The organism is Streptomyces parvulus, from assembly GCF_014648855.1.
Classification (GTDB): domain Bacteria; phylum Actinomycetota; class Actinomycetes; order Streptomycetales; family Streptomycetaceae; genus Streptomyces; species Streptomyces parvulus.
Genome location: NZ_BMRX01000009.1, coordinates 55587 through 113257 on the forward strand (window position 1 = coordinate 55587; position 57671 = coordinate 113257).

Consider the following 57671-nt stretch of genomic DNA (forward strand, 5'->3'; position numbering starts at 1 on the left):
CGATCATCACCTTGTGGACCGTGTGGCCCTTGATGTCCATGCCGAGGATGTCCGTCGCGCGGGCGACGGCCTCGTCCGCCGAGGCGGCGAGCTTCACGCCGCCGGCCTTGCCGCGGCCACCGACCTTCACCTGAGCCTTGACGACGGACTTGCCGCCCAGACGCTCGGTGATCGCGCGCGCCGCCTCAGGCGTGTCGATGACTTCACCGGCCAGCACCGGTACATCGTGCTTGGCGAAGAGGTCCCTCGCCTGGTACTCGAACAGGTCCACGCGCTTCCGTCCCTATCAGTGATCTCGCGGTTCGTTGGATGCGTGGGCGTGCCGCGAAGGGCAACGTGACGTCCGCCGTGAGTCACAAGGGAGGCGCACACGGTGTCCGAGCGCGCGGCATGTCCGTCTCGCAGGTTATCGCCGCATGCGGAGGGTCTCTAAATCGTGGGTCACACCTGAGCGGTGATGCCTGTCACATGATGCCGCGCTCACTGGCACGCGGTGCCGCCTGGGAGCGGTGCCGCGGGGGAGCCTCACCGGGCTGGGGTTAGCCCGGTGAGGCTCGTCTGCCCGGAGGCCCGCCGGGTGCGGGTCTCCGGTCTGCGGGCCGGCCGCTCCCCACCCCAATGGGGAGCGGCCGGCCCATCCGCGGAGCTTCCGCCCGGGGGAGGCCGACGGCTTTCGACCGTCCCGGGCTGCCGCTTCGCGGAGTCTGGGGGGGGTGGGGGTGTGGGGGTGGGGGTCTGGAGATCTGGGGGTGTGGGGGCCTGGGGGTGCGGCGGGTGTCGGGGCGCGAGGTGCACGTGCGGGGCGTGGTGCACGTGGGGTGCGGTGCACGTGGGGTGCGGGTGGTGCGACGGGTGGACGGCGGAGGTACGGGTGCGACGGTGCGGGTGCGTCGACGGGGAGCGTCGGGCGCATCCGCCCCAGGCCGCTGGGACGCGTCCTCGTGCCGGGCGGGTTCCGCCGGCTAGGCGGGAGAGACCGGGATGTCCCGGTACGGGTCGCGGGTCTCGCCCGTGTCGGCGCGCTCCGGGACCGCGATGACGAGCCGGAACGGCATCCGGTGGTGCGGGGTCACCGCGTGCGCGTCGCCGTGCCGCGGCATCCCCTGGTCGGCGCCGGCGGCGGAACCGAGCGACCCGTCGGGGGCGCCGGTGGGCGCGTGTCCGGTGGGCGCGTACTCGGCGGGCGTCGCGGTGGTCCGGCGGCCGCCGTCCCCGGCGAGCGGCGTCCGGGTCTCCGGGCCGCCGTCCACCGCGACGGGGGCGGGGCCGTACGGGAGGTCCGTGACGGCTCCGGTGACGTCGGCGGTGCCGGCCCGGGCGGTGGCGGGACGGGCCTCGGCGACGTACGAGGGAGCCGCGGTTTCGGCCGGGGCCGGTCTGCGGTGGTGCGGTGCGGCCGGGTCGGCGGGGGCGGCCGAATCGTCCGAGGCGGCGTCACCGGACGGGGCGGGAAGCCCCGGCAGCGCGGGCAACGAGGGCCAGGGCGAAGCGGGGAGATCGGTGGGGTCGGAGGAGCCCGGGTTCGTGACCGAGCCGCCGTCCGAGGGGGTGGCGGGCAGGGGCAGCCGCTCGACGGTCTCCTCGACGACGTCCACGACACCCGCGACGGGGCGTACGACCTGGTCGGTCACCGAACGGACGAGGTCCGAAACGGGGTGCGGACTCTGCCGCGGGAGCGGGGGCGAGGTGAGGCCCTCGGGCGTGAGGCTCTCGGGCGCGGGGCCCTCCGGGCTGCGGTCCTCCACCGTGCGGTCCTCCGCCGTGCGGTCCTCCGCCGTGCGGTCCTCTGCCGTGCGGTCCTTCGGTCCAGGGCCGTTCGTCCCGGCGCCCTTCGCCTCACGGCCCCCGGCCGTCGTACGCACCGGCGACAAGTCCGCCGCCTGGCGCACCGCGTCCCGTGGGGACGGTGTCCCGTCGGCCGCCTGCGCCCGCTCCCCGCAGAGCAGTCCGAGTACGAACAACCCGCCCACCAGCATCGCCACGTGCAGGGCACGCCGCCCGGCCGCCGTGCGCGTCACGCGCAGGGCGGCACCGGGCGAGGCTGCTGACCAGATCAAGAGGGGGAGATTCCTCCCGTGCGGCGGCGGAACGGTTCACGCGTCGAACAACGCACCGATGACGCGCGATCCTCGCACGGGACCGCGCGGGTTGCGCAAGCCCCTCGTTACCGGTGGGTAGCCATGTCCGTTTTACCCGCAGGAATCGGGCCACCCCGATCGACAAATCGTCACCTGGCGTCCGGTATCGGCAGCGGCCGTCGCTCGATCGCCGCCGCCATCACCTCCGGGAATTGGTCGGGCGTGCAGGCGAACGCGGGCGCGCCCAGGGCGGCGAGCGCCGCGGCGTGCTCCCTGTCGTACGCGGGCGCCCCCTCGTCGGACAACGCCAGCAGCGTCACGAAGCCCACCCCCGCGGCCCGCATCGCCGCGACCCGCCCGAGCATCTCGTCCCGGATGCCTCCCTCGTAGAGGTCGCTGATCAGCACGACCACGGTCTCGGCGGGCCGGGTGATGCGCGACTGGCAGTACGCCAGCGCCCGGTTGATGTCCGTACCGCCGCCGAGCCGCGTGCCGAATAGCACGTCGACCGGGTCGTCCAGACGGTCGGTCAGGTCCGCGACCGCGGTGTCGAACACGACGAGCCGCGTCGCGATCGACGGCACGGACGCCAGCACGGCCGCGAACACCGACGCGTACACCACCGACGCCGCCATCGATCCCGACTGGTCGACGCAGAGGACGACCTCCCGACCCACGGACCGGGACGCCCGCCCGTGACCGACCAGGCGCTCCGGCACGACCGTCCGGTACTCGGGCAGGTAGTGCCGGAGGTTGGCCGAGATCGTGCGGTGCCAGTCGATGTCGCGGTGCCGGGGCCGGGTGACGCGGGCGCTGCGGTCCAGGGCCCCGGTGAGGGTGGCCCGGGTGCGGGCGGCCAGCCGCTTCTCCAGGTCCTCGACGACCTTGCGCACCACCGCCCGCGCCGTCTCCTTCGTCGTCTCCGGCATCGCCTGGTTCAGGGAGAGCAGGGTGCCGACCAGGTGCACGTCGGGTTCCACCGCCTCCAGCATCTCCGGCTCCAGCAGGAGCGTGGCGAGCCCGAGCCGGTCGATGGCGTCGCGCTGCATGACCTGGACGACGGAGGAGGGGAAGTACGTCCGTATGTCACCCAGCCAGCGCGCCACCGCCGGTGCGGAGCCTCCTAGTCCCGCCGCGCGGTCCCGGCCGCCGCGCGGTGCGGTCTCCTTCCCGTAGAGCGCGTTGAGCGCCTTGTCCATCGCGGCGTCCCGTCCGGTGAGCGGGTGGCCGGTGCCGTCGGCCGGGTCCCCGCCGAGCACGAGCCGCCACCGCCGCAGCCGCTCCTCGGCCGCGTCGCCCCCGGCCGGCTCGGACGCGTCGCCGGTCGACTCGGCGTCGTCGCGCGTCGGTTCGACGGTCATGCGCCCACCTCCGTCAGCTCGTTGCCGTCACGGCCGGTTCGGCTCCGGCCGTCGCCCTCCGCGTTGCCGGCCTGAGCGCCGTCGCCCTCCGCGTTGTCGCCCTGAGCGCCGTCGCCCTCCGCGCCGTCGGTCGCCAGTCCGAGGAGCAGCCGGACCACCGGGAGCACCGCGTCGGCGCGCTCCACGTCGAGGCCGGGCGCGAAACCCGGCGTGCCGGAGCCGGTCGCGGTGACGCTCCCCCGCGCCTCGGGGCCGCGCCGGACCAGTTCACCGAGGCCGCGGCGCACTCCCGGCTCGTAGGCGGCGAAGGTGCGCCGCAGCAACGGCAGCACGTCCGTGAACGCCTCCGCCGTCACGCCGGTCAGCCAGGCGTCGACCAGGGCGAGCAGCCGTTCGTCGTGGAGGAGGAGCATGCCGCCGCCCGAGCCGCCGCCGACGAAGCCCTCGATCCACGCCGCCGCGTCCGCCGGTGGCGCCCCCCGGGACAGCGCGAGGCCCATGAACCGGGCGGCCTCGTCCGGGGCGAGCGCACCGTCGTCCAGCAGGAGCCGTACGGCACGGCCCCGCACGACGCCGGGCACGGCGTCCCGGGCGCAGAGGGTCCGCAGCACCTCCTGCCAGCGGGAGCGCAGTCCGCCCCGGCCCGGCAGGGAGGCGTCGCCGAGCAGGCCGACCGCGCCGTGCACGGTGTCCACGTGGCCGCGCATCTCCTCGGCGGCGTCGGCGTCCAGGGCGACGCAGGCCGAGGGCAGGCCCACGAAGACCCGCTCGGCGAGCCCCGCCGCGACCTCGGCGAGCGCACGGGTGCCGGTGCCCCGCACGTCGCCGTACCGCAGCGAACGGACCAGCGCCGGCAAGGCCTGTGCCAGGTGGCCGACGTCCGTGTCGAGCGCCGCGCGGTCGGCGAGTATCCGCATCACCGGCGCGAGGGCGTCCGGCAGGCCGGCCAGCAGGCAGCGTTCGGCGAGGGCGGTGACCTCGGCGAGACCGCCTACGGTGACGGCGTCCGCCTCGGCCCTGGCGGTGGCGGCGGCGAGCACGGTCGTGCCCCAGACCCCGGCCTCGGCGACCCGCACGGACAGCTCCGGCTCCCAGCGCAGCCGCCAGGTCTCGCGGAACGTGCCCGTACTGCCCCGGGAGGCGGCCGGCTCCCCCCAGTCGACGCCGAGCAGCCGCAGCCGGTGCAGGAGTCTGCTGCGGCCGGCGTCGGTGTCCTTGCGCAGGTCCAGCTCCAGCTCGCGGCGCCGGGCCTCCGGCTTCAGCCGCAGCCCGCGCTGGGTGCGGGCCAGGTCGCGCTGCAACGGCACCGCGGGTGCGCCGGCGGGGACCTGCCCCAGCACGTCCCCCACCACCAGCCGGTCGCGGACCAGCGCGAGCGGCACGTCCGAGCCGTCGCACATCACCGCCCGCACGGCGTCGGTCGTCTCGCTCAGCCCGGCCAGCGGCCGCCCGCGCAGCGCCGCGAGCGTCCCGGCCAGTCGCGCGGCCTCGATGACGTGCCCCGGGGAGACGAGCCGGTCCTCGTCCCGCAGCAGCCCCGCGACCCTGGTCAGCCAGCGCTCGACGGGCCGGTCCGCCGCGGCGAACAGATGCGCGTACCAGCCGGGTGACTCGACGCCCGCGCCGTACCCGCCGGAACGGGACAGTCTGCGGTGTGTCCAGGGCACCCACGTCAGGTCGACCTTGGTCCTGGGCAGCCCCTTCAGCAGGGCACGGTCGGCGGCGACGGTGACCCCGCGCCGCAGCGCGGGCACGTGCCACGCCCCGCACACCACGGCGACATCCGTCCCGAACTCCCTTTGCGCCGCCCGCACCTGGAGCCGCATGTACGCCTCCCGCACCCGGTCCCGGTCGTCGTCCGCGCCGTCCTCCTCGGTCTCCCGCAGGGCGCCCATGGCCTCCTCCAGCGCGGTGAACGGCGCGAGCGCGTTCCCGTCACCGGGACCCCGGTGTTCCACGACGTCCTCCCACCAGCGCTCGGGGTCGTCGTGACCGGCGGCCCGGGCGAGGGCGGCGAGGGGATCGACGCGGGACTCGGGAACGGGCGCGCCGGACCGCTCCCCCGGTCCCCCTCCCGCCTCCTCCCCGTCCCGCTCCTCATGATCACGCCGGGCGAGCGAGTGCGCGGCCGGCAGGTCGACGAAGCGGGCCGGGACGTCGTGGTCCAGGGCCCAGCGGAGCGCCACCCACTCCGGCGAGAATTCGGCCAGCGGCCAGAAGGCGGAGCGGCCGGGCTCGTCCACGGCGTGGGCGAGCAGCGCCACCGGCGGGCGCATCTCCTCGTCGGCGGCCAGCGGTACCAGCGCGTCCGCCTCGGGCGGCCCCTCGATCAGCACCGCCCGGGGCCGTGCCGCCTCCAGCGCCGCACGCACCGCCCGCGCCGATCCCGGCCCGTGGTGCCGCACCCCCAGCAGCAGCGGCCCACCCGGCACCGCACCGACCGCCCCCGCGTACCCTTCGACCTCGCCGATCCCACCGGTCCCGTCGACTCGACTAGCCCCGTCGACCCCTCCGATCCCGTCGATCCCACTAGCCCCGCCGCCCCCTCTGGCCCCGCTGGTCCCACCGGCCCCTTTCACCCCTCTCACCCCTCCGGCCCCGCCGACCCCCCCGGCCTCAACGTCCCTCATCGCACCCCCCTCGCCCCCGAGGCCGCCGCCACCCGAAGGCCCCTGTCTCCGCACCCCGCACACGTGCCCAGGTCGAGTCCTCGTCGTCCCCCACTCGCCCGGCGGCCACGCGTCCGACGGACTCCCGGACGGTGGGCTCCCGAGCGGCGGCGGCCGCAACCGACCCCGCCCCGCGGCACATCCCCGTCCGCCCCGCGTTGCCGTTCACGCGCTCACCTCGCGGCAGGCGCGGTAGAAGTCCTGCCAGCCTTCGCGCTCACGGACGACGGTCTCCAAGTACTCCTGCCAGACGACCCGGTCGGTGGCGGGATCGCGGACGACGGCCCCGAGGACTCCCGCGGCGACGTCGCCGGCCCGCAGCACGCCGTCACCGAAGTGGGCGGAGAGCGCGAGGCCTCCCGTGACCACGGAGATCGCCTCGGCCGTGGACAGGGTGCCGCTGGGCGACTTCACCTTCGTCCGCCCGTCGCCGGTCAGCCCGTCGCGCAGCTCGCGGAAGACGGTGACGACGCGGCGGATCTCCTCGATGCCGCCGGGAGCCGGGGGGAGGTCGAGGGAGCGGCCGATCTGGTCGACGCGGCGCGTGACGATCTCGACCTCGGCCTCGGCGGTCCCCGGCAGCGGCAGCACCACGGTGTTGAACCGCCGGCGCAGGGCGCTGGACAGGTCGTTGACCCCGCGGTCGCGGTCGTTGGCGGTGGCGATCAGGTTGAAGCCGCGGACCGCCTGCACCTCCTGGCCCAGCTCCGGTATCGGCAGCGTCTTCTCCGAGAGGATGGTGATCAGGCTGTCCTGCACGTCGGCGGGGATGCGGGTCAGCTCCTCCACCCGCACGGTCCCGCCGTCCCGCATGGCCCGCATGACCGGGCTGGGTACGAGGGCGTCGCGGGTCGGGCCCTCGGCGAGCAGCCGCGCGTAGTTCCACCCGTAGCGGATGGCCTCCTCCGGGGTGCCCGCGGTGCCCTGCACCAGCAGGGTCGAATCGCCGCTGACGGCCGCCGCGAGATGCTCGGACACCCAGGTCTTCGCGGTGCCGGGCACGCCGAGCAGGAGCAGGGCGCGATCGGTGGCGAGCGTGCTGACGGCGACCTCGACGAGGCGGCGCGAGCCCACGTACTTGGGGGTGATCACCGTGCCGTCGGGGAGGGTGCCGCCGAGCAGGTAGGTGGCCACGGCCCAGGGCGACAGCTTCCACCGGGCCGGGCGCGGGCGGTCGTCCTGCGCGGCCAGCGCGGCCAGTTCGCCCGCGAAGGCCTGTTCGGCGTGGGGCCGCAACTTCTCCGCCCCGGACAGCCGCTCCCCGGGCGGCCGCTCCCCGGAACTCTCGTTCACGGACATCTCGTTCACGGACACAGGCATGGCTGATTCCCCCTCCAGCTCGGCCGGTTCGATCTGCGTTCCACGGTGCACCACGCCACTGACAATCGCCCTGACCTGCGAAAATACGCCGTCACGGCCAATTGTCAGTGGCAGGACCTACCTTCGACGACATGACTCAGCAGGGGGTGCGCTGGACCGCGGACCAGGTGCTGGCACTGGCGCCTGACGCCGCGTCACGTGCGGCGGGCGGCAGGCTCGGGGCGGTCGGCTCGTGGTCCGGCGTGGGGAGTTGCGGCGAGGGGGCGGTGTGGGGGCTGTCCGAGGGGAGCGGCGGCGAGCGGTACCGGACGGTGGTCGACGTGCGGGAAGGGGCGGGTCCCGCGTACCGGTGCGGGTGCCCGAGCCCGAAGCTGCCGTGCAAGCACGCGCTGGGGCTGCTGCTGCTCTGGGCGGGCGGAGGTGTCGCGGAGCGGGGGGCCGCGGCGCCGGAGTGGGCGGAGCGGTGGATCGCCGGACTGCGGGATCGCGACCGGGAGGCAAGGGGGGCCGCATCTCCGTCCGGGCGTGGGGCGGGGCCCGCCGATCCGGAGGCGGCACGACTCCGGGCCGAGCGGCGGGCCGGGCGGATCACCGCGGGGGCCACCGAGTTGGAGCAGCGGCTGACGGACCTCTTGCGCGGTGGACTGGCCGGCGCCGAGCAGGCGGGTTACGGGCTGTGGGAGGAGACGGCGGCGCGCATGGTCGACGCCCAGGCCCCGGGTCTGGCCGCGCGGGTGCGGGAGCTGGGCTCCATACCGTCGTCGGGGCCCGGCTGGCCGGTCCGGCTGCTGGAGGAGTGCGCCCTTCTCCACCTGCTCGACCAGGGCTGGCTGCACCGCGACCGGCTGCCCGCCGGGCTGGCGGCGACCGTCCGCTCCCGCGTCGGTCTGCCCGCCTCCGCCGACGGACCGCCGGTCCGGGACCGCTGGCTGATCCTCGCGCAGTACGACTCGGGCGACACCCGGCTGACGACCCGTCGCATCTGGCTGCACGGCGCGGAGACCGGCCGCGACGTGCTGCTCCTCTCCTACGGTGCTGCGGGCAGGGCGCCGGAGTTGACCCTTCCGGTGGGCCTGACGCTGGAGGCGGAGGTGTCGGCCCATCCAGGGTCGGGACAGCGGCGGGTGGCCCTGGGACGGCAGTTCGCCCCGCCGTCGGCCACGGAGATGCGCCCGAGCGGCGTGAGCACGTCGACGGCGGCCGCACGGTTCGGCGAGGCGCTGCGCCACGATCCGTGGTTGGACGCGGTCCCGTTGACGCTGACGCGCGTCGTTCCGGTACCGGACGGCGACTCGTGGCAGCTGGCCGATGCCGACGACGACACCGCGCTGCCCCTCGTGCCCGGCCCCGGCGACCGGGCGGGCGTCTGGCGGCTGGCCGCGCTGTCGGGCGGCGCGCCCGTCACGGTCTTCGGCGAGTGCGGCCACCGGGGCTTCACCCCGTTGACGGCCTGGCCGGACGGCCCGGGTCCGGCGGTACCGCTGGGGTGACGCACCCGCGCCTGCCGACCCGGCCACGACCCTGGATCCGCACCCGCGACCGACCCCTGACCCGGGATCCGGGACCAAGATCGAAGACCCAAGTGCCCGGCCCGAGACGGATTCAGAGGGGACCTGCATGACCAGCACACCGACTCCCCCGGCCGCGCCGTCGGCGGCGACGGCCTCCTGGGAGCAGCTCGTGACTGTCGCACTGCTCGGTACGGACCGTCGGACTCCCCCGGGGTGCGAGCCCGGGCCCGGCGCGGCGGCAGCGGTCCTGGACGCGGCGGCCGCGGAGACCGTCCGGCGTCGCGCCGGGCTGCGGCCGGCCCGTGCCGCGCGGCGCCCCGAGCGGGCGCCCGAGGATCCGCGCCCGCCCCTGCCCGCGTCGGCCGCCCGTCGCCTCGCGATGCTGCTCGCCGACCGTCCCGGCGCCGCGGCGGGCGGCCGCCGAGGGGCCGCCCCCGACCTGATGGAGCTGCTCCCCCAGTGGCTGGCGACGGCCAACGCCCGCGGTTTCGCCGCCCCGCCCGAGGCGCTCCCGGCGCTGCTGGACGCGGCGCGCGGACGTACGGACCTGCGGCCGGCGGCGTTGCGGTTCGCGGGATCGCGCGCCCTGTGGCTGGCCCGGCTGAATCCGGACTGGCGGTTCGCCCTGCGCGGCACCCCCGGCGGCGGGACCGTGCCGCCCGGACCCGGCGACGGGGACCGGGTACGCCGGCTCTGGGACGAGGGCCTGTTCGCCGAGCGGGTCGCCCTGCTGGCCGCCCTGCGCGCCCGGGACCCGGCCGGGGCGCGGGAGTTGCTGGCATCCACCTGGGCGACGGAGCGGGCCGAGGACAGGCTGATGTTCCTCGACTCGCTGCGGACGCGACTGGCCCCGGCGGACGAGCCCTTCCTGGAGCAGGCGCTGGCCGACCGCAGCCGCAACGTCCGTGCCACGGCGGCTGAGCTGCTCTCGGCGCTGCCCGGCTCGGCGCTGGCTGCGCGGATGGCGGCGCGGGCCGTGACCTGCGTGTCTCTCGACCGTTCCCTCGGCCACGCCCCCGACGGCGCCCCCGTCGACGCGAGGGACGCCTCCCGCGCCCACGACGACCACGCCCTCGACCGCTCCCCGGCCGCACCGGCCGCACCGGCGATCGCCGTCGAGGCGCCGCACGAGTGCGACGCGGGCATGGAGCGTGACGGCGTGGTGGCCAAGCCGCCCGGCGGGCGGGGCGAAAGGGCGTGGTGGCTGGGCCAGTTGGTGGAGGCGGCTCCGCTCGCGACCTGGCCGGCCCGGCTCGGCGGGCGCGGACCCGGGGAGATAGTCGCCCTGCCGGTGGCGGACGGCTGGCGGAGCGAGCTGCACGCCGCGTGGTGCCGGGCGGCGGTCCGGCAGCGCGACGGCGCGTGGGCGCGGGCGCTGCTGGGGCCGCCCACGGCGCCCGAGGCCGGCGGCCCCGGCGCGGTGTCGCTGGCCGAGCGGGCCAAGCTGCTCGGCACGCTGACGCCGGGTGAACGGGCGGACTGGGTGGCCGGTTTCATCGCGACGCACGGACTGTCCGAGGCGTTCCAGCTGCTCGGCATGTGCGAGGTGCCGTGGGCGCCGCCCCTGGGACGGGCGGTGGTGGACGCGCTCGACATCGCCCGGGACGCCGGGAGTTACCCGTGGAGCTTCAGCGGCGTCATGGGACTGGCCGAACGCTGCCTGGATCCCGCGGAGGCGGGCCGCCTCGACGGCCTGCTCGCGGTGCCGGACGAGTCCGAGGACGCGGCGCCGGGCGCCGGCGGCTACTGGGCGGAGGCCTTCCAGCGGCTCGCGACGACGCTGCGACTGCGGGCGGCGATGACCCGCGAGCTGGGGGTGGGCTAGGGACACGGCCCGCGCCGGCGCGGCGGGCGGCCAGGGCCTGTCGCTCGGATGCGCGCGCCACGCCCCGCGACGCCGGCATGATCCAACCGGCAGGCCCTAGAGCCTGTCAGACAGGCCCTAGGCCTCCGCGTGCTCCCGCACGTTCGCACGGACCCAGTCCACGATCGACGCCGTCGTGGCGCCGGGCGTGAAGATCTCGGCGACGCCCTTCTCCTTCAGCGGAGCGATGTCCGCCTCGGGGATGATCCCGCCGCCGAAGACGAGGATGTCCGCCGCGTCCCGCTCCCGCAGCAGCGCGATCACGGCGGCGAAGAGCGTGTTGTGCGCACCGGAGAGGATGGACAGGCCGATCGCGTCGGCGTCCTCCTGAATCGCGGTGTCCACGATCTGCTCGGGTGTCTGGTGGAGGCCGGTGTAGATGACCTCCATACCGGCGTCACGCAGGGCCCGCGCGATCACCTTGGCCCCGCGATCGTGGCCGTCGAGCCCCGGCTTGGCCACCACCACGCGGATCGGACCGGCTGCCACACCCATCACTGCCTCCATGAAGCGACTACATCCATCCGTACCGACAAGTACCGCACACTTCGCCGACGCCGTACACAGGAGCGGGCCCGCAGGGCCGCGCATGGTGCACGGAGTCCCCGAAGCACGCGCCTTCGCGGCACGGAGGCCCCGCGCCGCGACGTCCGGGGAAGTGAACGAACGTTATCGCCAGCATCCCGCAACCGGCAGTTTCGCGGTGGATACAGAGGGGGAAATCACACGGTGGGACACGTTCGCCGCGCACCGCACCGGAGCGCGGCGGCATCACGCGCACGGAGAGCCGCAGCGAGGGCGCGACGGGGAAGCAGCGGGGCTGGCCGCCGTATCACGCGCACCACAGGCCAGACGTAACCCACACGACACCCTTGAACCGGATGTCGCACGTCGACACAGCCATCCGGTTAAACCTCGTAATCATCACGAAACACTGGTGTCACGGCGCTCCAACGAGGGCACACGGGGGACAGAGGCGTCCCTGCGCGTGCCGACAGGAGGTCGGCCCATGAAGGTCACCACGGCAGCACTGCCCCTTCTTCCGCTTTGCCAGCGTCTCCTCCCGGATCTGCCAGGCCTGCCCCATATCCCGGGGCTCCCGGGACTGACGGAACTGACGAGCCTCCCCGGTCGGCTGACCGGACTCTCCATGACCCTCCTCAAGGCGAGCGCCCTGGAGGTCGCGATCCTCGCCGGGCATCTCCTGCTGTACCCGTCGGGGATCATCCAGGAGCGCCGCCCGGCGCCGCCCCTGCCGCGGGCCGGCCTGGAGGCGTCGGAGCCCGACCCGCCCACGTGCCGGCTTCCGGCCCCCGTGGACACGCCGGTCGTCCTGCTGCACGGCTTCATCGACAACCGCTCGGTCTTCCTGCTCCTGCGCCGCAGCCTGGCCCAGCACGGCAGGCACCAGGTGGATTCGCTGAACTACTCGCCCCTGACCTGCGACATCCGTACGGCGGCGGAGCTGCTCGGCCGGCACATCGAGGAGATCTGCGAGCGCACGGGCAGTGAGCGGGTGGACGTCGTGGGGCACAGCCTCGGCGGGCTGATCGCGCGGTACTACGTGCAGCGGCTGGGCGGCGACCGGCGGGTCCGCACGCTCGTGACGCTGGGCACCCCGCACGCCGGCACCCGGGTCATGCCGCTGGCCGACGCGCATCCGATCGTGCGCCAGATGCGCCCCGGGTCGGCGGTCATCGAGGAGCTGTCGCGGCCCACGCCGGGCTGCCGCACGCAGTTCGTCAGCTTCTGGAGCGACCTGGACCGGGTGATGGACCCGCTGGAGACGGCCTGCCTGGACCATCCCGACCTCGCCGTGCAGAACGTACGGGTCACCGGGGTGGGACACCTCGCGCTGCCGGTGCACCCGACCGTGGCCACGGGGATCCGGCAGGCGCTGGACGCCGTCGAGGCGGAGGCCGGCGCGGAGCCGCGGGGACGGGCGGGATCGGGCGGACGGTCCGGCGGTCTGACGGTCGCCTGACTCCGAAACAACCCGTTCAGCATCGAACGCGTCTCGAACAAAAAGCCAAACTCGTGCCCGCCGTCCCCCAAAACACGGCCGATTGCCCGTTTCCTGCGCCGGTGAAACCTGACGAAGATTGTCGTGCCCGTATACCGCCGGGTACAGTCGCCGCACTGCTCTGGCAGCCCCTGTTGTCGAGGCGAAAGAGAAGTTGGTGAACGACCGTCACCCGTCGGGGACCATGACCACCCCGGCTTCGGCTTCCGACGCCGCGTCGGCGCATTACGCGTCGTACGGCACAGGGGAGGCCCAGTACGGCGACCTCACCACGTACGGCGGCTACGACACCACCGGTTTTCCGACCGCCGCGCCGTCCGCCGCGCCCCCCGCCGCCTTCGACGCCGATCCGCTCTTCGGCAGCCTGCCGGGCCAGGCCACCGGCGCCTACGACGCGACCGGCGCGTACGACACCACGGGCGCGTACGACGCCGCCCAGTGGTCCGACGGAAGCGGGCAGCCGCTCTACGACGCGTACGCCGCCCAGCATCAGGCCGGTTACGACTCCGGGACCTACGACGCGACCGTGTGGACGGCCGGTTACCAGCCTTCGGGTGCCGAGGCCACCGGGCAGTGGGACACCGGCGTCTGGACCCAGCCCGACCCGGCCGGCTTCGCGGCCGACGGCACCCAGCAATGGGAATGGGGCACGCAGACCTTCGAGACCGGCAGCTTCGAGACCGGCGCCTTCGCCACCGGCACCCTCGACACCGGCGCTTTCCAGACACTTCCCTTCGACGAGACGGCCGCCTTCGAGCCGGCCACCCTCGGAGCCGACTCCTTCACGACCGGCACGTTCGCCCCCGGCACGTTCGACACCGGCGCCTACGACGCCACCCAGTGGAACGCCGGCCCGGGCACCGCGGAGGAGCACACCGCCGCGGACGCCGCCCCGGAGATCGTCTCGGCCGGCGACGAACCCGCCTCGCACGAGGGCGAGTTGACCGCCACCGGTGAACTCCCCACCGTGACCGCCCTCCTGGACGACCAGGAGGAGGTCACCCCGGCCACCCGCACCCCCGCCGCGCGCGGCGGCTCCCGGGCCGGGGCGCGCTCCCGCCGCCGCCAGCCCGCCAAGCGCTCCGCGCTGCTGACCATCGCCGTGCCGTCGGCCTGCGTGATGAGCGTCGCCGGCATCGCGGCCGCCTCCGTCGGCGGTCTCGCCGGCGACGAGGGCACGGAGACCGCCGCCGCGGCCACGGATCCGGCCGAGCAGCAGGCCGCGCCGGTGAAGCCGTCCACGGCCAACAACAAGCTGGACACCCAGCTCACGAGCCTGGCCGCCGGAGCCGACGACTTCGCCGACCGGGCCAGCCGGACGCAGGAGCGCATCGACCTCAAGGCCGAGCAGGCCGCCGAGAAGAAGCGCGCGGCGGAGGAGGCGGCCCGCAAGGAGCGGCTGCGCCCCAAGTTCGCCCTGCCGGTGGCGCAGCACGGACTCAGCGCCTACTACGGGCAGGCCGGCATCAACTGGATGTCCGTGCACTCCGGCATCGACTTCCCCGTGTCCTACGGGACGTCGGTGATGGCCGCGACCGACGGCACCGTCCGCACGCAGTACAACAGCGCGTACGGCAACATGATGATCGTGACGGCGAAGGACGGCACGGAGACCTGGTACTGCCACCTCTCCAGTTACCAGGTTCCCTCGGGTACGAGCGTCAAAGCCGGTGACGCCATCGCGTTCTCCGGCAACTCGGGCAACTCGACCGGCCCGCACCTGCACTTCGAGGTGCGCCCCTCGGGCGGCTCGGCGATCGACCCGCTCTCGTGGCTGCGCAGCCACGGCCTCAACCCTCAGTGACGCCAGACCCTCGGTGACGCCAGCCCTTCGGTGACGCAGCCGCGGTTCCGACCCGGCCCCAGGCCCCCTGACGGGACCCGAGCCTTCGCCCGGGCCCCCGAACGCCCTCGGGTCAGAGCTTCTCGACCGGCGCGTACCGCAGCAGCAGCCGCTTCGGCTTGGTGTCGCCGAAGTCGATGGTCGCCTCCGCGTTGGACCCGGTGCCCTTGACCCCCACGACCGTCCCGAGTCCGAACTGGTCGTGCGTGACGCGGTCGCCGATCGCGAGCGACACCGTCGGCTGCTCCGCGCCGGCCGCCCGGCGGGTGGCGAAGCCGGAGGCGCCCGACGCCGAGGAGCGCGAGCGGGACGACGACAGCGAGGCCGCCACCCCCGAGACCGGCGCGGAGGGCGCCGGCCCGGTCGACCCGGTCCGCTTCCACTCCAGGTGGGGAGCCGGGATCTCCTCCAGGAAGCGCGAGGGCGGGTTGTAGGAGGGCTGGCCCCACGCGCTGCGCAGCGTCGACCGGGTCAGATAGAGCCGCTCGCGGGCGCGGGTGATGCCGACGTACGCCAGCCGCCGCTCCTCCTCCAGCTCCTTGGCCTGGCCGAGGGCGCGCATGTGCGGGAAGACGCCGTCCTCCATGCCGGTGAGGAAGACGACCGGGAACTCCAGGCCCTTGGCGGTGTGCAGGGTCATGAGGGTGACGACGCCGCCGCCGTCCTCCTCGTCCGGGATCTGGTCGGAGTCCGCGACCAGCGCCACCTGCTCCAGGAAGTCGGCGAGGGTGCCGGCGTCCTCGCTCTCGGCGCGCTCCTGCTCGAACTCCAGGGCGACGGCGGCGAGTTCCTGGAGGTTCTCGATGCGGGTCTCGTCCTGGGGGTCGGTGGAGGCCTGCAACTCGGCGAGGTATCCGGTGCGTTCGAGGATGGCCTCCAGGACGGTGGCCGGCCCGGCGCCGGACTCGACGACGGTGCGCAGGTCCTCCATGAGGGTGTTGAACCGCTTGACTGCGTTGGCGGAGCGGGCCGCCATGCCGTACGCCTCGTCGACCCGCTTGAGGGCCTGGGGGAAGCTGATCTTCTCGCGCTGCGACAGGGCGTCGATCATCGCCTCGGCGCGGTCGCCGATGCCGCGCTTGGGGACGTTGAGGATCCGGCGCAGGGGCACCGAGTCCTCGGGGTTGGCCAGCACCCGCAGGTAGGCCAGGACGTCCCGGACCTCCTTGCGCTCGTAGAAGCGGACGCCGCCGACGACCTTGTAGGGCAGGCCGGTGCGGATGAAGACCTCTTCGAAGACACGGGACTGCGCGTTGGTGCGGTAGAAGACGGCGACGTCGCCGGCCTTGGCCTCGCCCGCGTCCGTGAGGCGGTCTATCTCGTCGGCGACGAACTGGGCCTCGTCGTGCTCGGTGTCGGCGACGTACCCGGTGATCTGCGCGCCGGCGCCCTGGTTGGTCCACAGGTTCTTCGGGCGGCGGGACTCATTGCGCTCGATGACCGCGTTGGCGGCGGTGAGGATGGTCTGGGTGGAGCGGTAGTTCTGCTCCAGGAGGATCGTCGTGGCGTCCGGGTAGTCCTCCTCGAACTGGAGGATGTTGCGGATGGTGGCGCCGCGGAAGGCGTAGATCGACTGGTCGGCGTCGCCCACCACGCACAGCTCGGCGGGCGGGACCTCGGCCTCGGGCGGCACGTCGACGGGGTGCTCAAAGGCGCCGCCCACCAGCTCGCGCACCAGGGCGTACTGGGCGTGGTTGGTGTCCTGGTACTCGTCGACCAGGACGTGCCGGAAGCGGCGGCGGTAGTGCTCGGCGACGTCCGGGAAGGCGCGGAGCAGGTTGACCGTCGTCATGATCAGGTCGTCGAAGTCGAGGGCGTTGGCCTCGCGCAGCCGCGACTGGTAGAGCGCGTAGGCCTGGGCCAGGGTCTTCTCGAAACCGTCGGCCGCCTGCGCGGCGAAGTCCTCCTCGTCGATCAGCTCGTTCTTCAGGTTGCTGATCTTGGCGCTGAAGGACTTGGGCGGGAAGCGCTTGGGGTCCAGGTCGAGGTCGCGGCAGACCAGCGCCATGAGCCGCTTGGAGTCGGCGGCGTCGTAGATCGAGAAGGAGGACGTGAAGCCCAGCCTCTTCGACTCGCGGCGCAGGATGCGGACGCAGGCGCTGTGGAAGGTCATGACCCACATCGCGTTGGCGCGCGGGCCGACGAGCTGCTCGACGCGCTCCTTCATCTCGCCCGCGGCCTTGTTGGTGAAGGTGATCGCGAGGATCTGGCCCGGGTGGACACCGCGCTCGGCCAGCAGGTGGGCGATGCGGTGGGTGAGCACACGGGTCTTGCCGGAACCGGCGCCGGCCACGATGAGCAGCGGGGAGCCGGAGTGGACCACGGCGGCGCGCTGGTTGTCGTTCAGCCCGTCCAGGAGGGCGGCCGGGTCCAGGGCGGGGCGCGGGGCGCCGTCCCGGTAGTACCGGTCGCGCTCCGGGGGCGCGTCGAACTTCCCGCCGAACAGGTCGTGCGGGACCGGCTCCGGTCCGTGACCGTCCTCGGGCGGCGGCGGGGGTTCCTCCTCGTGACCCCGGGGGGTCTGGAGGCTCGCCAGGAAGCTGTCGTCAAAGAGGCTGCTCATCGCTCTCCGAGTCTAGGGCGCCCCACCGACAACCCGGTGCCACCCCGGAAAATGTCCGGGACACCTCACACCGGTACACCCTGCGACCTGCCGGGACACGAAGAGTGACGTCCGTCGCCAAGGTCACGAAAATGTATCGGGCATATCACCCACCAACCTTCACAGCGGCCACACGAGTTGGCTACCGTGCGAGCAGGCCGAACGACCCCCTCCGGCGAACCTCGCCGGGCCGCGCGGCCTCCGCCGAGTCCGACGTGCCCGCGGGGCACCCGGAGCCGGGGACCCAACCGAGAACCTGGGGTGAATCGGCCGTACCGCCTCCCGCGAGGACGGTCCCGCCGTAGGGCAACCCTTCCGTGCCGCCCGAACCCGACAGCTAACCCGGTAGGCGGAGCACTTGGAAGGAGCGCCTCCTTGGCGTCGCACCGCAAGTCGCGCCCCACCGGACCACGCGTCGCCGGCATCCGGACCCCGGCCCTCGCCACGGCCGCCCTCACCTCCGTCGCGCTGCTCTCCCAGACGGCGAACGCCACGCCCTCGGACGACGACCGGCCGAGCCTGGAAGAGGTCGAGAAGAAGGTCGACGACCTGTACCGCCAGGCGGGCTCGGCGACCGAGAAGTACAACGCGGCCAAGGAGAAGACCGCCAAGCAGCGCAAGAAGGCCGACGCCCTCCTCGACGACGTCGCCCGGCGCACCCAGCGGCTCAACGACGCGCGCGAGGAGCTGGGTTCCTTCGCGTCGGCCCAGTACCGCTCGGGCACGGCGGTCCCGGAGACGGCGACCTTCCTGCTCGCGGACTCACCGCAGGACTACTTCGACCAGAACCAGCTGATGGGGCGGCTCACCGGCCGGCAGAAGACCGCCGTCGACGACTACGTCACGCAGCAGTCCGAGACGATGGAGAAGCGCCGGGAGGCCACCGAGAGCCTGGAGACGCTCACCGACTCGCAGAACGACCTGAAGACGGCCAAGTCCACCGTCCAGAAGAAGCTCGCCACCGCGCGCGAGCTGCTGTCGAAGCTGACCGCCGAGGAGAAGGCCCGGCTCGCGGCGATCGAGAAGAAGAAGCAGGAGGAGGCCGCCCGCAAGGCCGCGGAGCTGGCCGAGCAGCAGGCCCGGCAGCAGGCCGAGGAGCGGGAGCGGCGGGAGGAGGCCGCGCGGCAGGAGAGCGGCGGAGGCACCTCCTCCGGCTCCTCGGAGTCCGGCGGCGACGGCTCGTCGGGCTCCTCGGCGCCTGACCCCTCGTACGGGACCAAGGCCGACAAGGCGCTCGCCTTCGCCCGCGCCCAGATCGGCAAGCCGTACGTCTGGGGCGCCACCGGCCCCGGCTCCTACGACTGCTCGGGCCTCACCCAGGCCGCCTGGAAGGCCGCGGGGGTGAGCCTGCCGCGCGTCACCTACGACCAGGTCAACGCCGGCACGACCGTCCCCGTCTCCCAGGCACAACCCGGTGACCTGGTCTTCTTCTACGACGACCTCAGCCACGTCGGCCTCTACATCGGCAACGGCATGATGATCCACGCCCCGAAGCCGGGCGCGTACGTGCGCGAGGAGTCGATCTACTACGACGGCGAGTCCTCGATCCACAGCGTGGTGCGCCCGGCCTGACCGGCGCGGCTCTCTAGCATCGGGGACATGTCCGGCACATCCCCCTCCCCCCTGCGCGCCTGGTGGGCGCAGCGTCCACCGGCGGCCGGGGCCGCGGTCATGGCGACCGGCATCCTGTCGGTCGCCCTGCACCTGACGGGGCACGAGGTCCTGTCCCGCGTGGCCCTCGTCCTGGCCTGCGCCGCCTGGGTCACCCTGGCGGCGAACTTCGCCCATCTGCTGCTGGTCGAGCGCGCGCAGTGGCTGACGCGGGCGGTGACGCCGGGGGCGCTCACCGCCGTCGCCGCGACCACCGTGGTCGGCACCCGGTTCTCGCTGCTCGGCTGGACGACCCTGGCGGCGGCGCTGCTGGCGCTGGGGGCGCTGCTGTGGCCGGGGCTGCTGGTCCTGGTCGTGCGGCACTGGGGGCGCGGGATGCCGGGGGCGGTGTTCCTGGGGTGCGTGGCGACGGAGGGGCTGGCGGTGCTCGGGGCCACGCTGTCCGCGGCCACGTCGACGCCCTGGCTGGCGCACGCGGCCCTGGTGCCGTTCTGGCTGGGGATCGTGCTCTACCTGCTCGCGCTGTTCCGCTTCGACCTGCGGCAGGTCGCCCTGGGCTCCGGTGACCACTGGGTGGCGGGCGGGGCGCTCGCCATCTCGGCCCTGGCCGGCGCCAAGCTGATCGCGGCGGCCGGGACGGGCATGTACCTGTGGAACTCGGACGACAGCGCCGTGCTGCACGACGTGACCGTCCTCCTGCTGACCCTCGATCTCGCCTGGTACGTCGTCCTGCTCGTCGCCGAGTTCGTCTGGCCGCGGGTCCGCTACGACGTGCGGCGCTGGTCGACGGTCTTCCCGCTCGGCATGACGGCGGCGGCGACGCTGTCGGTGGCCGCCGCCGTGGACGTGGGGTGGCTGGACGCGCCGGGCCGGGTCCTGATGTGGATCGCGGTGGCCGGGTGGCTGGCGGTCGCGGCGGGGGCGGTCCTCCAGGCCCGGGCCGGGCTGCGCTCGGCGGGGGCCTCGGGGGTCAGGTCCACAGCACCGCGATGAAGACGTTCGCGACGGTCAGCAGACCCACGAGGCCGAACAGCGGCTTGTCCACCTTCTCGTCGTCGCGCTTCACGTAGACGAGGCCGAGGATCACGATCAGCAGGGCGAGCTTCACGCCGATCTTGACGTTGTCCACGGACTGGTCGTCGGCCTGGTTGAGGCCGACCAGGGCGACACCGGTGACCAGCATCGTCAGCGCGCCGTGCAGCATCGCGGGGGTGTAGCGGGCCGTGCCGCGGCCCATCGCCTTCATCTGGGTGAGGAAGCCCCCGAGGAGCGCGGCGATGCCGATGATGTGCAGGCCGACGAAGAGGTGGATGAGTACGTCCATGGGTTCGGAGCCTAATGAGCGGCCGGACACGCTCCGACACCGGCCCGGCCGCACCCGAGCGGCCCGGCGCATATATGCGTCCCATAACAGCTCCGGTCCCCCACCCGCCCCCGATCGGGCAGCTCGGTCATCACCCCGCGTGAAGACGACGGCCGCCGGGCGGGCGCGCGGTCACATGCGGGCCCGGGCCGATCCGGTACCGCCACTTCCGCTCATCCCGTCACCGGACCGTTATCGACGCGCCTAGCGTCCTGGCCCAGGCACCGGTGCGGACCGGAGCCGGCCCGGCTCGTGCCGGGCCGAGTCGTGGGAAGGACGTGGATCGCAGGTGGGAACGCACCGCAGGCCGCGACAGCGCGCGACGGGCGCCGGGAGGGCCCGTACGGCGGCCACCATCACCCTCGCGGGCGCCGCCACCGCGACCGGCCTGGGCGGGACCGTGCACGCCGACCCGCAGCCGACCGCGGCCCAGGTCAGGACCAAGGTGGACACGCTGTACCGGCAGGCGGAGGTAGCGACCGAGAAGTACAACGGCGCCAAGGAGAAGGCGGACGCGGCCGAGGAGCGCCTGGAGGAGCTGCGGGACCAGGCCGCGCGCAAGGAGGACCGGCTGAACTCGGCCCGGGAGGCGCTCGGTTCGGTCGCGGCGGCGCAGTACCGCAGCGGCGGTCTCCCCCCGGCCGTGCAGCTCGCGCTCTCCTCCGACCCGGACCGCTATCTCGACGGCGCCGCCTTCGTCGAACGGGTGGGGAGCCGGCAGACGGCCGCCGTGGGCCGGGTGCGCAAGGAGCTGCGGGACATCGAGCGGCTGCGCGGCGCCGCCCGCGTCGAAGTGGCGTCGCTGACGTCGCGCCGGGCCGAGCTGAAACGTCACCGCGAGACCGTCACCGGCAAGCTGGAGGCGGCCCGGCGCCTGCTGTCCGGGCTGACCGCGGAGGAACGCGCCGGGCTCGGCGGGGCCCCCGCCTCCCGGGCCTCGCGCGCCGCCGCCACCGGCCCCCGGGACGGCCTGACCGCACCGGCCGAGGCCCCCAACGCCCGTGCCGCGGCGGCGGTCGCCTACGCCTACCAGAAGCTCGGCAGCCCCTACGTGTGGGGCGCGACCGGCCCGGACGCCTTCGACTGCTCGGGCCTCACCCAGGCCGCCTACCGCGCCGCCGGCGTCTCCCTCCCCCGCACCACGTACGCCCAGATCGACGCGGGCCGCCGCGTCTCCCGGTCCGAACTCGCCCCGGGCGACCTGGTCTTCTTCTACTCCGGCATCAGCCACGTCGGCATCTACGTCGGCCGGGGGCAGATGATCCACGCCCCGAACCCCTCGGCACCGGTCCGGCTCGCCCCCGTCGACCAGATGCCGTTCGCGGGGGCGGCGCGGGTGGTGTGACGCGGGCGGGTGCCCGTCAGACCAGGCGCCGTGCCGTCGCCCACCGGGTCAGCTCGTGGCGGTTGGACAGCTGGAGCTTGCGCAGGACCGCGGAGACGTGGGACTCGACCGTCTTCACCGAGATGTAGAGCTGCTTGGCGATCTCCTTGTACGCGTAGCCCCGGGCGATCAGGCGCAGCACCTCGCGCTCGCGCTGGGTGAGGCGGTCCAGGTCCTCGTCGACCGGCGGGGCGTCGGTCGAGGCGAATGCGTCCAGCACGAACCCGGCCAGGCGCGGGGAGAACACCGCGTCGCCCTCCTGCACGCGGAAGACCGAGTCCACCAGGTCGGTGCCGGTGATCGTCTTGGTCACGTAGCCCCGGGCGCCGCCGCGGATCACGCCGATCACGTCCTCGGCCGCGTCCGAGACGGACAGGGCGAGGAAGCGGACGGGGCGCTCGGCGTCGCTCATCAGGGGGGCGCAGCGGCGCAGCACCTCGACCCCGCCGCCGCCCGGGAGGTGGACGTCGAGCAGCACGACCTCGGGGCGGGTGGCGGTGATGACCGTGACCGCCTGGTCGACGTCGGCGGCCTCGCCGACGACCTCGACGCCGGTCTGCGCGGTCTGGCCGATCTCGGCCTGGACGCCGGTGCGGAACATGCGGTGGTCGTCGACGAGCACCACACGCACGCGCCGCTCCCCCGCGGTGCCGCCGGCCGGCCGCGCGGGCTCGGCCGCCTCGTCCGCTCCCGCCGTTCCGTTCCCCTCGGTCGGGTCGCTCATGACGTCTTCTCCGCCCTCTCCATCTCCAGTTCGACCTCGGTGCCGCCGTCGGGCACCGCGCGCAGCCGCGCCGTGCCCCCGTTGCGCTCCATGCGGCCGATGATCGATTCTCTGACGCCCATGCGGTCCGCGGGTATCGAGTCGAGGTCGAAGCCGGGGCCGCGGTCCCGGACGGACACGAAGACCGTCCTGCCCTCGACTTCGGCGAAGACCTGTACGGCGCCGCCCTCGCCACCGTACTTGGCCGCGTTCACCATCGCCTCGCGCGCGGCCTGCATCTGTGCCCCGATCCCGTCGTCGAGCGGGCAGTCGCCCACGACCACGACCTCGATGGGGACGCCGTGCTTGTCCTCGACCTCGGCGGCGTTGCGCTTGACGGCCTCGGCGAGGGTGGTGGGCTCGTCGTCCTCGTCCTTCCCGTTGCCCTCCGGCCGGTAGAGCCAGGAGCGCAGGTCGCGCTCCTGGGCGCGGGCGAGGCGGCGCACCTCGCCCGCGTTCTCCGCGTTGCGCTGGATCAGGGTCAGGGTGTGCAGCACCGAGTCGTGGACGTGGGCGGCGACCTCGGCGCGCTCCTGGGCGCGGATGCGCATCAGCCGCTCCTCGGAGAGGTCCTGCGTCATCCGCACCAGGTAGGGGCCGGCGAGCAGCGTGATGCCGACGAGGACGGCGAGGGCGGCCTGGAGGACGGAGCCGAGGTGGGCGGCGGAGCCCTGGAGGACGAAGACGCCGGTGACGCCCGCCGTCACGAGCAGGACGCCGCCCACCGAGCGCAGCAGGGTGACGGTGCGCCGGTGGCGTCCCACCTCGGCCCAGCGGGCCCGGCGCGCGTTGTCCGCCTGGCGCCAGACCAGCGCGACGCCGGCGCCGACGAGCACGGTCGGCCAGAGGTAGACCCGGGCTCCGCCGCCGAGGTCGACGTTGCCCACGAAGACCAGGGCGACGACGACCATGAGGAGCAGGGCGACGATCTGGCCCTTGTCCGGCTTGCGGGCGATCAGTCTGCGGCGGCCGTCGGGAGAGGTCTCGGAGGTGACGAGGGACGGGGGCTTCTGGGCGTCGACGCCGCCGACGCCCAGCGGCACGAAGAACCAGAAGGCCGCGTAGAGCAGCGCGCCCAGGCCGTCGGCCATGAACAGCCCGACGAAGACGAAGCGCACCCAGATGACCGGCAGCCCGAGATGACCGGCCAGCCCCCGCGCCACGCCCCCGAGCCAGCGTCCGTCGCTGCTGCGGTAGAGCTTGCGCGGCGGCCGCGGTTCGACGAGGGGCGCGCTTGCGGCTTCCGGCATGACACCGATGGTCACACGGGGGCGGGACGGGGAGCATCAGGGTCGGCCCCGGATACTCCCCTGATCTTCGGTCCCCGGGCGGCTCGAACGCTCCCCGGGCGCCGGGTCGGGGCCGATATCAGGGTCCGACCAGGGTCGTACCGGCTGCCGTCCGGCCACCGCGCCCGTCACCATGGACCCATGACAGATCACGAGCACGCCGCGACGGGTCGGGGGCCCGGCTCCGGCCCGCGTGCCCCGCGGGGCGCCGGGCCGCGGGACGCCGCGGACGCCGCGGGTGCCGCGGCGGACCCGGGCGCGGCCGGCGTCCCCGGGCCGCCGCACAGGTTCCGCCGCGACCGGCGGTACAAGACGCTCGCGGGGGTCTGCGCCGGCCTCGGGCGCCAGTGCGACCTGGACCCGGTGATCTTCCGCATCACCCTCGCGGTGCTCTCCGCGACCGGCGGCATCGGCCTGATCTTCTACGGCTTCGCCTGGCTCTTCGTCCCGTACGACGACGAGGAGGAGAACGAGGTCCGCAAACTGCTCACCGGCCGGGTCGACGGCCAGGCGCTGGCCGCGGTGCTCTTCGCCCTCGTCGGCTGCGGGGTCTTCCTCACCATGCTGCACAACGGCGGGGTGCTCACCTTCGCCGTCGTCCTCTCCCTCCTCCTCGCGGGCGCCGGGTACTGGTCGCGGCAGCGCACCACCCCCGCCCCCGTCCCGATAGCCGCGCAGGCGGTCGCGGACGCGCCCCCGGAGGCGCAGGCGCCCCCGGTCATGTTCACCTGGCCCTCCTGGTGGCGGGACCCCATCGTCAAGGACGGCACGCACGACGGCGGTACGGGCTACCTGTGGGGCCCGCCCGGATCCGACGAGCGCGACATCGCCGCCGCCGTCAACATCGGCCGCGGGATCCCGCGCCGGGGCGGCCCCACCCTGCCGGGAGACCCGCGCCCCGCGCCCCCGCGCACCCGCGGCCCCCGTGGCATCGGCGGCTGGGTGTTCCTCCTCGCGCTGCTCGCCGGCTTCCTCGGCACCCGGCTGACCTGGGACGAGCAGCCGCTCGGGACCAGCCTCCAGACCGGTCTGGCGTGCGCCCTCGCCGTGTTCGGCCTCGGCATCGCCGTCAGCGCCTTCCTGGGGCGCACGGGAGCCGGGTCGGTCTTCCTGGCGATCGTCACGGCGGTGCTGCTCGCCGGGTCGGCGGCCGTGCCGAAGGACGTGGGCACCGAGTGGAGCCGCACCACCTGGCGGCCGACGGCGGTGACCGACGTGCGCGAGCAGTACCACCTGGGCGCCGGTGACGGCACGCTCGACCTGACCGGGCTGGACCTGGCCGCCGGGCAGACGGTGACGACGCGCGCCGACATCGGAGTGGGCCGCGTCAAGGTCGTCGTGCCGCGCGACATGACCGTGCGGCTCACCGTCGAGGTGGGCGTCGGCGACATCCAGCTGCCGGGGGAGAACGAGAAGGACGTGGACGTGGCACCGGGCAAGCACAAGGAGGTCACGCTGGCCCCCACCGTCCGCGAGAAGGACGCCGGCACGCTCGACCTCGACCTCCAGGTCGGCCTCGGACAGGCGGAGGTGAGCCGTGCTGCGTCATAGGTTCCAGCCCGGACGGCTGGTGGCCGGCGTCTTCCTGATCGTGGCCGGCGTCGTCTACGCGGGCGACGCGGGCGGCCTGTGGGAGACCCCGTGGTTCGTGCTGATCCCGCTCGTCGTGGGCGGGCTGTGCACGGCGGGCGCGGTCGGGGTCGCCGCCCGTGCCGCGGACCGGCGCCGCTGAGCGGTCCGACCGCACGGCACCGGCCCGCGGGGCAGGACGGCGAGGCGGCGAGGCCCCTACTGGTACCCGGCCCCGGACCGCCCCCGCCGCCGGCTCCGCAGCGCCGCGTCCACGGAGAGCAGCGGCGCGCCCGCGAGGACGAGGGGGAGCCAGGCCATGAGGTAGGGGAGGTCGTTGCCGTAGTAGTAGGGGTCGGCGGCCCAGCTGACGGTCAGCCACAGGCTGAGCGAGATCAGCGCGCCGCCGAGCGCGGCCAGCCGGGTCAGCAGGCCGATCAGTGTGCCGATGCCGACGGCCAGTTCGCCCAGGGCGATGGCGTAGCCGAAGCCGGACGGGCTCTTCAGGGCCATGTCGACCAGGGCCGGGACGGCCGAGGAGTCCCGGACGGTCCGCATCATGTCGCCGACGGAGCCGGCGCCCGAGTCCTTCATGAAGGCGCCGTCGGTGAGCTTGTCGAGGCCCGCGTAGACGAAGGTGACGCCGAGGAAGATCCGCAGGGGCAGGAGGGCGTACCGGGCGGCGTTGTCCCGCCAGTCCCCGCCGCTCTGCCGCGGGGCGTACACCTCGCCCCGCGTACCGTGAGTCATCACTGCCAGCCGCCTCCCGCCGCGCGTGCCGAGATCCCCAACGAGACCATACGTACGACACGGGGGCCCCGCTCAACCCTCCGCGGCCGGATTCTTGCTGTCGGTTTCGACAGGTTGGCGCCGCCCCGAAGGGCCGGTCGGGCGAGGTCAGTCCGTGACGTCGATCGCGTACCTGTTGGTCTCCACGCCGGCGCCGGTGACCACCTGGACGTCCACCCGGCCGGGTTCCACGTCGGCCGGCACGGGGACGGTCAGCGCGTCGTCCGTGGGGTTGCTGAAACCGCCGGTCACCGGGACCAGGGGGACGTGGACGTTGACGGCGCCGATGCGGACGACCATGCGGGAGAGGCGGTCGGCGCGCTGGGCGCCCGGCGGTACGAATCCGGCGCCGCGGATCTCGATGTCGTCGCCGGTGCGGATCGGCGCGTCCAGGTCGCCGGCCTCGCGGGCCCGGACCACGGAGAGGATCACCGGCCGGCCGCCCTCGGCGTACTTGCCCGCCAGGTAGGTCGCCGCCGACACCAGCACCACCACCGCAAGACCCCAGGGGAGGTCGGGGAGTTGCTCGGGGCGCCGGGCCAGCCGTACCGCCGCGAAGACCAGGGCGACGGCGCTGATCACGACGTACTGGATGTCGGCGAAGGTGCCGCGGCCCGCGTCGTCCGTCAGCAGGTCGGACGCGCGCGGCCGGTCGGCCCGCACCTTCTGCAGGCGCTGGCCCAGCACCCGCAGCCCGACCACGCGGCGCACCAGGACGGCGATGCCGCAGACCACCGCGAGCACGGTCACCGCACCGGTGGCGCGGCCGAGTTCGAGACCGGAGATCAGCGCGTCCCGGCGGTCGGGTCCGGAGGCCAGCGCGAGTTGTCCGGCCAGGACCAGCACCGCGTAGGCGACGAGGAGGACCCAGGCGACCGCGACGGCCCGGGAGGTGGAGAGGCGGTTGTCCTCGCCGATGACCGGGGCCAGCGCGCCGCCCCGCGTCCGGTGGAACCAGCAGGCCGCGGTCAGCGCCCCGGCCACGAGCAGCGCCGCGGCGAGCCCGGCCGTGCGCGCGGCGGTCCAGCCGGCGCCGATCGCGGTGAGGGACTGCCCGAGCAGCAGCAGGACGACGGCCGCCCACACGGCCCCCACCGTGCGCCGGCCCAGCCCCGCCAGCCAGGCGTCGCCCTCGGCGCGACCGCGCCGGGCGACCAGTTCCGCGGACTGGGTCAGTTCCTCCGAGACCCACTGCCGGGAGGCGGAGGCGGAGTGCGCCACGGCGGCCGGCAGCCCCTGCCCGGCGGCGAACTCGTCCCGCCGGCGCAGGAACGCGGCGACCGCCCGGCGGTGTCCCTCGCGGGCGCCGTGCGGGCAGTCGCCGCAGGTGCAGCCGCCGCCGTGCGCCGCCTCGATCGCGCCCTTGTCCGAGCCGCTCCCGCGTCTCGCCTCCTGCACCGCCACGCCCGACGCCCGCCTTCCCGCACCCCTGCGAAAGAACTTCCGTGAAAGCGCCCCGAGTCGGTAAGTCCCTTGGGGCGACAGCGAATTGTGCCGTACGCCGACGCCCGCGCGCCGGGCGGCCCCGGTCCCCCGTGCTCAGCGGGGGTGACCGACGGGGCACCGCCTTGACGCGGTCGCGGGAGGGCGTCAGTCGAACAGGTCCGGCTCGCCGCGGCTGACCTCCCGCCACATGGGCTGGTAGTTGATCCACGCCACCAGGTCGCCGCCGAGCTGCTCGCGGGTCGCCACCGCCTGGCGGTGGTCGATCAGCACCGGGCGTCCCGCCGCGCGGGCGGTCAGCTGCACCTGGCAGGACCGCTCCAGGGACAGGAACCACCAGGCCGCCGCGTCCACCGAGTCGCCGACCGTCAGCAGCCCGTGGTTGCGCAGCACCAGCGCCTTGCCGGATCCCAGCACCCGCGCGATGCGCCGCCCCTCCTCGGCGTCGACGGCGACCCCCGAGTAGGAGTCGTACAGCGCGTGGTCCTCGTAGAAGGCGCAGCTCTCCTGGGTGATCGGGTCGAGCAGGTCGCCGAGGGCCGACAGCGCGCGCCCGTGCACCGAGTGGCAGTGGGCGACCGCGACGACGTCCGGCCGGGCGGCGTGCACCTGGGAGTGGACGGTGAAGGCGGCCTGGTTCACGTGGTGGCCGCCCTGCACCACCTGGCCCTCGGAGTTGGCCAGGACCAGGTCGCTCACCGTGATGTGGGCGAAGGGCATGCCGAACGGGTTGACCCAGAAGCAGTCGGTGTACTCGGGATCGCGGGCGGTGATGTGCCCGGAGACCCCGTCCTCGAAGCCCTGCCGGCCGAAGATCCGCAGCGCGCCCGCGAGCCGCTCCTTGCGGTGCCGGCGTTCGTCCTCGACCGAGTCGTGCATCGGCGGCATCGCGAACCGCAGCCGGTCGGTGGGCAGCGGCGGGGGCGGAGTGGCCCCGGGCGTCCCGTGCATGTGTCTCTGTCCTCCGGCACTGGAATGGCCTTACGTGCCGGAAGTTACCGGGGGTGCGGCCGGTGCGACAGATCCGGGCGCGATACTCGACACAGGGTGTCGGGTTTCGGCCGCACACTCGGTGCATGACCTCACGCACGCCACCGGTCGCGCCGGCCGGAGCCCCCGCGAACTGGGCCGGTTTCGTCACCGCCGAGCCCGCCCTGGCCGCCACCGTCGAGGCCCGCTTCGGCGCCTTCACGCACCACGTCCTCGCCACCCTCCGCAAGGACGGCTCGCCCCGCACCACCGGCCTGGAGGTGCGGTTCCTGGACGGGGAGCTGTGGCTCGGCATGATGCCGGGCTCGGTCAAGGCGCTCGACCTGCGCCGCGACCCGAGGTTCGCGCTCCAGGCGAACCCGGGGGACGGCACCGGCATGGGCGGCGGGGACGTCCGCGTCGGCGGCCGGGCGGTGGAGGTCGTGGACGCCGCGACCCGGGCCCGGTACGTGAAGGAGGTGGAACCGCCGGAGCCGTTCCACCTCTTCCGGACCGAGCTGACGGAGGTCGTGCGGACCTACGTGGAGGACGACCGGTACCTCGTCGTCGAGATCTGGCGGCCCGGTGCTCCCGTGCGCACGGTCAGGCGCACGTAGCGCCTACTCCCACTCGATGGTGCCCGGCGGCTTCGACGTGACGTCCAGGACGACGCGGTTGACGTCCTTGACCTCGTTGGTGATCCGGGTCGAGATCTTGCCCAGCACGTCGTACGGCAGCCGGGACCAGTCGGCCGTCATCGCGTCCTCGGAGGAGACCGGGCGCAGCACGATCGGGTGGCCGTAGGTGCGGCCGTCGCCCTGGACGCCGACGGAGCGGACGTCGGCGAGCAGCACCACGGGGCACTGCCAGATCTCGCGGTCCAGGCCGGCCGCCGTCAGCTCCTCGCGGGCGATGGCGTCGGCCTCGCGGAGCAGGTCGAGCCGCTCCCTGGTGACCTCGCCGACGATGCGGATGCCGAGGCCGGGGCCGGGGAAGGGCTGGCGCTGGACGATCTCCTCCGGCAGGCCCAGCTCCTGGCCGACCATGCGGACCTCGTCCTTGAACAGCTTGCGCAGCGGCTCGACGAGCTGGAACTCGATGTCGTCCGGGAGGCCGCCCACGTTGTGGTGGGACTTGATGTTGGCGGTGCCGCTGCCTCCGCCGGACTCGACCACGTCCGGGTAGAGCGTGCCCTGCACGAGGAAGGCGACCTCGGGGCCGTCCTCCCGCATGATCTCCAGCTGCGCCTGCTCGAAGACGCGGATGAACTCGCGCCCGATGATCTTCCGCTTCTCCTCGGGGTCGGAGACCCCGGCGAGCGCCTTCAGGAAGCGCTCCTGCGCGTCGACGACCTTGAGCTGCACGCCGGTCGCGGCGACGAAGTCCTTCTCGACCTGCTCGGTCTCGCCCTGGCGCATCAGGCCGTGGTCGACGTAGACACAGGTCAGCTGGGTGCCGATGGCCTTCTGGACGAGGGCGGCGGCGACGGCGGAGTCCACGCCGCCGGACAGGCCGCAGATCGCGCGCTTGTCGCCGACCTGCTCGCGGATGGCCGCGACCTGTTCCTCGATGACGTTCCCGGTGGTCCAGTCCGGCCGCAGGCCCGCGCCCCGGTACAGGAAGTGCTCCAGCACCTGCTGCCCGTGCGTGGAGTGCATCACCTCGGGGTGGTACTGGACGCCGTAGAGCTTCTTCTCGTCGTTCTCGAAGGCGGCGACCGGGACGACCTGCGTGGAGCCCGTGACGGTGAAGCCCTCGGGGGCGGCGGAGCAGGCGTCGCCGTGCGACATCCACACGGCCTGCTCGGCGGGGGTGCCCTCGAAGAGGGTGGAGGACGGCTTGGAGACCGAGAGGTCGGTACGGCCGTACTCGCGGGCGCCGGAGTTGTCGACGGTGCCGCCGAGGGTCTGCGCCATCAGCTGGAAGCCGTAGCACATGCCGAAGACGGGGACGCCCGCCTCGAACAGGGCGCGGTCGATGCTGGGGGCGCCCGGCTCGTACACCGACGAGGGGCCGCCGGAGAGGATGATGGCCGCCGGGTTCTTGGCGAGCATCTCCGCGACCGGCATGGAGCTGGGCACGATCTCGCTGTAGACCCGCGCCTCGCGGACACGACGGGCGATGAGCTGGGCGTACTGCGCACCGAAGTCGACGACCAGGACGGTGTCGGGGGCGGCGGCAGCGGGAGTCGCTGATGACACGGGGTGCCTTCCGGCGGTCGGGCGGGGGTCTTGTGCTGCCGATTCTACCGAGGCGGGCGGGTGGCCCGTCCCGGCCGGTGCCCGGCCCGGTGCGTGGTCCGGTGCGCGGACCGGCTTGGACACCGCCCGGCCGCGCGGGCATACTGGCGCCATGCTCACGCACCAGGTCTTCCTGTTTACCTATGGCAACCGGCCCACCGGCTGCCATGGTCGTGCTGCTTGAGCAACTGACGAGCGACTTCCCAGGCGCCCCGGGCCGACAAGGTCCGGGGCGCCTGGCGTTCGCGGACCCTGCCGGCTCCGGGCGCCGCCTTCCACCGGCGAGGAGCCACCGACATGACCGTCACCGCAGCAGACAAGACCGGCGCGCGCACCAGCGAGGCCGCCGAGGTGATCACCGGCGCGCGGGAGCGCATCGACGCCCTGGACGACCGGATCATCGGCCTCATCCAGGAGCGGATGGCCGTCTCCGCCGTCATCCAGGAGGCGCGGATCACCTCCGGCGGCCGGCGGGTGAACCTCTCCCGCGAGATGGAGGTCCTCGACCACTACCGCTCGGCGCTCGGCAAGCCGGGCACGCCGCTGGCGATGACCGTGCTGGAGCTGTGCCGCGGGCGGGTCTGAGCCTCGTATCTGAGTTCGGGCGCCGTCTCACCCGTACGGCGCGTGACCGCGGCGCGAACGGCTTCGTTGTCCCGGTGTCCGTGTCAGCCAGGGGCGGGCCCGAGAGAACCACGCGTGGCTCGCTGGAGCGATGAGACGTACGGATCGTGCCGTACGTCGTGGGACCTCGCTCCAGAAAAGTGACCGGACGGCAGGGGACAGCAGCCCGGTCACCCAAGAGAACGGCCGGCCCCGGGGACGCCCGGGGCCGGCCGACGGAACAGCCTTCAAGACCAGCGGCGCTACCCCCCGGCGCCGCTCCGAGGCACCGGCGCTGCCCTGACGCCGGTGCTGGCTGAGGAAGGGCCCCGCGGCCGTAGTCCGCGGGGCCCTTCGCCGTGTCCGGCGTCCGGGCTATGCGGCACGTACGTGATGTAAGCCACATAAGGGTTCTGTGAAGTCGGGGCAACCATTCACAGGGTTCACCGATCCAACATTCCGAGGCATCCCACGGACGGCGGCTGTGCCGCGCCCGTGTGGAGGGGGACCCGCGCTCGGAGGGGGGTGCGGGTCCCCCTCACCTCCTTCGCGCCCCTCGCGCTACTCCTTCGGCGGTACCGCCGGCATCCCCAGGAACGGCAGGCGCAGCGCGCCGAAGGCCTCCGCAGGGACCGCGGGGGACTTCGGCTCCACCGGCGCCAGCCGCCGGTACGCCGTCCCCTGCGCGGGGCGCGGGTCGCTCTCGCCCTTGTTCGGCCAGTACGACAGCGCCCGCTCGGCCTGTGCCGTGATGGTCAGGGACGGGTTGACGCCCAGGTTGGCGGAGACGGCGGCGCCGTCCACGACCGAGATGCCGGGGTGGCCGTAGAGCCGGTGGTACGGGTCGATGACGCCGGTCTCGCGGGAGGCGCCGATCGGGCAGCCGCCGAGGAAGTGGGCGGTGAGCGGGGTGCCCATCAGCTCCCCGACGTTGGAGCCCGCGAAGCCGTTGATCTCGGCGGCGAGTGCGGAGGCGCCCTCGGTGGCGGCCTTGATCTGCTTGGGGTTGGGCGAGCCGTGGCCCTGGCGCGCGGTGAGCAGGCCCTTGCCGACGCCCGTCGGTTTCAGGTGCGTGGTCAGGGAGTTGTCCAGCGACTGCATGACCAGGCCGATGATGGTCCGCTCGGACCACTTGCGGTTGGACAGCGAGCGCAGGACCAGCAGCGGGTGCCGGGCCGCGTGGCCGAGGAAGCCCAGGACGCGGGAGGTGCCGGAGGCGGTCTGCCCGGCGTAGGGGACCTGGAGGATCGACAGGCCGCCCATCGAGTTGGAGCCCTTGCCGTAGCGGACCGGCTCGATGTGGGTGTTGGCGTCCGGGTGGATCGAGGACGTGATCGCGACCCCGCGCGTGAAGTCGGCGCGGTCCTCGCCGGTGGCCCTGCGGTAGCGGCGGTCGTCGGTCTGGGCGCCGACCAGGGCCTCGGAGTTGGTGCGGGTCAGCTCGCCGAGCTTGTCGGATATGTGGGCGAGCTGGCCCCCCGCCTTCATGCGGTGCAGGAGGGTCTGGGTGCCGTAGGTGCCCGCGGCGATGACGACCCGGCGGGCCGTGAAGGTGCGGCCGGCGCCCTTCTTCTGCCGGTCGGTGGGGAGGGTGGCGACCGCGAAGCCGCCGCGCGAGTCCTCGGTGACCGAGACGACCGTCGTCATCGGGTGCACGACCGCGCCCGCCTTCTCGGCGAGGTACAGGTAGTTCTCGTTGAGGGTGTTCTTCGCGCCGTGCCGGCAGCCCGTCATGCACTCGCCACACTCGTTGCAGGCCTTGCGGTCGGGGCCCGCGCCGCCGAAGTAGGGGTCGGGCACCCGCTCCCCCGGCTTCGCCCGCGCCCGGCCGTCGGAGTCCTCGCCGTCGCCGAAGAAGACGCCGACCGGCGCCATGTGGAAGCTGTCCCCGACGCCCATCCGCTCGGCGGCGGCCTTCAGGTGCACGTCGGACGGGGTCATGGTCGGGTTCAGCCGGACCCCGAGCATCCGCCGCGCCTGGTCGTAGTACGGCGTCAGCTCCTCGTGCCAGTCGGTGATGTCGCGCCACTGGGGGTCCTCGAAGAACGGCTTCGGCGGCACGTAGAGGGTGTTGGCGTAGTTGAGGGAGCCGCCGCCCACGCCGGCGCCTGCCAGGACCATGACATTCCCGAGCAGGTGGATGCGCTGGATGCCGAACATGCCGAGCCTGGGGGCCCAGAGGTAGCTCTTGAGGTCCCAGGAGTTCTTGGGCAGCGACTCCCGGGTGAAGCGGCGGCCGGCTTCCAGGACGCCGACGTCGTAGCCCTTCTCGGTGAGGCGCAGGGCGGTGACGGATCCGCCGAAGCCGGAACCGACTATCAGGACGTCGTAGTCGTAGGCGTCTTGAGGCACGGGGGTCTCCTCGTCGGGTTTCACGTGCGGCTGATGCGTGGCCGGTCGCGCCCGGGCGGCGGAGCCGCGTGTCGATGCGGCCCCGCGCCCCTGAGCGGTCACCTGAACCGGAATGCCTTCATGAGGCGGAGGCTACGGCTCATGAAGGCCGCGTACTTCTCGTCGTCCATGCCCAGCGAGGGGGCCATCGGCAGCAGGCGCTGGTGGGCGACGGTCTGCGACTCGGTGTACTTGAGGATGCCCTCGGAGCCGTGCCGGCGGCCGAGTCCGGACTCCTTCATGCCGCCCATCGGCGACTGCACGCTGCCGTAGGCGGAGGCGTAGCCCTCGTTGATGTTGACCGTGCCGGTGCGCAGGCGGGCGGCGACCTCGCGGCCGCGGCGGGCGTTCGTGGTCCAGACCGACGAGTTCAGGCCGTACGGCGTGGCGTTGGCGCGGTCGACGACCTCGTCCACGTCGGAGAAGCGGTACACGGAGACCACCGGGCCGAAGGTCTCCTCGCAGCACAGCGTCATCTCGTCCGTGACGCCGTCGAGGATCGTCGGCTCGTAGAAGTACGGGCCGAGGTCCGGCCGGGCCACACCGCCGGCGACGATCCGCGCGCCCTTGGCGACGGCGTCCTCCACGTGGCGCTTGACGGTCTCCAGCTGGTGGCCGCTGACCAGCGACCCCATGTCCGCGCCGTACGCCAGCGCGCTGCCCAGCCGCATCGCGCGGGTGCGGGCGGCGAAGCGGTCGAGGAAGGCGTCGGCGACCGACTCGTGGACGTAGAGCCGCTCGATGGAGACGCACAGCTGGCCGGCGGAGGAGAAGCACGCGCGCACGGCGCCCGCCGCCGCCTTCTCGACGTCGGCGTCGTCCAGGACCAGCATGGCGTTCTTGCCGCCGAGTTCCAGCGAGACGCCGACCAGCCGGTCCGCGGCGACGGTCGCGACCTCGCGTCCGGTGCGGGTGGAGCCGGTGAAGGACACGTAGTCGCCGTGCTTGACGACCTCGGGCCCGATGACCGGGCCGACGCCGATGACGGCCTGGAGGACGTCGGCCGGCAGTCCGGCCTCGATCAGCAGGTCGCGGGCCCACAGGGCGGTCAGGCAGGACTCGGTGTCCGGCTTCATCACGACCGCGTTGCCCGCGACGAGGGCGGGCAGGGCGTCGCCGACGGACAGCTCGAACGGGTAGTTCCACGGGACGATCTGGCCGACGACACCGCGCGGGTGGCGCAGTTCGGTGACCTTCGTCAGCGTCGGCACGGCGCCGGTGTGCCGCTTGGGCCGCAGATACGCGGGCGCCTTGCGGCCGTAGTGCCGGGCGGCGACGGCGACGGCCTGGACCTCCTCGTGGGCGTGCAGCCTGGCCTTGCCGGTCTCCAGCTGGATGAGGTCGAGGACCTCGGCCTGCCGCTCCAGGACCAGGTCGTGGAAGCGCAGCAGCACCGCGGCGCGCCGCCGCAGCGGGGTGCGCGCCCACACGGCCTGGGCGGCGCGGGCCTGTTCGAAGGCGCGGGACACGTCCTCCGGCGTCGACTCGGGCAGGTCGGCGAGCTTCTCGCCGGTGAACGGCGAGTGGTTGGCGGTGCGGCCGGAGCCGGCCACGCCCTTGGTGAGCTGGGCGACCAGCTCGGGCGTGACCACGTCGGCAGCGGTGCGGGCGCCCTCCGGGGAGGGGGCGAGGGGGTTCGTGCCGGTGATTTCCGGGGCCTGCGCGTCCGTCATGAGCCGCAGGGTATGACGCCGCGCGGCCTTTGTGTACCCGTCGGTAATAGGGATTCACCGAGTACTCACATGCCGCCAGTGATCGCTGGCAACAAACCCGCTGATCAGGGCGTTGCGACCGTCCAGTTGGCGACGACCGTGCGGGCGACCTCCCGTCCCTCGTCGGCGAAGTAGCCCTTGCGCGGGTAGTCGATCGACACCTTGTACAGGTCGCCGTCTCCCGCCCGGTAGTACACGATGTGGAACTCGCGCGGCCGGGGGTTCTGCGAGTCCGTGGTCACGTACTCGACGGTGTTCTCGGCGGCCTTGCGGCCCTCGTACTCGGTCTCGCTCGGCTCGCCCTTGGGTGCGGGGTCGTCGGCGAAGCCGTAGGAGTACTCGCCGTCCTTGAAGGTGTCCCAGTCCGCCCAGGCGGCCGCCATCGCCGTCTCGGGGATCTCGCCCGTCTTGTCGTCGGCCTTGATGTCGCGGTCGACGAGGACGCTGACCGCGCCGCTCGGGTCGGTGAACGTCTCGTTGGTGCCGTCCCAGTCGTCGGGGTGCTTCTGCTTCACGAACTCGGCGGGCAGGGCGACGCCCATCCCGACCTTCGCGTCCAGCTCCTGCTGCTTCCAGCCGTCCGGCAGGGGGCCCGCGAAGGGGTCCGCGACCACGAGGTACGACGCCACCGCGGCCGCGACGACGACCGCGCCGAGGGTGATCCAGGCGTTGCGGCCCAGCCGGACGCCCCACCGGGAGACCGGCGCCGGCGGCCCGTCCGCCGCGGCGACCCGCACGACCTGGGTGGGCGGCGACGCGGGCGGCTCGGCGGCGGCGGTCAGCAGGCCCCGCACCCGGGCGGCGTCCGGGCGGCGCGCCGGGTCCTTGTCCAGCAGGGCCGTGATCACCTCGGCCAGCGGGCCCTGCGCGGCGGCGGGCGGCGCGGGGGTGGCGTTGAGCACCGACTGCAGGGTGGCCGGGGTGTTGCTGCGGCGGAACGGCGAGACGCCCTCCGTCGCCGCGTACAGCACCACGCCCAGCGACCACAGGTCGCTCGCCGGGCCCGGACGCCGGCCCAGCACCCGCTCCGGGGCGATGTACTCGGGCGAGCCGACGAAGCCGCCGGTGTCGGTCAGGTTGGTCTCGCCCTCGATCTGGGCGATGCCGAAGTCGGTGAGGACGACCCGGTCGTGCCGGCCGAGCAGCACGTTGTCCGGCTTCACGTCCCGGTGCAGGACACCGGCCGCGTGGGCGGCCTCCAGCGCGCCGAGCACCTCGAGACCGATCCGGGCCGCCTCGCGGGCGTCCAGCGTGCCCTCCTGCAGCGCGTCGCCCAGGGAGCGGCCCCGCACCAGCTCCATCACGATCCAGGGCCGTCCGTCGACGACCGCGACGTCGTGCACGTTGACCACGCCGGGGTGGTCGAGCCGGGCCGCGGCGCGGGCCTCGCGGCGCATCCGCTCGAAGGCGTTGTCCCGTTCCCGCTCGGGCAGGTGGTCGGGGACGCGGGGCTCCTTGACGGCCACCTCGCGGTCCACGGTCTCGTCCTTGGCCCGCCAGACCGTGCCCATGCCGCCGTGCCCGAGCTTGGCGAGCAGCCGGTAGCGGCCCGCGATCAGGCGTCCCGCGCCCGGGTCCGGCGCGGCCGGGGCGGAGGCCGGCGGCGGCGCGGCGGACGGGGCGTGGCCGGACGGAGCCGGGGTGGACGGGGCGTGGCCCGAGGCGTCCGGCGCGGGCGAGGGCGTCGGCCGCGGCGGGACGACCTGGGTCGGTGTGGCGTACGGGTTGCCCGGGTGCGGTACCGCGACCGGCTGGTCCGGTGGTCGCAGGCCGAAGCTCGTCGGCTCGTCCGGTCCCCTGTGCTCGTCCGGTCCCCTGTGCGCTCCCCCGTTGCTGCTCATGGTCCATCGATATCGCGCCAGGCGTGTCCGGTTCCAGCGCGGGTGCCCGGCCGTCACAGACCCGTGACGCGGGTTGCCGCTTATCTCCCCTTTGGACGGGATGCCGGGGACGCGTGCGCGGACGGGGCCCCGGACGGCGAGACCGAGGCAGACCCGTGCGGTGGCGTCGGGGTCGTCGGCGTGGCGGGGGACGAACTCGCCGGCGCTCCGCCCCCGCCGTCGTCCCCGTCCACGAGCAGCACGGCGGCCGAGACGCCCGCGCCGGCCGCCGCGACGGCCAGCAGCACCGCGGCCAGGACGCTCCGCCTCAGCCGCCGGGACGCCCGGGCCGCGGTCGTGGCGGGCGGGCGGCCGGTGCTCAGGTAGAGGCGCAGCATCCGGTCTGCCTCCGCCGCGTCCAGCCGCCGCCGGGGGTCGCGTTCGAGGAGGCCGCGGACGACCGGGAGGAGCGGTCCGGTCTGGGCGGGCGGGTGGATCTCCTCGGTGACCACGGCGTGCAGGACGCCGCCCAGCGAGTCCCGGTGGAAGGGGGACGCGCCGCTGAGGATCGCGCACAGCAGGACGCCCAGGGACCACAGGTCGGACTCCGGCCCGGTCCCGGCGCCGGACATCCGCTCCGGCGCGGTGTACTCGGGCGAGCCGACGAAGGAGCCGCTCTCGGTGAGCGTGGTGGAGCCCGCGACCTGGGCGACGCCGAAGTCGGTGAGCACGACCCGGCCGTCCTCGGCGATCAGCACGTTGGACGGCTTCAGGTCCCGGTGCAGGACGCCGGCCGCGTGGGCGGTGCGCAGGGCGTCGAGCAGCGCGATGCCGATCCGCGCGGCCTCGCGGGGGCCGACCGGGCCGCGGGCGACGACGCGGTCGGCGAGCGAGCCGCCGTCGACGAGTTCCATGACCATGTACGCGTGGGCGTCGTCCTCGACGACGTCGTGCACGACGACGACGTGCGGATGGCGCAGCTGGGCGACCGCGCGGGCCTCCCGCAGGGTGCGCTCCCGGCGCAGCCGGGCCTCGGCCGCGGAGAGGGTCTCGTCGAGGGGCAGCGCCTTCACGGCCACCTCGCGGACGAGCAGTTGGTCGGTGGCCCGCCAGACGACCCCCATGCCGCCGCTGCCGAGCCGCTCGTGGAGCCGGTAACGGCCCGCGACGACACGCCCGCCGGCCCCCTCGGTCACCATGCGTCCCATGATGCCCCACCGGACGCGAGGCCTCCGCGCCGTCGCCCGGCGCGTGGCCGACAACCGACGGGTGCGCGAGGGCCGTTGGGAGGGTGTCCGCCGGCGTCCGGCGCCACGCGGGCGGGTCTCAGCCCGTCCGCTCCTGCCAGCTCTGGAGCACCGCTGCGAACTGCCGCTCGGTGGTCGGCCAGTCGGCGGCGGGCCCCGACATGTTGAGGGCGTACTCGACGCCGGCCCGGGAGATGTACGTGTGCGCGACGGCGCGGCGCGGGCCCGGGAAGGGCGTGTCCTTGGCCAGCGCGGTCCAGGTGTACTCCCAGCGGGCGCTGTCGCGGTCGCGGTAGGTGCCGCGCTCCAGGGTGACCCGCCGGTAGTCCACCAGCCGCTGGAGCTGGACCTCCAGGTCCAGCTGGTGCGCGTGCGGGTCGTTGTAGTCGGGGGCGGTGTCGACGGACACGCGCAGCAGGTGCTTGCCGCCGTCGGGGCTGTAGTCGCCCTGCTTGAGTTCGCCCTCGTCGTCGAAGGCCTCGCGCGTCCAGTCCTTGGGCAGGTAGAGGCTGAAACCCAGCGGGTCGTCGCGGCGGGTCCAGTCGTCCGGGACCGAACCGCCTGGACCCTTGCCGTCGGTGGGGGAACCCGACGGCGTGGTGGACGCCGTGCCGGTGGGGTCGGGGCCGGCCTGCGTGCCGCCGCCGTCGTCGCGCTGCTGGAGCAGGACGGCGGTGCCCGCGCCGATCAGGGCGGCGACGGCGACGACCAGGGCGACGGTGCGCAGGCGGCCCTGGCGACGGCGCCCCGCGGGCCCGGGGTGCGCGGGGCCGGGCGCCGCGGGGCCCGCCGGGTACCCGTGGGCGGTGGGGCCGGTCGCGTGGTGCCCGACGCTCGCGGTGGGCCCGGTCACCGGCGGGTACGGCGTCGCGGTGGGCGTACCCGGCGTCCCCTGGTGGAGGGTGTCGCCCTGCCGCACCGGGCCCGTGTGGTGGGTGGTCGGCACGTAGGCCTGGGCCGCGTCGGGCCGCCGTCCCTCGGCCGCCTGGGCGAGCAGGTGCTCGGCCTCGGTCGCGTCGGGCCGCGCCTCCGGGTCCTTGCGCAGGAACGCGCTGATGACGGGCGCGAGCGGGCCGGCGTACCTTGGCTCGCCGGCCTCCTCCTCGACCACGGCCTGCATGGTGGTGAGCGGTGACGTGCGGCGGAACGGCGATCTGCCCTCCACCGCCGTGTACAGCGTCGCTCCGAGCGCCCACAGGTCGGAGGCGGGGCCGGGGTCGTGGCCGCGCACCCGCTCGGGCGCGAGGTAGTCGACGGAGCCGACGACCTCGCCGGTGCGGGTGATGGTGCTGTCGCCCTCGATCTGCGCGATGCCGAAGTCGGTGAGCAGCACCCGGCCGTCGTCGGCGAGCAGGACGTTGCCCGGCTTGACGTCGCGGTGCAGGACGCCGGCGGTGTGCGCGGCGCGCAGGGCGCGCAGGACCCACAGGCCGATGCGGGCCGCCTCGCGCGGATCGACGCGCTCCTCCTCCTTGACCGCGTCGGCCAGTGAGCGGCCCTCGACCAGCTCCATCACGATCCAGGGGCGGCCGTCGTGTTCGAGGACGTCGTGCACGGTGACGACGGCCGAGTGGTTGATCCGCGCCGCCGCGCGCGCCTCGCCCCGGGTGCGTGCCAGCAGGATCGCCTGGTCGCTCTCGGAGACGTAGAGCGCGGCGGTCAGTTCCTTGATGGCGACGGTCCGGTTCAGCACCTCGTCGTGTGCGCGCCACACGCGGCCCATGCCGCCGCTGCCGATGGTGTCCCCGAGCCGGTAACGGCCCGCGACGAGCCGGCCCTGCATCTGATTCACGTTGCCCCGCAATGGTCTTGTCAGGGCCAGACTAGGGACCGGCCCCCCTTCGGGGAACGGCTGGGGTCGCATGGAAACCGCTCTGTGACGGTTGTCGCTTTCCGTGACGGGAGGCAACCATCGGGACGAACTGCGGTCAACGCGTGTACTGGTAGGTCGCCGACGCCTGTTCGAAGAGCCGGCCCACCTCGTCCCGTTCGGCCTCCGGGCCCCGCACCTGGACCACGTGGTAGCGGCCGTCGATGAGGATGGCGACGTTGCGCACGAACAGCTCGCCGCTCGCGCCGGTCCAGGTGAACTGCCCCTCCGCCATGGTCCGTCCGCCGACCTCGATGGTCTTCAGCCCGCTGGAGGTGGCCCAGCTGGAGGCGCGGTAGGGCGCCAACTCGGGCTCGCTGTCCCGCTGGTAGACCATCGGGTCGTCGCCGAACTCGGAGGTGCGGTCCCGGCCGGGCACGACGAGCAGCTCGAAGTCGCCCTTGCCGTACACGACCTGGCCGCTGCCGTTGCGGGGGGTGCGGGTCCAGTCCTCGGCGACGGCGACGCGGAAGCCCTCCGGGTCCTTGCGCAGGGTGAAGCCGTCGGCGACGTTCGACTGCGTCTCGGTGGAGCCGCCGTCGCTCTCGGAGTCGCCGGGGGTGGGGTCGGGGGAGGTCTGCTCGGGCCGGGGCTCGCTGCTGACGTCCGGTGAACCGGCGGGCGGCGCCTGGCTCGCGTCACCGGCGGATCCGGTCCGGTCGGCGGCTCCGGAGTCGCCGGTGTCGTTCTTCGGCAGGAAGAACATGGCGTACGCGACGGCCCCGGCCAGGGCGAGCAGTATCAGCAGGAGCAGGGTGCGGCCGAGGCTGCGCGGGGAGCGGGCCGGTTCTTCGCGGCCCCGCTTGTGGCGGCCGTGGTGCGCGGGCAGCCCGGCCCGGCGGCGGCGGACCAGCTCACCGCGGCGGCGCAGGATGGGCAGCCGGCTGTGCGCGGTCTCGGCGGGCGGGGCCGAGACGACGTGCAGGCCGGCCTCCGGCTCGGGCGCGGAGCGCACCAGGGAGCGCAGCCAGCCGCGCAGTTCCTCGAAGTCGATGCGCTCGGTGGGGTCCTGACGCAGCAGCGACTCGACGACCGGCCGCAGCGGCCCGCACTCCTCGGCGAACGCCGGCGGCTCGGCGCACACGATCTGCACCAGTTCGGCGGTGGACTCCTCCGGGTAGGGCGCGTGTCCCTGCACGGCGCGGTAGAGCAGCGCGCCCAGCGCCCACAGGTCGGTGGCGGGGCCGATGGGCGCGGCCAGCTGCCAGTTCTCGTGCACCGGCCCGGCCTGCTCCGGCGCCCAGCGCTCGGTCACCGGCCCGACGACGGCCATCCGCGTCTGCCGGGCCCGCTCGGCGGCGAGCGCGGTGGCGGGTCCGCGCGATGCCGGGGTGCGGGCGACGAGGTCGTCCCAGTGCCCGGAGACCGCGGGACCGCCCTCGTGCGGGGGGTCGGGGTCGCCCTGCCGGGGCACGGGGGGCAGGGCCCGGCCGGGCGCTGCCCCGGGCACGGGCCGGACCCCGGGCCCGCCGGTGGCCCGCGGCGGGGCGGACGCGGGGTCGCCCCCGGTGCGGGGCGTGGCACCGTGCCAGGCGGTCGTGCCTACGCCGTAGGGGTCGGCGATCTGCCCGGGCGGGGCGCCCTCGGCGGACCGGCCGGCGGGGTCGGTGCCGTAGGGCGACCCGGTTCCGGTGGGCCGGGAGGACCAGCCCGTGCCGTCGGCACGCCCGGGTCCGTGACCTTCGGCGCCCTGGCCCGTGGGGTCGACGGCGTGGCCGGCACCCTCGAAACGCGGGGGCGGCTCCTCGCCCGCCGTGGGCGGGTACGGCGGGCGGTCGGTGCCGAGGGGGAACGGGGAGCCCGACCCCGGGTGTCCCGCGCCCTGGCCGGGCAGCCCGGGGTGACCTCCCCCGGGTCCCTGGTGCGGCGGGACGGTGGTGTCGTCGGGGGCGGGGCGGGCGCCCGGCAGGGCCGCGCGGCCGTTCTGGGCCTCCTGGACGCGGGCGGCGGCCCGGGCCCCGGCGCGGTAGGCGGCGATGGCCCCGGCGCGCGCGGCGCGGACGTCGCCGCTGGTGTCGAGCCGCGCGGGCGCGAGCCCGGCCGGCGTGCCCGGCCCCGCGGCCCCGGGCACCGGCAGCCCGCCGACGCCCCGCGCCTCGATCGCGGCCCGCCTCGCGGCCTCCGGGTCGGCGTCACCGGGGCCGAGGATTCCGCCCCGCGCCACTGCCGCACCGGACGTCCCGGGCCCCGTGACGGCCTGGCGGGGCGTGCCGCCGGGGCCGAAGGTGCCGCCCGGGTCGAGCGGGCCGGGCGCGGGGTCCTCGTCCGGCGGCGGGACGGGGTCGTACCCGCACAGCGCCTCCTCGGCCGCGCCGACCGCCAGGCCGGTCAGCATGACGCGCCCGTCGTCGCAGACCAGCACGGTGCGGGCGGTGATGTTGCGGTGCACCCAGCCGTAGGTGTGCAGGACGCGCAGCGCGAGGAGGATGTCGGAGGCCACCTCCGCCGCGCGGTACGGCGTCAGCGACTGCTCGGCGAGCAGCGCGGCCAGCGGCCGCGCGGCGACCAGTTCGCTGACGATCCACAGCGAGCCGCCCTCGGCGAAGACGTCGAAGACCTGGTCGAGCCGCGGGTGGTCGGGCACGGCGGCGGCGGCCTGCGCGGCCTCGACGGCGCGCCGCACCACGGGGTCGGCCGGGCGCCGGACGCCGCCCCCGGCGGCGGACCGCCTGCCGGGGTGCCGGGCGCCGCCGTCACGGGCCGTGAAGCCGTCGGGCAGCCCGTCGGCGTCGAGCACCTCCGCCTCGACCACCTCGGGCAACGGCACCTGCCGGACCAGGACTTCCTGCCCGCTGTACGTGTCGAAGGCCGGGGTCTCGGTGAGTTCGTACTCGTCGGACGGCGGCAGGGGCAGGCGGTAGCGGTCGGCGAGCACCCGTCCCGCATAGTCGTCCACGTCGCCACCCCCGGCAGCCCGTCGGTCAATTCCGTTCGCCCGGCGGGCCGTTCCGGCTGCGTACGGTCCGCAAGCACTCACGATACGTGCCGGAGGCAACCCGCAAAGAGCTGATGCCAGATATCGCGCCGCTCAAACCCGGGCCCGCCCGCTCAGGACTTGGGTTCGAAGGTCTCCGTCAGGGTCCGCCAGGTGTCCCGCCGCAGGTCGCCGTCCCAGTCGTCGGCCCTGGCGGTGTACATGAGCGCGTAGCCCTGGTCGCCGCTGACCACGAAACCCCGGTCCACGGTGCGGTAGTCGGTGCCGCCGTCGGCGTAGGTGAACTCCCAGTCGGCCGTGTTCCAGCCCCGGTAGTCCACCTTCTCTATGCGGATCTTCTTGTACTGCGAGCGGACCATGTACCGCTCCTGGTTCTTCCAGTCGGCGACTGGGTCCCCCTTGGGGGTGGAGGTCCAGGCGACCAGCAGCTTCTGTCCGGAGGGGCCGGTGAACCGGTCGCCCGAGGCGCCCGTGGAGCTGAACCTCCAGCCCTCGGGCAGCCCGATGCGGTAGCCCTGGCCGCCCTTGTGGGTGGCGGCCGCGCCCTTGCCCGCGCCGGACTCGCCGGTGCCCGGCGACTTGCCGCCCGCGTCGCCGGACGCGCTCGCGCCGTCGTCCGGCGCGCTGGACGCGTCCTGGTCCTCGGCGGGGTCGGAGGCGGCGCCGTCGGTGCCGGTGCCGCCCTCGTCGTCCTGCTTGGTCTCGTCGCTCGGGCCCGCCGATGCGGTGGTCCCGCCGCCGGCGCCCTCGGCGCCCTTGTCGTCGCCGCCGCCGAGGGTGAGGGCCAGCACGGTGCCGAGCACGGCGAGGGCCACGACCACGGCGATGACGATCAGCGTCCGGCGCGGCACCACGTCGGTGAGCGGCGCCCGGGGGACGGGCCTGGCCGGCAGGTCCGGCGGCGGCACCACGGGCCAGCCGGAACTGCGCGCGCCGCCCGAGGCGTTCCCGCTCTGCGCACCGGTGCCGGAACCCTGCGTGGATCCCGTGGCGGCGGCCGCGGTGCCACCGGAGGCGGCGGTCCCGGACGTGCCGTCCCGCGTGGCGCCGGAGTCGGCGCCGGTCCCGGAGCCCGTACCGCCCTGCCCGCCGCGCGAGGCGGCGGCCGCGCCGGCCGCGCCCGCCCCGACGGCGGCCTTGCGCACGGAGCGCAGCGCGCCGCGCAGTCGCTCCCCGGCCTCCTCGGCCCGCTTGCCGCCGGTGCCGCCCCGCCGCGTCCGCTCGTCCGGCTGGGGCGGGATCGGTACGACCTTGGTGGCCTCGGCCGGATCGATCTCGTCGGCCGCCGGAGCGTGGATGACCTTGGTCAGCATGGCGCGGGCGGCGGCGTCGTCGAGCCGGAGGGCGGGGTCCTTGTTGAGCAGCCCGTAGATGACGTCCCGCAGCGGGCCGGCGTTCTTCGGCTCCTCCAGGTTCTCCGTCATCACCGCGGTGAGGGTCGCGATCGCGGAGCCCTTGTCGTAGGGCGGGGTGCCCTCCACGGCGGCGTACAGCAGCCCGCCGAGCGACCAGAGGTCGGCGGCCGGACCGGGCTTGTGGCCGCGGGCGCGCTCCGGGGAGATGTAGGAGGGGGCGCCGACGAGCATGCCGGTGGAGGTGATCGACGGGTCGCCCTCGACCTGGGCGATGCCGAAGTCGGTGAGCACGACGCGGCCGTCCTCGGAGATCAGCACGTTGGACGGCTTCACGTCGCGGTGCAGGATGCCCTCGCGGTGCGCCGAGCGCAGCACGTCGAGGACGGCGAGGCCGACCTCCGCGGCGCGCTTCGGGTCCAGCAGGCCGTCCTCGCGGATGGCCTCGGCGAGCGACTTGCCCTCGACGAGTTCCATCACGATCCAGGGCCGGTCGTCCTCCTCGACCACGTCGTAGACGGTGACGGCGCCGTTGTTGCGGATCCGCGCGATCGCCTTGGCCTCGCGCAGCGTGCGCGTGATCAGGCGCCGCTTCTCCTCCTCGTCGATGTTCCCGGGGAACCGCAGCTCCTTGACGGCGACCGTGCGCCCCAGGGTCTCGTCCTCGGCCCGCCACACGGTGCCCATGCCGCCGCGGCCGAGCACGTCCCCCAGCCGGTAACGCCCGGCGAGGAGACGTGCGCTCTTGTCCGTACGGGGTGTCCCCGCCCGCTCCGCGTCCGACATGCGTCCCCTCATGCAACCCGCCCTGACAGAGCCTTCATTGTCCCTCACGCGACAAGTGCTCGATGCCCAGGGTGCCACTGGGGCCGGACGGACGCGGGGGAGACGTGGTGCGGCGGGCCCGAGGGTCCGGGTCCGCCGCTCCGGCCGCTACTTGGACACGATGTCCGGCGCCCCGAGCCGGGCCGCGTCGGCCGTCAGGTCGTCCGGCTGGCGCTGCGACTCGCGTTCGGCCTCGACGCGCTTCTCGTAGTGCTGGACCTCGCGTTCGATCTGGTCCTTGTCCCAGCCCAGCACCGGCGCCATCAGCTCGGCGGCCTCGCGGGCGCTGCGCGTACCGCGGTCGAAGGTCTCGATGGAGATGCGGGTGCGGCGGGTGAGGACGTCGTCCAGGTGCCGCGCGCCCTCGTGCGAGGCGGCGTAGACGACCTCGGCGCGCAGGTAGTCGTCGGCCGCCTGGAGCGGTTGGCCCAGCGAGGGGTCCTCGGCGACCAGTTCCAGCACCTCCTCGGCCAGCGAGCCGTACCGGTTGAGGAGGTGCTCGACGCGCACCACGTGCAGGCCGGTGCGCGCGGCGATCCGCGCCCGCGCGTTCCACAGCGCGTGGTAGCCCTCGGCGCCGAGCAGCGGGGTCTCCTCGGTGACGCTGTCGGCGACCCGTAGGTCGAGGCCGTGCACCGCCTCGTCCACCGCGTCCTTGGCCATCACCCGGTACGTCGTGTACTTGCCGCCCGCCACGACGACCAGGCCCGGCACCGGGTGCGCGACGGTGTGCTCGCGCGAGAGCTTGCTGGTGGCGTCGGACTCGCCGGCCAGCAGCGGGCGCAGCCCCGCGTAGACGCCCTCGACGTCGTCGCGTGTGAGGGGCACCGACAGCACCGAGTTGACGTGCTCCAGGAGGTAGTCGATGTCCGCGCTGGAGGCGGCGGGGTGGGCCTTGTCGAGGTCCCAGTCGGTGTCCGTGGTGCCGATGATCCAGTGCCGGCCCCAGGGGATGACGAACAGCACGGACTTCTCGGTGCGCAGGATCAGCCCGCTGGTGGAGTGGATGCGGTCCTTCGGCACGACCAGGTGGATGCCCTTGGAGGCGCGGACGTGGAACTGGCCGCGCTCGCCCACCATCGACTGGGTGTCGTCGGTCCACACGCCGGTCGCGTTCACGATCTGCTTGGCGCGGATGTCGTACTCGCCGCCCGCCTCGACGTCCTGCACGCGGGCGCCGACCACGCGTTCGCCCTCGCGAATGAAGGATGTGACCCGCGCGCGGTTGGCGACCCGGGCGCCGTAGGCCGCGGCGGTGCGCACCAGGGTGGCGACGAAGCGGGCGTCGTCCATCTGCGCGTCGTAGTACTGGAGCGCGCCGACGAGCGCGTCCTTCTTCAACGCGGGTGCCACCCGCAGGGCGTGAGAGCGGCTCAGGTGACGGTGCATCGGCAGGCCGCGTCCGTGGCCGCGGGCCATGGACATGGCGTCGTAGAGCGCGACGCCCGAGCCCGCGTACAGCCGCTCCCAGCCCTTGTGCTGCAAGGGGTAGAGGAACGGCACCGGCTTCACCAGGTGCGGCGCCAGCCGTTCGAGCAGCAGGCCGCGCTCCTTCAGCGCCTCGCGGACGAGCGCGAAGTCGAGCATCTCCAGATAGCGCAGGCCGCCGTGGATCAGCTTGCTGGACCGGCTGGAGGTGCCCGACGCCCAGTCCCGCGCCTCGACCAGGCCGGTCGACAGACCGCGCGTCACGGCGTCCAGCGCGGTGCCCGCGCCGACCACGCCGGCGCCCACCACCAGTACGTCCAGTTCGCGCTCGGCCATGGCCGCGAGCGACTCGGCGCGCTGCGCCGGCCCCAGTGTCGCTGTCCTCACTGCTGCCTCCCGCTGTGGTCTCGCGTCGGCCGCACCCGTCGGGCGAAGCCCGGGTCCTCGTACCCACCATGCCCAGATTCTGTCCGGCCTGCCCGACATCGGCCGCCGCACGCTCCCCGCCTGTGGACAACTTCCCGCAGGTCACCGTCGAAACTCACCCGAAACGAGGCGGATCAATCCCACAAATCGGTCATATTTACTCCTAGTCTGACGTTGTGCTCGCCCATCCTGTCCACCGGGCTTGCGCACCTGTCCCGCTTCGGCTACTGGGAAGGACGGCCCACGCCATGCCCGCAGATCTCGCCGTCATCGGACTCGGCCCGTACGGCCTGCCCCTGGCCCAGGCCGCCGTCGCCGCCGGCATCCCCACCCTCGGCTACAAGACCGGCCCCGAGGCCGGCCCCCTCTCCCCCGCCGAGCTGCGCCGGATGCTCTCGGGGGGCTTCCGGACCGCCGCGGGACCGGCCGAGCTGGGCCGGGTGCGCACCGCGGTCATCTGCGCGCCCACCCCGCCGGCACCGGACGGCGGCCTCGACCTCACCCAGGTCGAGGCCGCGGCCCGCACGCTGGCCGCCCACATGCGCCCGCACACCACGGTGATCCTGGAGTCCCCGGTGCGGCCGGGGACCACGGAGGAGTTCCTGCGCCCGATCCTGGAACAGGGCTCCGGACTGCGCGCGGGCCGCGACTTCCACCTCGCCTACTCCCCCAGCCGCGTCGACCCCGGCAACCGCGACTTCACGCCCGCCAACACCCCGAAGGTCATCGGCGGCCTCACCCCCGCCTGCACCGAGTCGGCCGCCGCCTTCTACGGCCGCCTCACCGACAAGGTGGTACGCGCGCGTGGCCCCCGCGAGGCGGAGACGGTGCAGCTGCTTGAGACCAATTTCCGCCACGTCAACATCGCGCTCGTCAACGAGATGGCCGTCCTCTGCGACGACCTCGGCGTCGACCTGTGGGACGTACTGCGCTGCGCCGAGACCAAGCCCTTCGGCTTCCAGGCCTTCCGCCCCGGCCCCGGCGTCGGCGGCCACTCCGTCCCCCAGGACCTGACCGGCCAGGCCCCCCACAGCCTGCGCATGGTCGAGGTCGCCCAGCGGGTCAACGCGCAGATGCCCCGCTACGTCGTCCAGCGCGCCGCCGCCCTGCTCAACGAGCACGGCAAGTCGGCGCGCGGCGCCCGCGTCCTGCTCCTCGGCGTCACCTACAAGGCCGACCTCGCCGACCAGCAGGCCACGCCGGCCGAGGAGATCGCGACCCGCCTGATGGGCCTGGGCGCCGCCGTCAGCTACCACGACCCGCACATCCCGTCCTGGAACGTCGCCGGGCGCCCGGTCCCCCGGGCGGACTCCCTCTACGAGGCCGCCGCCGACGCCGACCTCACGATCCTGCTCCAGCAGCACCGCACGTACGACCTCCAGGGCCTGTCGGTGAAGGCCCAGCTCCTGCTGGACACGCGCGGGGCGACGCCCACGGGCGCGGCGCACCGGCTCTGAGCGGGGCCGGACCGGCGAGAAGGGGCCCGGAGCGACTGCTCCGGGCCCCTTCGCTACGCCGTCCGGGTGACTACCGCCGGTGCTGCGAGTCCGCGACGGTGACCTCGACCCGCTGGAACTCCTTCAGCTCGCTGTAGCCGGTCGTCGCCATCGCGCGGCGCAGTGCCCCGAAGAAGTTCATCGAGCCGTCCGGGGTGTGGGACGGGCCGGTGAGGATCTCCTCTATGGTGCCGACCGTGCCGAGGTCGACCTTCTTGCCGCGGGGCAGCTCCTCGTTGACGGCCTCCATGCCCCAGTGGTTGCCCTTGCCCGGCGCGTCGGTGGCGCGGGCCAGCGGGGAGCCCATCATCACGGAGTCGGCGCCGCAGGCGATGGCCTTGGGCAGGTCGCCGGACCAGCCGACGCCGCCGTCGGCGATCACGTGCACGTACCGGCCGCCGGACTCGTCCATGTAGTCGCGGCGGGCCGCCGCCACGTCCGCCACCGCCGTCGCCATGGGCACCTGGATGCCCAGCACGTTGCGGGTGGTGTGCGCGGCGCCGCCGCCGAAGCCGACGAGGACGCCCGCCGCGCCGGTGCGCATCAGGTGCAGGGCGGCCGTGTAGGTGGCGCAGCCGCCGACGATGACCGGGACGTCCAGCTCGTAGATGAACTGCTTGAGGTTCAGCGGCTCGTGCGAGCCGGAAACGTGCTCCGCGGAGACCGTGGTGCCGCGGATGACGAAGATGTCCACGCCCGCGTCCACGACGGCCTTGGAGAACTGGGCGGTGCGCTGCGGGGAGAGCGCGGCGGCGGTGACGACGCCGGAGTCGCGCACCTCCTTGATGCGCTGCCCGATCAGCTCTTCCCTGATGGGGGCCGCGTAGATCTCCTGGAGACGGCGGGTCGCGGTCTCCGCGTCCAGACCGGCGATCTCGTCGAGCAGCGGCTGCGGGTCCTCGTGCCGGGTCCACAGGCCTTCGAGGTTGAGCACGCCGAGGCCGCCCAGTTCGCCGATGCGGATGGCGGTGGCCGGCGAGACGACCGAGTCCATGGGAGCGGCCAGGAACGGCAGCTCGAAGCGGTAGGCGTCGATCTGCCAGGCGATCGAGACCTCCTTCGGGTCCCGCGTACGGCGGCTGGGGACGACGGCGATGTCGTCGAAGGCGTACGCCCGGCGGCCGCGCTTGCCGCGCCCGATCTCGATCTCAGTCACGTCTGTGGCCTTTCCCTGATGCGTTGCAGCGCCTTCCAGTATCCCCGACGGACACGGCGGGGCACCGCAGAGGGCGGCCCCGGATGGTCCGGGGCCGCCCTCGGGAGGCTGCTGCCTACTTGCTGCGGCTGTAGTTCGGTGCCTCGACCGTCATCTGGATGTCGTGCGGGTGGCTCTCCTTGAGGCCGGCGGAGGTGATCCGCACGAACCGGCCGTTGTCCTGAAGGTCCGGCACGGTGCGGCCGCCGACGTAGAACATCGACTGGCGCAGCCCGCCGACCAGCTGGTGGACGACCGAGGAGAGCGGGCCGCGGTAGGGCACCTGGCCCTCGATGCCCTCGGGGACGAGCTGCTCGTCGGAGGCGACGCCCTCCTGGAAGTAGCGGTCCTTGGAGAACGACTTGCGGTCGCCGCGGGTCTGCATGGCACCCAGCGAGCCCATGCCGCGGTAGGACTTGAACTGCTTGCCGTTGATGAACAGCAGCTCGCCCGGCGACTCCTCGCAGCCCGCGAGCAGCGAGCCCAGCATCACGGTGTCGGCGCCGGCGACCAGGGCCTTGGCGATGTCGCCGGAGTACTGCAGGCCGCCGTCGCCGATGACCGGGATGCCGGCCTCCTTGGCGGCGAGGGAGGCCTCGTAGATGGCCGTGACCTGCGGGACGCCGATGCCGGCGACGACGCGGGTGGTGCAGATGGAGCCGGGGCCGACGCCGACCTTGATGCCGTCGACACCGGCGTCGATGAGGGACTGGGCGCCGTCGCGGGTGGCGATGTTGCCGCCGATGACGTCGACGCCCGCCGAGTTGGACTTGATCTTGGCGACCATGTCGCCGACCAGCCGGGAGTGGCCGTGCGCGGTGTCGACGACGATGAAGTCGACGCCCGCCTCGATCAGCGCCTGGGCGCGCTCGAAGGCGTCGCCGGCGACGCCGACCGCGGCGCCGACCAGCAGGCGGCCCTTGCCGTCCTTGGCTGCGTTCGGGTACTTCTCGGCCTTGACGAAGTCCTTGACCGTGATGAGGCCCTTGAGGACGCCCTGGTCGTCGACGAGCGGCAGCTTCTCGATCTTGTGGCGGCGCAGCAGCTCCATGGCGTCCACGCCGGAGATGCCGACCTTGCCGGTGACCAGCGGCATCGGCGTCATGACCTCGCTCACCCGGCGGGTGCGGTCGGTCTCGAAGGCCATGTCGCGGTTGGTGACGATGCCGAGCAGCTTGCCGGCGCCGTCGGTGACCGGCACGCCGCTGATGCGGAACCGGGCGCAGAGCGCGTCGGCCTCGGCGAGGGTGGCGTCCGGGTGGATGGTGATGGGGTTGGCCACCATGCCCGACTCGGAGCGCTTGACCAGGTCGACCTGGTTGGCCTGGTCCTCGATGGACAGGTTGCGGTGCAGGACGCCGACGCCGCCCTGGCGGGCCATCGCGATCGCCATGCGCGACTCGGTGACCTTGTCCATGGCGGCGGACAGCAGCGGGATGTTGACCCGCACGTTCCGGGAGACGTACGAGGCGGTGTCGATCTCGTCGGGTGCCATGTCCGACGGGCCCGGCAGCAGCAGCACGTCGTCGTAGGTCAGCCCGAGTGTCGCGAATTTTCCGGGCACTCCGTCGACGTTGGCAGTCATGACACCTTCCCCAAATGGCCTTGATCGGTGCGGATGTCCATGCTAACGGGAAGTGGGCGTGGCTCATTCCACGATCGGGAAGGCCTGCGATCTTCGTAGTTTTGTACGGACGGCGGGCGCCGTCCGTTCACAGCGGCAACTACTGCTCGGCCAGCGCCCGCAGCCGGCTCAGCGCCCGGTGCTGGGCGACGCGCACGGCACCGGGTGACATTCCCAACATCTGGCCGGTCTCCTCGGCCGTGAGCCCGACCGCGATGCGCAGCAGGAGCAGCTCGCGCTGGTTCTCCGGCAGGTTGGCCAGCAGTTTCTTGGCCCAGGCGGCGTCGCTGTTGAGCAGCGCGCGCTCCTCCGGGCCCAGGGAGTCGTCCGGCCGCTCCGGCATCTCGTCGGACGGGACGACGGTCGAGCCCGGGTGGCGCATCGCCGCGCGCTGCAGGTCGGCGACCTTGTGGGCGGCGATGGCGAAGACGAACGCCTCGAAGGGGCGCCCGGTGTCCTTGTAGCGGGGCAGCGCGAGCAGCACGGCGACGCAGACCTCCTGGGCGAGGTCCTCGACGAAGTGGCGGGCGTCGCCGGGCAGGCGGGACAGACGGGTGCGGCAGTAGCGCAGCGCGAGGGGGTGGACATGGGCGAGCAGGTCGTGCGTGGCCTGCTCGTCCCCGTCGACGGCGCGGTGGACGAGCCCACCGACCGTCCCCTGATCACGGGGCGCCTCGTCGTCACGCATCGGTCCATCGTGCCTTGCGGCCGTCCGATCCGTGGCTCCGTGCCCTGTGTTGTGCACCGAAGCGTTATGAGCAGGTGCGCCGGAACTCATCCCCTGCGCCCTCCCCTTCCGCTTGACCGACTCGTCCCCGAGGAACTCCACACCTCAAGGATGCGTCATCCGCGGCGAAACGAGCAGCGGGCACCCGGCGGGTCGGCTTGTCACCCCCGCTCACCTCGCGGTAAGCGGGGATCGTCGCATCCCCGACGGGCCCTGTCGTGGGCCTCCACCGCACGGGGTGCTCCTAGCGGACCAGGCCCCACCGGAAGCCGAGCGCCACGGCGTGCGCGCGGTCCGAGGCGCCGAGTTTCTTGAAGAGCCGCCGGGCGTGCGTCTTGACGGTGTCCTCGGAGAGGAACAGCTCGCGGCCGATCTCCGCGTTGGAGCGGCCGTGGCTCATGCCCTCCAGCACCTGGATCTCACGCGCGGTGAGCGTGGGCGCGGCGCCCATCTCGGCCGAGCGCAGCCGGCGCGGGGCGAGCCGCCAGGTCGGGTCGGCGAGGGCCTGCGTGACGGTGGCGCGCAGCTCGGCGCGCGAGGCGTCCTTGTGCAGGTAGCCGCGGGCGCCGGCGGCGACCGCGAGGGCCACGCCGTCCAGGTCCTCGGCGACGGTGAGCATGATGATGCGCGCCCCGGGGTCGGCGGAGAGCAGCCGCCGGACGGTCTCGACGCCGCCCAGGCCGGGCATGCGCACGTCCATCAGGATCAGGTCCGAACGGTCGGCACCCCAGCGGCGGAGGACTTCCTCCCCGTTGGCGGCCGTCGTCACGCGCTCGACGCCGGGCACGGTGGCCACCGCGCGGCGCAGCGCCTCTCGGGCGAGGGGGGAGTCGTCGCAGACGAGGACGGAAGTCATGGCCGTCCTCCGCAGCTGATGCGCGTCACGTTGAGCCTCCAGGCTGGTACGAAATCGTCACCTGTGCGGTCGACCGTCCCGGACGCCCGCCCGAGCACTTGTTCCTTCAACCGCCTCCGCACTCTCAACGACGGTCACTCGAAAGAGTTACGGGGCTGTGTGTCGTCTTCGGCACTCTACGTGAGGGGGCGGCCACACAGCAGACATGCGCGGCTGACCCGCGCCGTTTCATCACAACCGGTGCCCCATTCAGCCGCTTTTCTTCCACTTCGGCGGTGTCTGCGGCTAGATTCGCAATGAGTCATATTTTCATCTCCTTAGATCGTAGATGTACGGTCGGGGATGCCGGATCCCCCCATCCACCCATATCGGCATCAAGGGGTCACGCAATGGCAGATTTCTCCCGCCTTCCAGGACCGAACGCGGACCTGTGGGACTGGCAGCTCCTGGCTGCGTGCCGCGGGGTGGACAGCTCGCTCTTCTTCCATCCGGAGGGCGAACGCGGTGCGGCGCGGAGTGCTCGTGAGAACTCGGCCAAGGAGGTCTGCATGAGGTGCCCGGTCCGCGCCGAGTGCGCGGCGCACGCGCTGGCGGTGCGTGAGCCGTACGGCGTGTGGGGCGGGCTCACCGAGGACGAGCGCGAGGAGCTGATGGGACGGGCGCGCAACCGCCTGGTGGCGGCGTCGACGTCCGGACCGGCCGGCGGGGAGGCGGCCGCGCACCACTGAAGGAACGTTTCTTTGAAGGGGGTGCTCTCCGACGGGGGTTCTCTCGGACAGCAGGGGGCTCAGACCGGATCCGGCAGCCGTGCCGCGGACAGCCGCGCTCCCGCGTGGGCCAGCTCGTCCAGCGTCGCCGCCACCGCGGGCACCTGGGCCAGGTCGGGCAGGCTGAGCGCGACGATCTCCCGCCGCACCGCCGGCTCCAGCGCCACCGTGCGCACACCCCGGGGCCGTACGGACTCGACGGCGAGCTGGGGCAGGACGGCCACGCCCAGGCCCGCGCCGACCAGGCCGACCACGGCCGGGTAGTCGTCGGTCGCGAAGTCGATGCGGGGCGAGAAGCCGGCCCCCTCGCAGACCTCGACCAGCTGGCCACGGCAGCGGGGGCACCCCGCGATCCAGGACTCCCGGGCCAGCTCCCCGATGGCCACGGGCCCGGCGGACTCCGCGCGTGCCAGCCGGTGCCCCTCGGGGACCAGGGCGACGAGGCGGTCGGTCAGCAGGGGCCGTACGACGAGGTCGTCCCACTCCTCGGCGCCCGCCGCGCCCTCGTAGCGGAAGGCGAGCGCCACGTCGCAGTCGCCCTCGCGCAGCAGCTCGACCGAGTTCGGCGGCTCGGCCTCCTCCAGGGAGACCCGGGTGCCGGGATGCGCGGCGCGCAGCGCGGCCAGGGCCGTGGGGACGAGGGTGGAGCTGCCGCTGGGGAAGGAGACCAGCCGGACCCGGCCGGCGCGCAGCCCGGCGATGGCGGCGACCTCCTCCTCGGCGGCGGTGAGCCCGGCGATGATCCCGGCCGCGTGCCGCACCAGGGCCTCACCGGCCTGGGTGAGGCGCATCTCGCGGCCGGTGCGGACCAGCAGCGGGGTGCCGACGGAGGACTCCAGGGCCTTCATCTGCTGGCTGACGGCGGGCTGGGTGCAGCCCAGCTCGCGGCCGGCCGCGGAGAAGGAACCGGTCGATGCCACGGCGCGCAGCACACGGAGATGACGAGCCTCGATCACACACCCGAGGATAAGGGACGCTTTGGGTGAACGCCGAATATCACGTCGACACTTTGATGACGGCTGTCCTACCGTTCCGCCATGAAGCTTCTGTCTGTCAACCTCGGCCGCGTGAAGTCCGTGCCGTACACGGACCACCCCCGGGGCGTCACCGGCATCGACAAGCGGCCGGCCGACGGCCCCGTGCGGGTGGCCGCGCCCGGGCCGAAGGGCGTCGGGGCGAGCGGGCTGGCCGGCGACGCGGTGTGCGACACGCGGCATCACGGCGGCGACGACCAGGCCGTCTACGCGATGGCCCGCGAGGACCTGGACGCCTGGGAGCATGAGCTGGGCCGCCCGCTCGCCGACGGCTCCTTCGGCGAGAACCTCACCACCACCGGCCTGGACGTCTCCGGCGCCCTGATCGGCGAGCGCTGGCGGGTCGGCCCCGACCTGCTCCTGGAGGTGACCTCGGGACGCATTCCCTGCCGGACCTTCCAGGGCCACATGGGTGAGGAGCGGTGGATGAAGCGCTTCATGGAGAAGGCCGCGCCGGGCGCGTACTTCAGGGTGGTCGAGCCCGGCGAGATACGGGCGGGGGACGCCGTGCGGATCGTGCACCGGCCCGAGCACGACGTGACGGTGGCCCTTCAGTTCCGCGCGGTGACGACCCAGCGCGAGCTGCTGCCCCGGCTGCTCGCGGCCGGCGAGGCGCTGCACCCGGACGCGCTGGCGCAGGCCCGCAAGTACGTCGCGCGGTACGGCGGCTGACCGCTCCTCACCAGCGCGTTCCTCACCACCCCTGCACGACGGGCGGGACATGCGGACCGGAACGGACCCGCTCGGCCCGCCCCATAACCTTGCTCCATGACAACGGCATTGATTACGGGATCGACGGCGGGCATCGGCGCCGCGTTCGCCCGGCGGCTGGCGGCCGACGGACACAACCTGGTGCTGGTGGCCCGCGACACCAAGCGGCTGCGCGAGCAGGCGACCGAACTCCACGACCGGCACGGCATCGAGGCGGAGGTGCTGACGGCCGACCTGTCGACGGACGCCGGCATCGAGGCGGTCGCCACCCGGCTGGGCGAGCGCAGGCACCCCGTCGACCTGCTGATCAACAACGCCGGCTTCGGCAACAAGGGCAAGTTCCTCGACGTCTCCATGGCCGACGAGCTGACCATGCTCAAGGTGCACTGCGAGGCGGTGCTGCGGCTGACCTCGGCCGCGGTGGAGGCGATGCGGGAGCGCGGCCGCGGCGGCGTCGTCAACGTGGCCTCGGTCGCGGCCTTCGTCCCGCGCGGCACGTACGGCGCGTCCAAGGCGTGGGTGGTGCAGTTCACCCAGGGCGTCGCGAAGGACCTGGCCGGCAGCGGCGTACGCCTGATGGCCCTCGCCCCCGGCTTCGTCCGCACCGAGTTCCACGAGCGGGCCGGCATGGGCACGGACAACATCCCGAACTGGATGTGGCTCGACGCGGACAAGGTCGTCGCCGCGGCCCTGGACGACCTCTCCCGCGGCAAGTCCCTCTCCATCCCGGACCCCCGCTACAAGACCCTGATGGGCGCGGCGAAGCTGGTCCCCCGGGGCATGCTGGGCGGCATCAGCTCACGGACGGGCCGGAAGTACGGCCCGCAGTAGGAAGCGGGCACCGGGCCCCGAAGGGGCGCGGGGAACTGCGCGAGCCACGACACCGCCGCACCCGGCCCCGAACCGGCAGGGGCAGACGCGACCCCGCCGCCGGCGCCGCAAAGAGACGGTGCCCAGCCCCCCGCAGGGGACTGGGCACCGTACAGACCGCGCAGCGATCAGTGGGAGTGGCCGTGGCCGTGGCCCGCGGCGGCCGGCTCTTCCTCTTCCTTCTTCTCGACGACCAGGGTCTCGGTCGTCAGGAGGAGGGAGGCGATGGAGGCCGCGTTCTCCAGGGCGGAGCGGGTGACCTTCACCGGGTCGATGACGCCGGCCTTGACCAGGTCGCCGTACTCGCCGGTGGCGGCGTTGAAGCCCTGGCCCTTGTCCAGCTCGGCGACCTTGGAGGTGATGACGTAGCCCTCCAGGCCGGCGTTCTCGGCGATCCAGCGCAGCGGCTCGACGGCGGCGCGGCGGACGACCGCGACACCGGTGGCCTCGTCGCCGGTCTTGCCGAGGTTGCCGTCCAGCACCTTGACGGCGTGGACCAGCGCGGAGCCACCACCGGAGACGATGCCCTCCTCGACCGCGGCGCGGGTCGCGGAGATGGCGTCCTCCAGACGGTGCTTGCGCTCCTTCAGCTCCACCTCGGTGGCGGCGCCGACCTTGATCACGCACACGCCGCCGGCCAGCTTCGCGAGGCGCTCCTGGAGCTTCTCGCGGTCCCAGTCGGAGTCCGTGGACTCGATCTCGGCCTTGATCTGGTTGATGCGGCCCTCGACCTCGTCGCGCTTGCCGGCACCGTCGACGATCGTGGTGTCGTCCTTGGTGACGGTGATGCGGCGGGCGGTGCCGAGCACGTCCAGACCGACCTGGTCGAGCTTGAGGCCGACCTCCTCGGAGATGACCGTGGCGCCGGTGAGGACGGCCATGTCCTGGAGCATCGCCTTGCGGCGGTCGCCGAAGCCCGGGGCCTTCACCGCGACGGCGTTGAAGGTGCCGCGGATCTTGTTGACGACGAGGGTGGAGAGCGCCTCGCCCTCCAGGTCCTCGGCGATGATCAGCAGCGGCTTGGAGGCGTTGGACTGGATGACCTTCTCCAGCAGCGGCAGCAGGTCCGCGATGGAGGAGATCTTGCCCTG

General features: G+C 73.8%; 42 protein-coding genes, 1 pseudogene and 1 riboswitch (2 of these 44 cut by a window edge). Of the genes and pseudogenes, 15 read left to right on the top strand and 28 right to left on the bottom strand.

Features of this window, described 5'->3' with window-relative positions; translation table 11 throughout:
• The 5 genes from sucC to IE108_RS18510 form a co-directional block, all read right to left on the bottom strand.
• Positions 1-271: the start of an ADP-forming succinate--CoA ligase subunit beta gene (gene sucC / locus IE108_RS18490; protein WP_064729424.1), read on the bottom strand. 914 nt of this gene lie to the left of the window's left edge; only the first 271 of its 1185 coding nucleotides appear in the window; its start codon is at positions 269-271; its stop codon lies beyond the left edge, outside the window.
• 691 nt (positions 272-962) lie between these two features.
• Positions 963-2057: a hypothetical protein gene (locus tag IE108_RS18495; RefSeq protein ID WP_064729423.1), complete on the bottom strand. Its 1095-nt coding sequence runs from the start codon at positions 2055-2057 to the stop codon at positions 963-965.
• Between the two features lie 170 nt (positions 2058-2227).
• Entirely contained in the window at positions 2228-3439 is a 1212-nt protein-coding gene (locus IE108_RS18500; RefSeq protein ID WP_079163637.1) for a VWA domain-containing protein, read from the bottom strand.
• Positions 3436-6069, bottom strand: a complete 2634-nt coding sequence (locus IE108_RS18505) for a DUF5682 family protein (protein ID WP_229852143.1) — start codon at positions 6067-6069, stop codon at positions 3436-3438. Before IE108_RS18505 ends, IE108_RS18500 begins: the two co-directional genes overlap by 4 nt.
• 204 nt (positions 6070-6273) lie before the next feature.
• Positions 6274-7407, bottom strand: a complete 1134-nt coding sequence (locus IE108_RS18510) for an ATP-binding protein (protein ID WP_064731933.1) — start codon at positions 7405-7407, stop codon at positions 6274-6276.
• 152 nt (positions 7408-7559) lie between these two features.
• Here IE108_RS18510 and IE108_RS18515 point away from each other — a divergent pair, with 152 nt between their 5' ends.
• Together IE108_RS18515 and IE108_RS18520 are read left to right on the top strand one after the other, a co-directional pair.
• Complete coding sequence (locus IE108_RS18515) at positions 7560-8918, top strand: SWIM zinc finger family protein (protein ID WP_064729422.1); 1359 nt, start codon at positions 7560-7562, stop codon at positions 8916-8918.
• A 127-nt stretch (positions 8919-9045) separates the two neighbouring features.
• Positions 9046-10764 (top strand): DUF5691 domain-containing protein, encoded by a 1719-nt coding sequence (locus IE108_RS18520; RefSeq protein ID WP_064729421.1) that lies wholly within the window; start codon positions 9046-9048, stop codon positions 10762-10764.
• Positions 10765-10881: 117 nt separating this feature from the next.
• Here IE108_RS18520 and icmB read toward each other — a convergent pair whose 3' ends face one another.
• Positions 10882-11298 carry a coenzyme B12-dependent isobutyryl CoA mutase small subunit gene (gene icmB / locus IE108_RS18525; RefSeq protein ID WP_064729420.1) on the bottom strand — a complete coding sequence of 139 codons (417 nt, stop codon included), beginning with the start codon at positions 11296-11298 and terminating at the stop codon, positions 10882-10884.
• A 514-nt stretch (positions 11299-11812) separates the two neighbouring features.
• On the opposite strand from icmB, the gene IE108_RS18530 reads away from it, so the two are divergent.
• Positions 11813-12787: an esterase/lipase family protein gene (locus tag IE108_RS18530; RefSeq protein ID WP_064729419.1), complete on the top strand. Its 975-nt coding sequence runs from the start codon at positions 11813-11815 to the stop codon at positions 12785-12787.
• Between the two features lie 196 nt (positions 12788-12983).
• Complete coding sequence (locus tag IE108_RS18535; RefSeq protein WP_064729418.1) at positions 12984-14630, top strand: M23 family metallopeptidase; 1647 nt, start codon at positions 12984-12986, stop codon at positions 14628-14630.
• A gap of 112 nt (positions 14631-14742) precedes the next feature.
• Here the strand turns inward: IE108_RS18535 and pcrA are convergent, their stop codons facing one another.
• Complete coding sequence (pcrA, locus tag IE108_RS18540; RefSeq protein ID WP_064729417.1) at positions 14743-17232, bottom strand: DNA helicase PcrA; 2490 nt, start codon at positions 17230-17232, stop codon at positions 14743-14745.
• A 231-nt stretch (positions 17233-17463) separates the two neighbouring features.
• Positions 17464-17638: riboswitch (cyclic di-AMP (ydaO/yuaA leader) on the top strand.
• An 8-nt stretch (positions 17639-17646) separates the two neighbouring features.
• Here pcrA and IE108_RS18545 point away from each other — a divergent pair.
• Positions 17647-18843 (top strand): C40 family peptidase, encoded by a 1197-nt coding sequence (locus IE108_RS18545; protein WP_064729416.1) that lies wholly within the window; start codon positions 17647-17649, stop codon positions 18841-18843.
• Between the two features lie 27 nt (positions 18844-18870).
• Complete coding sequence (locus IE108_RS18550) at positions 18871-19875, top strand: tellurite resistance/C4-dicarboxylate transporter family protein (RefSeq protein WP_064729415.1); 1005 nt, start codon at positions 18871-18873, stop codon at positions 19873-19875.
• Here IE108_RS18550 and IE108_RS18555 read toward each other — a convergent pair.
• Entirely contained in the window at positions 19853-20206 is a 354-nt protein-coding gene (locus IE108_RS18555) for a hypothetical protein (RefSeq protein ID WP_064729414.1), read from the bottom strand. The two genes, IE108_RS18550 and IE108_RS18555, sit on opposite strands and share 23 nt — an antisense overlap.
• A gap of 328 nt (positions 20207-20534) precedes the next feature.
• On the opposite strand from IE108_RS18555, the gene IE108_RS18560 reads away from it, so the two are divergent.
• Positions 20535-21590: a C40 family peptidase gene (locus IE108_RS18560; RefSeq protein ID WP_064729413.1), complete on the top strand. Its 1056-nt coding sequence runs from the start codon at positions 20535-20537 to the stop codon at positions 21588-21590.
• Between the two features lie 16 nt (positions 21591-21606).
• On the opposite strand, the gene IE108_RS18565 is transcribed toward IE108_RS18560, so the two are convergent.
• Together IE108_RS18565 and IE108_RS18570 are read right to left on the bottom strand one after the other, a co-directional pair.
• Complete coding sequence (locus IE108_RS18565; protein WP_064729412.1) at positions 21607-22353, bottom strand: LuxR C-terminal-related transcriptional regulator; 747 nt, start codon at positions 22351-22353, stop codon at positions 21607-21609.
• On the bottom strand, positions 22350-23642 hold the full coding sequence (locus IE108_RS18570; RefSeq protein ID WP_064731932.1) for an ATP-binding protein: 1293 nt from the start codon (positions 23640-23642) through the stop codon (positions 22350-22352). Before IE108_RS18570 ends, IE108_RS18565 begins: the two co-directional genes overlap by 4 nt.
• Before the next feature lie 180 nt (positions 23643-23822).
• Between IE108_RS18570 and IE108_RS18575 the strand changes: the two genes are divergently transcribed.
• Together IE108_RS18575 and IE108_RS18580 are read left to right on the top strand one after the other, a co-directional pair.
• Entirely contained in the window at positions 23823-25232 is a 1410-nt protein-coding gene (locus IE108_RS18575; protein ID WP_064729411.1) for a PspC domain-containing protein, read from the top strand.
• Positions 25219-25410: pseudogene (locus IE108_RS18580) on the top strand (hypothetical protein); the annotation flags it as partial. The gene IE108_RS18575 and the pseudogene IE108_RS18580, both read left to right, overlap by 14 nt.
• 59 nt (positions 25411-25469) lie before the next feature.
• Here the strand turns inward: IE108_RS18580 and IE108_RS18585 are convergent.
• The 3 genes from IE108_RS18585 to IE108_RS18595 form a co-directional block, all read right to left on the bottom strand.
• Positions 25470-26000, bottom strand: coding sequence for a DoxX family protein (locus IE108_RS18585; RefSeq protein ID WP_064729409.1), 531 nt, complete (start codon positions 25998-26000; stop codon positions 25470-25472).
• A gap of 147 nt (positions 26001-26147) precedes the next feature.
• On the bottom strand, positions 26148-27443 hold the full coding sequence (locus IE108_RS18590) for a hypothetical protein (protein ID WP_064729408.1): 1296 nt from the start codon (positions 27441-27443) through the stop codon (positions 26148-26150).
• A 186-nt stretch (positions 27444-27629) separates the two neighbouring features.
• Positions 27630-28433 carry a class II aldolase/adducin family protein gene (locus tag IE108_RS18595; RefSeq protein WP_064729407.1) on the bottom strand — a complete coding sequence of 268 codons (804 nt, stop codon included), beginning with the start codon at positions 28431-28433 and terminating at the stop codon, positions 27630-27632.
• A gap of 125 nt (positions 28434-28558) precedes the next feature.
• On the opposite strand from IE108_RS18595, the gene IE108_RS18600 reads away from it, so the two are divergent.
• Positions 28559-29068: a pyridoxamine 5'-phosphate oxidase family protein gene (locus IE108_RS18600; protein ID WP_064729406.1), complete on the top strand. Its 510-nt coding sequence runs from the start codon at positions 28559-28561 to the stop codon at positions 29066-29068.
• A gap of 3 nt (positions 29069-29071) precedes the next feature.
• Here IE108_RS18600 and guaA read toward each other — a convergent pair whose 3' ends face one another.
• A complete protein-coding gene (guaA, locus tag IE108_RS18605) occupies positions 29072-30652 on the bottom strand; it encodes a glutamine-hydrolyzing GMP synthase (protein WP_064729405.1) in 1581 nt (526 codons plus the stop codon).
• Between the two features lie 336 nt (positions 30653-30988).
• Here guaA and IE108_RS18610 point away from each other — a divergent pair, with 336 nt between their 5' ends.
• The gene (locus IE108_RS18610) at positions 30989-31276 is read left to right on the top strand and encodes a chorismate mutase (protein ID WP_064729404.1); all 288 of its coding nucleotides are present in this window, start codon (positions 30989-30991) and stop codon (positions 31274-31276) included.
• A gap of 579 nt (positions 31277-31855) precedes the next feature.
• On the opposite strand, the gene IE108_RS18615 is transcribed toward IE108_RS18610, so the two are convergent.
• The 8 genes from IE108_RS18615 to IE108_RS18650 all read right to left on the bottom strand — a co-directional run bounded on the left by IE108_RS18615 (position 31856) and on the right by IE108_RS18650 (position 47261).
• Positions 31856-33646, bottom strand: a complete 1791-nt coding sequence (locus IE108_RS18615) for a GMC oxidoreductase (protein WP_064729403.1) — start codon at positions 33644-33646, stop codon at positions 31856-31858.
• Positions 33647-33744: 98 nt separating this feature from the next.
• Positions 33745-35358, bottom strand: a complete 1614-nt coding sequence (locus IE108_RS18620) for a succinic semialdehyde dehydrogenase (protein ID WP_064729402.1) — start codon at positions 35356-35358, stop codon at positions 33745-33747.
• Between the two features lie 104 nt (positions 35359-35462).
• A complete protein-coding gene (locus IE108_RS18625) occupies positions 35463-37238 on the bottom strand; it encodes a serine/threonine-protein kinase (protein WP_064729401.1) in 1776 nt (591 codons plus the stop codon).
• An 80-nt stretch (positions 37239-37318) separates the two neighbouring features.
• A complete protein-coding gene (locus IE108_RS18630) occupies positions 37319-38425 on the bottom strand; it encodes a serine/threonine-protein kinase (protein ID WP_064729400.1) in 1107 nt (368 codons plus the stop codon).
• 118 nt (positions 38426-38543) lie between these two features.
• Positions 38544-40247 carry a serine/threonine-protein kinase gene (locus tag IE108_RS18635; protein WP_064729399.1) on the bottom strand — a complete coding sequence of 568 codons (1704 nt, stop codon included), beginning with the start codon at positions 40245-40247 and terminating at the stop codon, positions 38544-38546.
• Positions 40248-40392: 145 nt separating this feature from the next.
• Complete coding sequence (locus IE108_RS18640) at positions 40393-43230, bottom strand: serine/threonine kinase C-terminal domain-containing protein (RefSeq protein WP_064729398.1); 2838 nt, start codon at positions 43228-43230, stop codon at positions 40393-40395.
• A 152-nt stretch (positions 43231-43382) separates the two neighbouring features.
• A complete protein-coding gene (locus IE108_RS18645; protein WP_064729397.1) occupies positions 43383-45407 on the bottom strand; it encodes a serine/threonine-protein kinase in 2025 nt (674 codons plus the stop codon).
• Between the two features lie 147 nt (positions 45408-45554).
• Entirely contained in the window at positions 45555-47261 is a 1707-nt protein-coding gene (locus tag IE108_RS18650; RefSeq protein ID WP_079163634.1) for a glycerol-3-phosphate dehydrogenase/oxidase, read from the bottom strand.
• 287 nt (positions 47262-47548) lie between these two features.
• On the opposite strand from IE108_RS18650, the gene IE108_RS18655 reads away from it, so the two are divergent.
• Positions 47549-48757 (top strand): nucleotide sugar dehydrogenase, encoded by a 1209-nt coding sequence (locus IE108_RS18655; protein ID WP_064729395.1) that lies wholly within the window; start codon positions 47549-47551, stop codon positions 48755-48757.
• Between the two features lie 70 nt (positions 48758-48827).
• Here IE108_RS18655 and IE108_RS18660 read toward each other — a convergent pair whose 3' ends face one another.
• The 4 genes from IE108_RS18660 to IE108_RS18675 all read right to left on the bottom strand — a co-directional run bounded on the left by IE108_RS18660 (position 48828) and on the right by IE108_RS18675 (position 53198).
• Positions 48828-49952, bottom strand: coding sequence for a GuaB3 family IMP dehydrogenase-related protein (locus tag IE108_RS18660; protein WP_064729394.1), 1125 nt, complete (start codon positions 49950-49952; stop codon positions 48828-48830).
• 115 nt (positions 49953-50067) lie between these two features.
• Positions 50068-51576, bottom strand: coding sequence for an IMP dehydrogenase (gene guaB / locus IE108_RS18665; RefSeq protein ID WP_064729393.1), 1509 nt, complete (start codon positions 51574-51576; stop codon positions 50068-50070).
• Positions 51577-51715: 139 nt separating this feature from the next.
• Positions 51716-52303: a sigma-70 family RNA polymerase sigma factor gene (locus IE108_RS18670; RefSeq protein ID WP_064729392.1), complete on the bottom strand. Its 588-nt coding sequence runs from the start codon at positions 52301-52303 to the stop codon at positions 51716-51718.
• A 283-nt stretch (positions 52304-52586) separates the two neighbouring features.
• The gene (locus IE108_RS18675) at positions 52587-53198 is read right to left on the bottom strand and encodes a response regulator transcription factor (RefSeq protein WP_003948568.1); all 612 of its coding nucleotides are present in this window, start codon (positions 53196-53198) and stop codon (positions 52587-52589) included.
• Between the two features lie 389 nt (positions 53199-53587).
• Here IE108_RS18675 and IE108_RS18680 point away from each other — a divergent pair, with 389 nt between their 5' ends.
• A complete protein-coding gene (locus IE108_RS18680) occupies positions 53588-53926 on the top strand; it encodes a WhiB family transcriptional regulator (RefSeq protein ID WP_064729391.1) in 339 nt (112 codons plus the stop codon).
• 59 nt (positions 53927-53985) lie between these two features.
• Here IE108_RS18680 and IE108_RS18685 read toward each other — a convergent pair whose 3' ends face one another.
• On the bottom strand, positions 53986-54921 hold the full coding sequence (locus IE108_RS18685; protein WP_064729390.1) for a LysR family transcriptional regulator: 936 nt from the start codon (positions 54919-54921) through the stop codon (positions 53986-53988).
• Positions 54922-55002: 81 nt separating this feature from the next.
• Between IE108_RS18685 and IE108_RS18690 the strand changes: the two genes are divergently transcribed.
• Together IE108_RS18690 and IE108_RS18695 are read left to right on the top strand one after the other, a co-directional pair.
• Positions 55003-55671 (top strand): MOSC domain-containing protein, encoded by a 669-nt coding sequence (locus IE108_RS18690; protein WP_107420253.1) that lies wholly within the window; start codon positions 55003-55005, stop codon positions 55669-55671.
• 96 nt (positions 55672-55767) lie between these two features.
• On the top strand, positions 55768-56541 hold the full coding sequence (locus IE108_RS18695; RefSeq protein WP_064729388.1) for an SDR family NAD(P)-dependent oxidoreductase: 774 nt from the start codon (positions 55768-55770) through the stop codon (positions 56539-56541).
• Positions 56542-56708: 167 nt separating this feature from the next.
• Here the strand turns inward: IE108_RS18695 and groL are convergent, their stop codons facing one another.
• A protein-coding gene (gene groL, locus IE108_RS18700) for a chaperonin GroEL (RefSeq protein ID WP_064729387.1) crosses the window boundary here: on the bottom strand, positions 56709-57671 show its 3' portion. Its footprint extends 663 nt past the window's final position; the window shows 963 of its 1626 coding nt (coding positions 664-1626); its start codon lies beyond the right edge, outside the window; the stop codon is at positions 56709-56711.

Coding starts and splice junctions, on each gene's coding strand:
- IE108_RS18530 (WP_064729419.1), top strand. CDS start 11,813: ATGAAGGTCACCACGGCAGCACTGCCCCTTCTTCCGCTTTGCCAGCGT.
- IE108_RS18600 (WP_064729406.1), top strand. CDS start 28,559: ATGACCTCACGCACGCCACCGGTCGCGCCGGCCGGAGCCCCCGCGAAC.
- IE108_RS18585 (WP_064729409.1), bottom strand. CDS start 26,000: ATGACTCACGGTACGCGGGGCGAGGTGTACGCCCCGCGGCAGAGCGGC.
- IE108_RS18680 (WP_064729391.1), top strand. CDS start 53,588: ATGGCAGATTTCTCCCGCCTTCCAGGACCGAACGCGGACCTGTGGGAC.
- IE108_RS18500 (WP_079163637.1), bottom strand. CDS start 3,439: ATGACCGTCGAACCGACGCGCGACGACGCCGAGTCGACCGGCGACGCG.
- IE108_RS18635 (WP_064729399.1), bottom strand. CDS start 40,247: ATGCAGGGCCGGCTCGTCGCGGGCCGTTACCGGCTCGGGGACACCATC.
- IE108_RS18695 (WP_064729388.1), top strand. CDS start 55,768: ATGACAACGGCATTGATTACGGGATCGACGGCGGGCATCGGCGCCGCG.
- IE108_RS18610 (WP_064729404.1), top strand. CDS start 30,989: ATGACCGTCACCGCAGCAGACAAGACCGGCGCGCGCACCAGCGAGGCC.
- IE108_RS18570 (WP_064731932.1), bottom strand. CDS start 23,642: ATGCCGGAAGCCGCAAGCGCGCCCCTCGTCGAACCGCGGCCGCCGCGC.
- icmB (WP_064729420.1), bottom strand. CDS start 11,298: ATGGGTGTGGCAGCCGGTCCGATCCGCGTGGTGGTGGCCAAGCCGGGG.
- IE108_RS18510 (WP_064731933.1), bottom strand. CDS start 7,407: ATGTCCGTGAACGAGAGTTCCGGGGAGCGGCCGCCCGGGGAGCGGCTG.
- IE108_RS18555 (WP_064729414.1), bottom strand. CDS start 20,206: ATGGACGTACTCATCCACCTCTTCGTCGGCCTGCACATCATCGGCATC.
- IE108_RS18675 (WP_003948568.1), bottom strand. CDS start 53,198: ATGACTTCCGTCCTCGTCTGCGACGACTCCCCCCTCGCCCGAGAGGCG.
- IE108_RS18520 (WP_064729421.1), top strand. CDS start 9,046: ATGACCAGCACACCGACTCCCCCGGCCGCGCCGTCGGCGGCGACGGCC.
- guaB (WP_064729393.1), bottom strand. CDS start 51,576: ATGACTGCCAACGTCGACGGAGTGCCCGGAAAATTCGCGACACTCGGG.
- IE108_RS18550 (WP_064729415.1), top strand. CDS start 18,871: ATGTCCGGCACATCCCCCTCCCCCCTGCGCGCCTGGTGGGCGCAGCGT.
- IE108_RS18595 (WP_064729407.1), bottom strand. CDS start 28,433: ATGCACGGGACGCCCGGGGCCACTCCGCCCCCGCCGCTGCCCACCGAC.
- IE108_RS18655 (WP_064729395.1), top strand. CDS start 47,549: ATGCCCGCAGATCTCGCCGTCATCGGACTCGGCCCGTACGGCCTGCCC.
- IE108_RS18620 (WP_064729402.1), bottom strand. CDS start 35,358: ATGACGGACGCGCAGGCCCCGGAAATCACCGGCACGAACCCCCTCGCC.
- IE108_RS18565 (WP_064729412.1), bottom strand. CDS start 22,353: ATGAGCGACCCGACCGAGGGGAACGGAACGGCGGGAGCGGACGAGGCG.
- IE108_RS18515 (WP_064729422.1), top strand. CDS start 7,560: ATGACTCAGCAGGGGGTGCGCTGGACCGCGGACCAGGTGCTGGCACTG.
- IE108_RS18505 (WP_229852143.1), bottom strand. CDS start 6,069: ATGAGGGACGTTGAGGCCGGGGGGGTCGGCGGGGCCGGAGGGGTGAGA.
- IE108_RS18630 (WP_064729400.1), bottom strand. CDS start 38,425: ATGGGACGCATGGTGACCGAGGGGGCCGGCGGGCGTGTCGTCGCGGGC.
- pcrA (WP_064729417.1), bottom strand. CDS start 17,232: ATGAGCAGCCTCTTTGACGACAGCTTCCTGGCGAGCCTCCAGACCCCC.
- IE108_RS18625 (WP_064729401.1), bottom strand. CDS start 37,238: ATGAGCAGCAACGGGGGAGCGCACAGGGGACCGGACGAGCACAGGGGA.
- IE108_RS18575 (WP_064729411.1), top strand. CDS start 23,823: ATGACAGATCACGAGCACGCCGCGACGGGTCGGGGGCCCGGCTCCGGC.
- IE108_RS18670 (WP_064729392.1), bottom strand. CDS start 52,303: ATGCGTGACGACGAGGCGCCCCGTGATCAGGGGACGGTCGGTGGGCTC.
- IE108_RS18690 (WP_107420253.1), top strand. CDS start 55,003: ATGAAGCTTCTGTCTGTCAACCTCGGCCGCGTGAAGTCCGTGCCGTAC.
- IE108_RS18645 (WP_064729397.1), bottom strand. CDS start 45,407: ATGTCGGACGCGGAGCGGGCGGGGACACCCCGTACGGACAAGAGCGCA.